The following is a 57,233-nucleotide window of genomic DNA, read 5'->3' as shown; positions in this document are numbered from 1 at the left end:
CGATCGCAAGGAGGTGATCATCCCGAACAAGGCGCTGATGACGGAGCGGCTGATCAACTGGTCCCTGAGCGATACCGTCACCCGGGTGATCGTGCGGGTGGGAGTGGCTTACGGCTCGGATCTGGAGCTGACCCGCACCCTGCTCAAACAGGCAGCCGATGAGAACAGCCGCGTACTGAAAGACCCGGTACCCATCGTCTACTTCCTCACCTTCGGGGCCAGCACCCTGGATCATGAGCTGCGTTTCTTCGTGAGTGAGCTCGGCGATCGCAACCCGGCCGTAGATGAACTGAACCGCAAGATCGACGCCCTGTTCAAGGCGAACGGCATCGAGATCGCGTTCAACCAGATGGATGTCTACATCAAGAACATGAAGGGCGAAGAGCAGAAAGTGGAGTCCGACTCCACCCAGCCCTCCGCCCTGCCGGGCCCGCAGCCCGGCTGATGCATCAGGTATCAAACGCCAAAGGCCCCGTCATGGGGCCTTTTCATTGCCAGTTCTCCATCAGCCCAGCCAACTGGCTTTGCCGTCATGGCAACCCCCTGTGCCCGACCCGAACAAAAGAACAGGCAAGATCCCGGGGGATGGGGATAAGATTGGCCTGCCGTTGCCCATAATCAGGAGTGAGAAGCACAATGCAGCAAGTCGTTTATGTCGCCAGCCCCGGCAGCCAGCAGATCCATGTGTTTTCCCTGGCCGACTCGGGGGAGATGCAACTCTTGCAAGTGGTAAGCACACCGGGACAGGTACAGCCCCTGGTGATCAGCCCGGACGGAAAATGGCTCCATGCTGCCGTGCGCCCCGATTTTGCGGTGATAAGCTACCGGATCGACGCAGATGGCAAACTCGCAGAACAGGGCTCGGCCCCTCTGGCGGGCAGCGCCTCCCATACCGCTATCGATGCCAGCGGGCGCTTCCTGTTTGCCGCCTCTTATGCCTTCAACCACGTCACCGTCTCCCACATTGATGCCAGCGGCATTGTGCAGGCGCCGCACCAGCAGCTGGCCCCATTGATGACGGCTCACTCTGTTACCTTGCTGACGAACGAACAAGGAGAACAGGAGGCCTTGGTCGCCTGTCTCACCGAAGATGCCATCCGCCGCTTTATTCTGAGTGCAGATGGTCAACTGCTGCCCCACTCCCTGGGGGACTTGCATACCGCCACAGGGGCCGGGCCAAGACACTTGGCGCTGCATCCCGTCAATGGCGACATCTACTGCCTGAACGAGCTCGATTGCACCATCAACCGCTATCGGCGTGACGCGGGTGGCCAGATCAGGCAGCAACAGAGCCTGGATATGCTGCCCGAGGGATATCAGGGAGAGCGCTGGGGGGCGGATCTGCATGTCACGCCGAACGGCCGTTTTCTCTACAGCTGCGAGCGGGCCAGCAGCCTGCTGACCCTGTTTGGCATAGCTGAGCAAGATGGCAGCCTGACCACCCTCGCCCACTTCCCGACCGAGACCATGCCCCGCGGTTTTGCCATCGATCACAGCGGTCGCTATCTGGTGGCGGCCGGGCAGGCCTCTCACCAGGTAGCCATCCACAGTATCGATCCCGAACTCGGCCAGCTCACGCAGCTCGCGCGCCATCCTGTCGGGGAAGGGGCCATGTGGGTGAGGATACTGGCCTTGCCAACACAGTGAGATGCGAACAGTAAAAAGCCATGGCAGTGCCATGGCTTGAAATTGCTGTCTCGCTCTCTACCTCACTATTTATCTCACTCTGGTCGATCTAACCCCTGGTTACTTCCCCCAGGAATTCGGTGAAGCGCTGCCAGGCTTTTGCATCGGCATCGGTGCGGTAATTGTCCGAGCCAAACACACTGAACGCATGGGGGGCACCGCTGTAGCTGGTCGCCTCATGCTTGATGCCCGCACTCTCCAGCTCGGCAATGAGCGCCGCAAAATGACCGAGTGACACTGCCTGATCGGCGCTGCCGTGCTGAATGAGCAAATTCGCCCGGGTCTGCTGGTAATCCTGCCCGGCCGGTGTCTCCAGCCCGCCATGCACACTGACGATCCCCTTGAGACTGGCACCGCTGCGGGCCAGCTCAAGCACAGCGGCACCGCCGAAGCAGTAACCGACGGCCACGGCATTATCCAGCCGCCCCCCCTGCTTCGCAGCCTCGGTCAAGGCCCCTTGCAACAGCTTGCGCATCCTGGGCCTGTCTTGGTACAGAGCACCGGTAAGCCGTTTCTTGTCCTCCATGGCGGTCGGCCTGACTCCTGCACCGAACAGATCGGCGGCAAAGACGTTGTAGCCCAGCGCTACCAGCATCCTGGCTCGCTTGATTTCATACTCCGTCAACCCGTCCCAGTCATGTACCAGCACCACCAGCGGTGCCTGATTGTCAGTGGCTGCCAGGTAGTAACCCTCGAAGGGCTCACCATCGACCTGATAGGGCACAGCCCCGGCCTGAACAGCGCCACCCCATAGCAGCCCAAGTAAAAGCAGCATCCATCTTCTCTTCATCTTTCTCTCCCGGGTCATGAGCAAGCGTTCTGATTGTAGCCGCCGCGCCTGACGCCGCGCCCCCCTTCTGCAGAGCGGATATACAAAGGGGCCATTCGTGAATGGCCCCTGATGATCGACAAACTCATTATTCTGCTGATTTCGCCGCCCGATTGGCTGTGTTATCGGCATCTGTGACGCCTCATCATGAGCATTGGTTCCACCAAAACTCATACCCTGAACTGCTTGAGCAAGCTGTCGAGCTGGGCCGACAACTGGCGCAAGTCGCTGCTTGCCTCCGCTACCTGAGCCACCCGGGCGGCACTGTCATTATTGAGCCCGGCAATGCGATTGACACTGTTGCTGACCTCTTGCGCCACCGAGTGCTGCTCTTCCGACGCCTGAGCGATGTACATGTTCATCTCGCGAATGAGACTGACCTGGGTCTTGATTTTCTCGACAGATACCTGCACATCTGCCGCTTCGACACCTGCCTGCGATGCTTTGTCCTGACTATGCTGCATGCCGGACACCACATTTTGTGTCGCCTGTTGCAGCCGCTTTATGCTGGCACTGATCTCTTCGGTTGATTGCCGGGTACGCCCGGACAGGGTACGAACCTCATCGGCCACCACGGCGAAACCACGGCCCTGCTCTCCGGCTCTGGCCGCTTCAATGGCGGCATTGAGCGCCAGCAGATTGGTCTGCTCGGCAATGCCGTTGATCACTTCTATGATGTTGCCGATGCTGCTGCTCTCCGTCGAGAGCGAGCGGATCAGGTTGGCGACCCGCTCCACCTCTCCCACCAGTTGATGAATGGCCTCATTGGCATGGCCCGCCAGGTTGTAGCCCTGATCGACATAGAGGCTGGCTTCATCGGTCGCACTTGAGGTTTTCACCGCATTGCCTGCGACCTCCTGTACTGCATGACTCATTTCGGTAATGGCGGTCGCCACCTGATCCAGCTCTGATTGCTGTTCATCACTGCCGCGGCGGGTATCGGTCGCCAGGGAGTCGCACAGCTCTGCCGTTTGCAGTACACCGGCAGAGAGGGTGTTGATCTCGGCCACAGTGCCTTGCAGCTTGGCGATGAACTGATTGATGTTGCCAGCCAGAGCCCCCATCTCGTCCTGGCGGCGGATCTTGAGACGCTGCGTCAGGTCGCCATCCCCCCGGGCTAGATCAGAAACGGCTGAGTTCATTTGATGCAAGGGCCGCAGCACGTTGCGATGAATAAGCACCATCAGCAACAATATGATGCAGATATCGAGCACCACTATCTGCCAGACAGTGGTGATGAGCAGTTGGCGAAGCTGTATTTGAATGGTGTCATCGCTGGTCAGCACCAGCAGTTTGGCCACAGTGTTCTGCTGGCCATTGTCGTCATACACCAGATCATGACCGCTATAGGCGGCGGTATCCGCTGGCAGCTGGGCGACCCCCTGAATGTCGCCAGCAGGCGCACGGGCAAACCCCGCCACCAGTTTATCTTTGTTCACTACCAGCAGGGCGCTGAGCGCATCGGCGGCCAGCTCCGATTTCAGCGATGCCTCGATAAACGCTGACTCGTAATTCCATAGCGGGCCGGGCAAAGACAACTGCAGCCGGCTGATGGCCTGCTCGACCAGCGCGGCCTGTCTGTTATAGCTATCCGCTCTGGCGGCGCTGTAGTTGTAGCCGCCAAACAGCACCAGCAGCAGACTCACCGACAGGGAGGTCAGCACGGCAATCCTGAACTTCAGACTATTCCAATCCATGGTTCCCTCCCGACATTGTGATCCTGCCCATTTCGACTCAATGATACTTGGCGTTGATTTTCTCTATGGTCCCATCCGCAGTCATTGCGGCCAGAGTCTCGTTAAGCTTGGTAATGAGATCATCGGGAGTATCCTTGTTAAAAGCCAAGCTCATATGAGCTTCCATAAAGGAAAAGAGGGGTTTGGGTGTTTCCACCTTCTCCTGCGTCGCCAGATAAGGCGCCTGATACTCCCCGGCAACCCAGAGATCGATACGACCCGCCATCAATTTTTTCAGGTTGGTTCTATCGTTGGAGGCTAGCTGAAACTTGGTAAAACCTTGCGCCTTGAGGTATTCAACGGTTGCATCACCGGTATATCCACCTATCGTGTATTGCTTGGCATCATCTAGTGACTTGATCGCTAGATTGGCGCTGGGATTTGAGAAAAAAATCCATTTATCGCTCACCAAAGGGCCCACCCATTTGAACAAGGTCTCCCGCTCGGGCGTGCGGGTAGTCGAATAAAGCGCCGTATTCGGTGTACTCAACGTATCTTCATAGGCACGCTTCCATGGCATCAGGACCAACGTATAGTCAACCCCGGCCCGCTTGAAGAGCTCCTCCACAATCTCGGTAGATAGTCCTACGACTTCCCCCCCCTCTCCCTCCATATTGAAGGGGGGGTAATCCTCAGTCATCACCTTCAAAGGGGCGGCCAAGACCAGGCCGGCAGCCAGGACCAGCGACATCGGTAACAGAATTAGTCTCAATAACCCGTGATAATTCATCATCAATTCCTTTTTGTCCGTTACTCATCCATAAATACCAATGCTATATCTCGCAGTTTCAACTGCCAGAGCGACTCCATTCTGCTCGGCGGTGGAAAATGAACACATTGGCAATTCACGTAGCAAGCTCATGCCAGGAGGTCAGTGTGGTCTATCACCATGTCGGACGATTCGACCCAACCCTCTGGCATCGTTGATGCCTGCCCATTTCGACTCAGTGATACTTGGCATTGATCTTTTCGATGGTGCCATCAGCCTTCATGGCGGCAAGGATCTCGTTGAGCTTGTTGATGAGATCATCCGGTGTCTCTTTGTTGAAGGCCAAACTCATTTGCGTTTCCTTGAACACAAATACCGGCTTGGGATTGGTGGTCTTCTCCTGATTGGCCAGATATGGGGCCAGATATTCGCCGGTCGCCCACAAATCGATGCGGCCAGCCTCCAGCTTTTTCACGTTGGCCGTGTCATTGGCGGCCAGTTGCAGTTTGTCGAACCCCTGCGCCTTGAGGAACTCTGCCGCAGCATCACCGTTATAACCACCGACTGAATACTGCTTGGCATCCTCCAGCGACGCTATCGTGATATTGGAGTCGGGATTGGCAAAAAAGACCCAGTTATTGTTGACCAGAGGACCAACCCATTTGAACAATGCCTCCCGTTCGGGAGTCCGCGTCGTGGAGTAGAGGGCGTTATTGGGAGTACTGAGCGTGTCTTCATAGGCACGCTTCCATGGCATCATGCTCAGCTTGTATTCGACGCCGGCCCGCTTGAGCAACTCTTCCACTACCTCGGTAGAGAGCCCGACGATCTTGCCCCCCTCCCCCTGCATGTTGAAGGGCGGATAATCCTCGGTCATCACATTCAGCGGTGCGGCCTGTACTGCGCTCATGGCCAGTACCGAAGAGACGGAGAACAGGGCACTTTTCCACAACAGTTGATATGTCATTGCAACCTCACTTTGCTCATAACTCATCCCTAAATACCCGCCATTATCGATGACTGGGCTGTCATGACCCTGGCTGGGTCGCGCCGGCTTTCACGGTTCACCGCCTTCACGACACATGTGGCAGCAAGCAGATGGGGGGGGGTGGATCAGCTGTAGTAACGAGATAGTGGCTGACTTGGCTGACCAAAGGGTCAGGATCTGGTGATCAGGATGAGAAGTGGCTGCGCCATGATGGCCAGGGCTTGATGGGAAAATTGGCCAGAGCAATACCATGACAAGTCGTACAACCAGAGAGGCAAGGGACAAAAAAATGATTGAAAACACCCACATCCATTTTTTCATATTGCGCAGCATAACCTCAGAGCCAAACCTGTCCTTTAGCTAAGGTCACGAAAGCAGATACGTCAACACATACGCCAAATAGAGTGTTTAGTGCTGAAGTGGTGCCAAATAACACCACAATGACCATACCTCATTCATTGCCAGACCAAAAACAGGAAGCCACCCTGAGGTGGCTTCCTGTTTTTCACAGTGAGCGATAGCTCCCTTGCTTAATCCTTGGCGGCGTCCATCACGCCCTCTTCGGAATTGGCAGGCAGGATCAGGTTGAGCAGGATGGCGGCAACCGAGGCCAGACCGACGCCAGCCAGGGCGAAGTCACCGATCTTCATCTCCAGCGCGCCGACGCCCACAGTCAGGGTCACGGCCACGATGGCGATATTGCGCGACAGCCCCAGGTCTACCTTGGACTCCACCAGGGTCTTGAGACCGATGGCGGCGATGGACCCGAACAGCAGCAGCATGATACCGCCCATCACCGGCATGGGGATGGAGGTGAGCAGGGCGTTGAACTTGCCGAAGAAGGCCAGAATGATGGCAAACACGGCGGCCCAGGTCATGGTAACCGGGTTGAAGTTGCGGGTGATCATCACGGCGCCGGTCACTTCGGCGTAGGTGGTCACGGGTGGGCCACCGATGAAACCGGCGAAGCAGACACCTATGCCGTCACCGGCCAGGGTGCGGTGCAGGCCCGGGTTCTTGGTGTAGTCCTGCCCGGTCACACCGCCGATGGCGAGTACGCCACCTATGTGCTCGATACAGGGAGCTATGGCCACCGGCAGCATGAACAGCGCCGCAGCCCAGTTGATCTCCGGTGTTTCAAAATGGGGCAGCGCCAGCCAGGGGGCATTGATCATGCCATCAAAACTCACGTGGCCCATCAGCACGGCAGAGACGTAACCGGCAATCACACCGCACAGTATGGGGATGAGCTTGATCCAACCCTTGCAGAACACGGCGGCAATCAGGGTCACCGCCAGCGAGATACCCGCCAGGGTCAAGGCCGTGGTGGGCGGAACTACCTGCTCGGCACCGGCACGTCCCATCGCCATGTTGCAAGCGACCTGGGCCACCGAGAGGCCGATCACCATGATCACGGGGCCAATCACCACAGGGGGCAGCAGCTTGTGCACAAAGCCCATGCCACGCACGCGAATGAGTGCCGCCAGGATGAAATACATGAAACCGGCGGCAAACAGGCCAAACATGGTGGACGGCAGTCCCCAGGTCTGGGTGGCGTAAATGATGGGGGCGATGAAGGCAAAGCTGGAACCGAGGAAAATCGGGACCTGGCGGCGAGTGCAGAGCTGGAACAGCAGGGTTCCCACACCGGCGCCAAGCAGGGCCATGGAGGGGTTCAATCCGGTGAGCAGGGGCACCAGAACCATGGCACCGAAGGCGACAAACAGGATTTGCAGCCCGGCGACACTTTGCTTGACTAAGGAAAACATGGATGTCCTTAATTTTTTGATAACTGACAGGGATATTTGACACTTTTCAGTTATCACAAGACTTTTTCAAGGCATGAAGCGAGCCATAAGGCGTCACTTGTTACCTTTTACTGCTTGGGGAGGGCATGAAACTGGCTTTTTAGGCGGGATTCGTTGCTACAAGCATCGAGTATGCGATTTTACGCACTTTTGTGGCAGACGCCAATCGTTTTTCTGGTGGAATTTATTGACAAGATCTTCAGCTGGGTCATGTATTGAGCACCAACAGGGATCTTCTGTCGCCGCTGACCCCGGGATGACAAGAGCATCAATCTGACGGAACTGTCACATGGCGGGCTCAAACGAAAAAAGGGAGATGACCCAAGCCATCTCCCTCTCATGCTGATCTCTTGGACGGTTATACCCGGCGATAAGGCAGGTAGAGCGGCTCCCACATGTGGCTCAGTATGTGCTGCTGCAGATCCTGCCCGATCAGCGGGTGGGACGGATCCTTGCGCACTATGTCTTTGAGCACGGCGGTCGCCACGTGGACCGAGATATTGCGCAGCTCGCGAATGCGCGGATAGACGGAGCCCTGGGCCAGATCCTCTTCGTTCACGCACTCGGCCAGCGCGAAAGCCGCCGTGGTGAAGATATCCGGGCTGATTTCGCTCAGCTGGCTGACGATGGCCGCCAACCCCACGCCCGGGAAGATGAAGACGTTGTTGCCCTGTCCGATGCGGTAACGCTTACCCTCGTAGTGCACATCATTGAACGGACTGCCGGTGGCAACGATCGCCTTGCCCTGACTCCAGCGGTAGATGTCTTCCGGCAGCGCCTCGCAGTTGGCAGTCGGGTTGGAAAGCGGGAACACCATGGGGTGAGCACAATGTTTTTGCATCAGCTGGATGTGCTCCTCCTTGAAGGCGCCACCGGCACCGCTGGTCCCCAGCAGTACAGTGATGGGCACATGACGCAACACGTCCGTCAGATTGGCCTTGCCGGGGGCTTCGGTATCCCAGCCCGCCAGCAACAGACCCGGCTTGGCGTAACGGCGTTTGTACTCGTCGAGCCCTTCGCGGTTGTCGCACACCAGCCCCTGGGTATCCAGGATGTAGATGCGATCACGGGCCGCCTGGGGATCCAGCCCTTCACGGATCATGCCTGCGCAGATCTGATCTGCCACCCCTACCCCACCGGCGCCCGCGCCGTAGACCAGGTAGTTCTGCTGACCCAGGGTTTCCCCTTTCACCTTGACCGCCCCTATGATGCCGGCCAGCACAACTGCCCCCGTGCCCTGAATGTCATCGTTGAAGGAGGGCAGCGCCTGCTGGTAGCGGGAAAGATTGTTGAAGGCGTTGGACTTGCTGAAGTCTTCCCACTGCAAGACGGCGTTCGGGAAGTGGCGCTTGACCCCGGCCACGAACTTTTCGATGAAGTCGTCGTACTCCTTGCCACGGATCCGTCTGTGAGGCTGACCCAGATACATGGGGTCATCCAGCAGGGCCTGATTGTCAGTGCCCACATCCAACGCGATGGGCAAGCAGCAAGCGGGGTGAATACCGGCCGCCAGGGTATAGAGGGAGAGTTTGCCGATGGGAATGCCCATGCCGCCCACCCCCTGATCACCGATCCCCAGGATCCCCTGGCTGTCGGTCACCACGATAATGCGCACCGACTTGGCGTCCAGATGACGCGCCAGAGAGCCCATGTCCTCGACGTTTTTCGGGGTGATATAGAGGCCGCGCGCCTTCTGGTAACGGTGGCTGAACTCCTGACACGCCTTGCCGACGGTCGGGGTATAGATGATGGGGGTCATCTCCTCCACGTGACGGGACAAGAGGGCATAGAAGAGGGTTTCGTTGCGATCCTGCAAGGCACGCAGGTTCTGGTACTTCTCGATGTCGCTGCAGGCGCTCAGAAATCCCTGATACACCCGCTCCAGCTGGGCTTCAAAGGTTTGCACCTGAGGAGGCAGCAGGCCGTCAAGCTCGAAGTCGGCGCGCTCCTGTTCGGTGAAGGCGGTGCCCTTATTGAGATTGCGATCGTTGAGCAGGTCAGTGCCTGTCAGTGCAACGGGGCGAAAATCCTGTCCCTGTGCATCTTTCCACAGCAGATATTGTCCGGTAGCCATAGTCATTCTCTTTGATTTACGTGAAGTTGCCGTTCGGCAGGAGAGCAAGACTCATAATGAAATCAATCATATGACGTTTAATCTTTCGGTTTTGTGAGCTTGGGCATACCCTGCGGCCAAAATACCAAGCCAAAGTGACACTCAGCCAGTGTTGCGACAAATGGACAAAAGTCATGCTAGGATTGCGGCCATTCTGACCATCCTTCACTGTCCACCAGCCAAGAGTGGTTTCTATATTGTTGATAGCCAAGCTTATTTCTCTGCGTCTAATGCTGCCGGTCTTGCTGTTGCTGACCATGTCGAGTCCCCCCGCCCTGGCCACGCAGCCCAGGGTGCTCAACATCATAGTCGGTGAATGGCCCCCTTTCGTCTCGGAGCAGTCGAAACACTACGGTCCCGTGGCTCACCTCATCAGCGATCTGTTTCAGGAGGCGGGCTATAGCGTCAGATATCACTTTGCCCCCTGGGGCCGGGTCTATTCGCTGGCGGCAGCCAGCCAGCTCTATGACGCCACCGCCGTCTGGATGCACAAACCGGAACGGGAGAAGGACTTTCTGTTCAGCGAGCCAGTATTGCAGGAGCAGTTCGTCTTCTTCTCGCTCACGTCACGACAGTTGAACGCCGAGCGACTGGCACAGATTGCCGGTTTGCGTCTGGGGGGCGACATTGCCTACAGCTACGGGCCCGAGCTTGATGCCATGGTGGCAGAGGGCAAGGTAAGCCAGCAGCGGGTCACCGACATCAAGCTCAATTTCGGCAAATTGCTGCGCGGCCGTATCGACCTCTACCCTCAGGAGCTGCGCATCGGTCTGACCGCACTGCGCAAAGAATTTGATCCGGCCACCGCAGCGACCATCACCCACAGCCAGACACCCTTTTTGCAAAACAACAGCTTCGTGATGTTTCCGCGCAAGATGCCGGACTCGGCCAGATTGCAGGCCCAGTTCAACCAGAAATTGCAGCAAGCCATCACCAGCGGACGCTATCAGGACTATTTCGATCGACTGGAACGGGGTGAATACCGAGATCGGGACCAGCCCCGATCTCGGTGACACGGCTCAACGACCATCCGGCTTGTCGAGCTGCTCCTTGACCTCTTCAAACCAGAGCCTGTGGTGCTGCCTGGCCCAGCTCTCGTCCACATAGCCGCTCTTCATTCCCTCCAGCGCCCCTTCTGTTCCCACAGTCCCTATGTAGATGTGACCGAATGAGGCGGCAATCAGCCCGATGGCGCCGATCCCGTGCAACAGGTTGCTCACCGCCATCACCTCCCGGGTCTGGCCAAACAGGGGGAAGTCGAGCACCAGCCCTGTGATGCAGACCAGCAGGCCCGCACTGCACAGCAGCCAGAACCATACCTTCTCCCCGCCGTTGCAAAACGCCGCATCCGGATGCTTGCCATTGGGCAATATGCCCCCACCCTGGCGGAACCACTCCCAATCCACCCGGGTCGGCAGATTGTGGCGCAACCATTTGAGGATCATCACCAGCAGCCCCAGCACGAACAGAGGCCCCAGGTAGTTGTGCGTCAACTTGGCGCCCTGAATAGCTGCCCCCCACACCCCATCCCCGAATGGGCGGATCACAAACTTGCCGTAGAGCAGGATCAGGCCACTCAGGGCAAGCAGCAGAAAAAGCGCCGCCGTATACCAGTGCAGGGCACGTTCAAACGGGGTCCAGCGCAGCACCTTGCGACCGGTGCGAGGGTGGGCCAGCTTGAGCTGGCCTGCCCACAGGTAGAACAACAGCAAGGCAAGGACGGAACCACCTATGGCCAGAGCACCGAACGGCGAGACCCAGGTATTGCGCAGGGTACGCCACTGTTCACCGGTCACATTGATCAGCACGCCGTGTTCGGCGCCCCCGGAGGTGGTGATGCCCACCTCTCCATCCTTCACCGCCCGCCAGTAGTCGGCGCCGGCAAAGCCGACCGTCTCTTTTTCGGCATCGGCAAAACCGGGCGCACTGAACAGCAGCAAGGCCGTCAGCAGCGCCGTCAGCCAGTGTCTCATTGGCCGCCCTCCTGCTTGCCAAGCTTGAGCCCCTTGCCTCTGCCATCGCGCGGCTGGCTGGCGTCATGGAACAGATCCTGCTCATCCCCACCCCAGGCGGCGTGAGGCGCACCGCGATAGGCGACCCGCTCGCGGAAAATGTCGGAGATCACCTGCGCATCCCCCGCCAGCAGCGCCTTGGTGGAGCAGAGCTCGGCACACATGGGCAGCTTGCCCTCGGCGATGCGGTTGGCGCCGTACTTCTGGCGCTCCGCCTCGCTGTGATCTTCTTCCGGGCCACCGGCACAGAAGGTGCACTTGTCCATCTTGCCCCGCTCCCCAAAGGCGCTGCTCTTGGGAAACTGGGGGGCACCGAACGGGCAGGCAAACAGGCAGTAACCACAACCGATGCAGAGATCCTTGTTGTGCAGCACTATGCCGTCGTCGGTGTGATAGAAGCAGTCGGCCGGGCAGACCGCCATGCAGGGGGCGTCGGTGCAGTGCATGCAGGCGACCGAGATGGAGGTCTCCCCTGGCAGACCGTCGTTGAGGGTCACCACCCGGCGGCGCTGTATGCCCCACTCCAGGGCATCGTCGTTCTCGTTCTTGCACGCCGTCACACAGCCGTTGCACTCGATGCAGCGCTGGGTGTCACACATGAATTTCATTTTGGCCATGGTCTCAGGCTCCTACTTTACGAAAGCGGCACAGGGTGACCTTGGTCTCCTGCATCTGGGTGACAGGGTCATAACCATAGGTAGTGACTATGTTGACCGACTCCCCCAGCACATAAGGGTCAGACCCTTCCGGATATTTGGATCTCAGATCCTTGCCCTCGAAGTGGCCGCCGAAGTGGAACGGCATAAAGGCCAGCCCCGCTTTCACCCGTGGGGTGACCAACGCCTTGACCAGCACCCGGCCCCCTTCTGGCCCCTCCACCCACACATCCTGACCGTCACGCACGCCAACGTCGTTGGCATCCGCCGGGTTCATCTCGACAAACATCTCCTGCTGCAACTCGGCGAGCCAGGGGTTGGAGCGAGTCTCGTCGCCGCCCCCCTCGTACTCCACCAGACGGCCGGAGGTGAGGATGATGGGGAACTCTTTGCTGACGTCCTTCTCCTGAATGGAGGCGTACTGGGTCGGCAAGCGCCACAGGCTCTTCGAATCAGGCCAGGTGGCATAGTCGGCCAGCAGATCCCGACGCGGGGTGTAGAGCGGCTCGCGGTGCTTGGGCACCTGATCCGGGAAGGTCCACACCACGCAGCGCGCCTTGGCGTTACCGTAGGGCACGAAGCCGTGCTGGATGGCCACCCGCTGGATGCCGCCGGAGAGGTCAGTCTTCCAGTTCTTGCCCTCGGCTTCTTTCTTCTCGGCCTCGGTCAGCTCATCCCACCAGCCAAGCTGCTTCATCAGATCGGCGGTGATCTCGGGATAGCCATCCTCCACCTCGCTTCCCTTCGGCCAGGAGTCTTCGGCGAGCAGTGATACCCCCTGATACTCGATGCCAAAACGGGCACGGAAACCGCCGCCCCCTTCCGAGACCGGAATGCTGGTGTCGTAGAGGATGTGGCTGCCGGGGTGTTTCATCTCCGGGGTACCCCAGCAGGGCCAGGGCAGACCATACACTTCGCCGCTGACCGGGCCGCCTTCGGCCTTGAGGTTGGTCTTGTGGAAGGTGTGCCAGTTCTGCTGGTGCGCCTTGAGCCGCTCCGGGCTCTGGCCGGTGTAGCCCACGCTCCACATGCCGCGGTTGTATTCGCGGGTGATGTCTTCCAGGAGTGGTTCGTTGTTCTCCACCTTGATGTGCTTGAACAGCTCGTCGGCAAAGCCGAGCTTCTTGCTCAAGAGATACATGATCTCGTGGTCCACCTTGGATTCGAACAGGGGTTCTATCACCTTGTCGCGCCACTGCATGGAGCGGTTGGTGGCGGTGACGGAACCATAGGTCTCGAACTGGGTGGTGGCTGGCAGCAGGTAGACGCCATCGGTACGATCGTTCATGACGGCGGCGACCGTGGGGTACGGGTCGACAATCACCATCATGTCGAGCTTTTGCATCGCCTTCTTCATCTCCGGGCCGCGGGTCTGGGAGTTGACCGCATGGCCCCAGTAGAACATGGCGCGGATGTTGGCACCCTGCTCGATGAGATCGGCGTTCTCCAGCACCCCATCCACCCAGCGGGAGACCGGAATGCCGTTGTTGTTCATCGGCAGCTTGCCGTTGTAGGCCTTGTTGTCAAAACGGGCCTTGATCCACTCGTAATCGACGTCCCACACCCGGGCCCAGTGCTTCCAGGAGCCCTCTTCCAGCCCGTAGTAACCGGGCAGAGAGTCGGAGGTGACGCCAAAGTCGGTGGCGCCCTGCACGTTGTCGTGACCACGGAAGATGTTGGTGCCCGCCCCGCTCTTGCCCACGTTGCCAAGGGCCAGTTCGAGGATGCAGTAGGCGCGGGTGTTGTTGTTGCCAGTGGTGTGCTGGGTGCCGCCCATGCACCAGACCACGCAGCCGGGGCGGTTGTCGGAAAGTAGCTTGGCGGCGCCATACACCTCTTTTTCATTGAGGCCGGTCACCCGCTCCACTTCGGCTGGAGTCCAGCGCGCCACCTCTTTTTGCACCTCGTCCATGCCAAAGACGCGGGTGCGGATGAACTCCTTGTCTTCCCAGCCGTTCTTGAAGATGTGCCAGAGCATGCCCCAGATAAAGGCAACGTCGGTGCCCGGACGCAGGGATAGGTACATGTCCGCCTTGGCGGCGGTGCGGGTGCGGCGCGGGTCGACCACCAGGATCTTGCAGCCGTTGCGCTCTTTGGCCAGCAGGATGTGCTGCATGGCGACCGGGTGGGCCTCCGCCGGGTTGGAGCCGATAAACATGATCGACTTGCTGTTGTGCATGTCGTTCAGGCTGTTGGTCATGGCGCCGTAGCCCCAGGTGTTGGCGACCCCGGCCACCGTGGTGGAGTGGCAGATCCGCGCCTGATGATCCACGTTGTTGGTGCCCCACAGGGACGCCATCTTGCGAAACAGGTAGGCCTGCTCGTTGGAGTGCTTGGCGGAGCCGAGCCAGTAGACACTGTCGGGGCCGGACTCCTTGCGAAGGCGCAGCACTTCGTTGCCCACCTCCTCGATGGCCTGATCCCAGCTGATGCGCTGCCACTTGCCGCCCACCAGCTTCATCGGGTACTTGAGGCGACGCTCGCCGTGGCCATGCTCGCGCAGGGCCGCCCCCTTGGCGCAGTGACCGCCAAGGTTGAAGGGGTGATCGAAGGCCGGCTCCTGACCGGTCCAGACGCCGTTCTGTACCTCGGCATAGACGCCGCAACCCACCGAGCAGTGGGAACAGATGGTGCGCTTCACCTCGACCGGCACCTCGGCGCCCACGGTTTTGGCCTCGGCCCGCTGCATCATGGCCGGCGCCAGCCAGCCGGCCGCCACGGCGCCGCCAGCCACCAGACCGGAATTGACCATAAAGGCGCGACGGGTCAGCCCCTGACCGCGAGCGGCCCCATTATTTTGCAAGCCGCCTTGCAAGCTGCCCTGCTCGCCCGCCTGGGGCTGCTCGGCACGTTTTGTCAGTTTCATGAATTCTCCTTCACTGAGCCGGCTCAGTCAGTGCCGCGCAGGGTGCGATAAAAGTCGTGAACGTGGGGGGTCTCCCGATAGCCCTTGTCGGGTTCGGTGTCGTGGGTCAGCACCTCTTTGCCCACCACCCGGCCGGTGGCACCGGCCAGCACGCCTATGGTGGCAACCACCCCCACCCCCTTGATCAGATTGCGGCGGGACGGGTCTTTCAGCTGTTCATCGCTCATTCTTGTGACCTCTGTTTTTGTAATGTCCGGCGCCTGCGCGCCAGCATCGCGTCCAATGGGATATCTCGTCTGTTCGTTTTGTTATGCGCAGCTCTTGTTATGCACAGCTCTTGTTGTGCACAGACAGGGGCATTCAGCCCTTCACCACGCAGGCGCCAAACGGCAGGCGCAATTCGTTTTCCAGCGTGAAGAAATCTTCGGCCAGCGCACCGACCGCCCGGTAGAAGCTGCCCCCTTTCGCCTGTTGCTGATCGCTGCAGCAGGCGAGTACCCAGGGGGCCAGATGGCGTTCATAGAAGCGGTTGCGATCCGGGTGCTGCTCGGCAATCAATACCGCCATCACCTCACAGAGGGCGGCCAGATGATCTTCCGGTTCGCACACTCCGCTCTGGCGCTCGAAACCGAGCGACTGCAAGTCGGCGCGCAGCACCGCCAGCGGCAGCTCCATCAGGGAGCCGGTGAGATACCAGGAGGCAAACGGCACGATTTCACCGCGCCCCAGCCCGATAAAGAGATCCTGATACTCCTCGGCAAGCTCGTGCTCGTTGTGGCTGCTGGCCGCCAGCTGCACCAGCCCCAGCCCTCTGGCAAAGGGGCCAGGCATAGCCTGCAACCCTTGCAGCCAGCCAAGCTGTTCGCCACGAGGCGCGACGCGCCAGAGGCTCGCTAGCAGGGCATACATGTCGGCGCTGCTCTGTTCCAGTTCGGTCATGGTCAGTTCGCCTGCATTCAGTGCGGTATGGCTGTTGGGTTGTTCACTCATCACAGGCCCCTCATATCTTGAGCTGGGCGGCAGGATCCGCCGCCAGCGCCGCAAACACATCCTTGACCCGGCACTCCTCGCACATCAGCAGCCGCTGGGCGGCCTCGTTCTGAAAATGGGAGTGACCGGCCAGCTTTTGCTGGATGCGGCGGATCATCGAAGCTGGGGCAAACGGCTTGCCACAACGAATGCAGCAAGCGGCCTCTTCGGCTTTCAGGCTCTGCACGGCGCGGCGCGCCTCAGGCACGGGTTGCAGGCGGGGCGTGAGCACTATGGCCTGCTCGGGGCACGCCTTTTCGCACATGCCGCACTGGATGCAGTCCTGCTCGATAAAGTTGAGGCCGGGGGCATGACCCACCGCATGCAGGGCGCGGCTGGGGCAGACCGCCACGCAGCCCATGCAGAGGGTGCAGTCAGACTCTTTCAGTTCCACGCTGCCGTAAGGGGCGCCACGGGGCACAGCCAACATCTCGCGGCTGCCCTGATTGGCCTGCCAGAGGGCATCGAAGGCGGCAAACAGGTTCTCCCGTTTGTCCCCTTTGAGCGGCTTATCCAGCAGGGCAGCGGCTGGCTCACAGGAGATCGGCTTATCTTGTTCGGCATCCGGGTTAAACAGGGCGATGCGATCGGCAGAGAGACCCGCGCCCGCCAAGAGCACAGCGGCGCTCGCCAGTTCCCGCTCAACCAGTGCCCGCACGCTTGCAGGGGCATCCTCGCCCAGCGCAATGCGCACCGCGCTGGCGCCATAGGCGAGGGCGGCGAACCAGCTCTCGATGCCTAAACTCGCGCTCTCCTCCGCCCAGACTGGCAACCAGTTGGCGGGCAGACGGGTGAGTTCGGCTTCCACCCATTCGCGCTCGTTTTCACCGGCGATCAGCAACTGCGGCGCTTCGCCTCCCGCCTCCCGATAATGCTTGAGCAATCGGAACAGGTAGTCGCCGCTGGTGTTGGCATCGGGCTGGTGATAGGCGATGGCGCCGGTCGGACAGGCAGTCGCACAGCTGCCAAAGCCCTGACAGAGATGGGGATCGATCTGGATGCAGCCATTGATGGGCTTGAGGGCATCGGTCGGGCAGACATCGAGACAGCGGCTGCAACCGGGTACGCCGCGAGCGGTAAAGGCGCAGGCCTCGGGGTCGAGGCGAAAATAGCGCGGCTTGTCGAAAATACCGGTCAGCGCGCAAAGCTCGGCAAGCCGTTCGGCCAGCCCTTGGTCATCGGCCAGATGCAGATAACCGACCGGCGGTCGCTCCAGCGCAAACAGCGGGGCGCGGCCCAGATCGGCCACCAGATCAAAGCGCGGTTCGCGTAGCTGTTCACTGACAGCAGCCGCTTGTTGTGGAAAGCAGAGCGCCGCCAGCTCAACCCGCTCCCCCTGCCCGTTAAGACCGGTGAGCTGGAACTGCCCCAGATACCCTGTCAGGCTCGGTTCGCGCAGGGTCAGGGCAGCGAGGGAGGCGGTGGCGTCGAAGATGGTTTCGAGATCCGCCGCCTCGGCATTGTGGACGGATTCGGTCACCAGCAGAGTCGGCTTCACCCCGGCGGGCAGCAGGCTGGCGGTGCGGCGAATGCGATCTTCCGGGCCGACCAGCAGCAGGCGCCCCTGACTCTGGTAAGAAACAGTGGCCGGGATCAGGTTATCGGTCTTGACCGTATGCTGCAGGGCATAGGCACGGGCACGGCTGTTGCGATCGCCATGCTGCTCACTGCGCACCGCGCGACCCTCATAAAGGGGCGAGGTTGAAATTGGTAGTTCGATGCTCACATGCACTCCTGGGCGCGCCACCTCATGGGATGGGCGCTTGTTGGTAAGCCGAGAAAGCAAGAGGCGAGCCAACTCCCCCGGAAAAAAAGTAACTGACAGGGAGTCAGGATCCTGAGGGCTCCATTCCCCCATCCTTGGTTGGGACATTTTGTCCATCACGGGAAGCCAAAATGTCCCGATCGTCGGTGGGGGTTTGAGAATGGTTATCAGCCAGCCCGTTCGGCTCGTCGGCAGCAGCGATGCTGGCAACCGCCACCGGTTCAGCGGATCCGCTGGCCGGATTGGCCGATTCGCTGTCAGGGGCTGTCACCTGCTCCACCAGCCAGTTGCGCAGCCCGGCGCTCAGGGCTGCTGGCAGCCATTCGGGCTGGCTGAAATCCTGGGTGTAGTCGTCGAGCCCATCCGGCTTGTGAGTGCGAAATATGGCGCGCAGCGCCTCCTTGTCGGGGAGTTTGGCCTTGCCCGGCTGGGTCGTTTTTAGCTGAGGATCACCACTCTCGGCCCCCTCAACGGCAAGGGGTTCGTCACTCCCCCTGTCAGTGCTGACTACGGGGCTATCCAGCGAATTATCTGGGATTTCACCTTCTCCACTGCCTTCAATAGAGTTAACAGCCGCCTCGGGAATGACCTCTTCCCTCGGCTGCAATGCCTGATGCTTGCGCGCCTCACTTTTGCGAGACGACCAGCGCTTGAGGAACTCACTCATGGGCACTGTTTCCGGCGTTGTTTCCGGCATTGCAGCCACGCTCGCGACCATCGGGGCCGGTGGCTTTAACGGCGCCGCAATTGGCGGGTTCTGCGGCGTCTCTTGATGTCGCTACAGCCGTATCGAGGCCCAGCAGATCCTGCGCCCGCCCCTTCCCCTTCTTGCCCTTGCGGCGGGCCTCCAGCAGCTCGCCGTGGCGACCGATAAAGGCCTCCACCCAGGCTTGCAGCGCCTCGGGCAGCGGGCAGGAGAGCACCTGCCGCTCGCCATCCATATAGGCGGCGGCCACGGTCTGGCTCAGGGTCAGGCCATCGGCCACAAAGCCATTGTCCACGCGACTTCCGGTCACAAAGAGGCGGGGCGAGCCGGAGCTCAGGTTAAAGCGATAATCCCCCCGCTCGTCGCGAAACAGGGTGAGGGGCAGCGCACCGGCAGCCTCAGGTTCGGCGGGATGGAGCGCCGCTATCTCGAAACGGCGGCTCTGCCAGCGGCCAACCTGGCTGTCGATGGCCTTTAACTCCAGTTGCAGCCAGCGCTGCGGGGAGAGGGGTTTGGTTGTGTCTTGCACTGTCACGGCTCCCATCAGAAGGTCTCTGCCGGGCCGCCCTCCCCCTTGTTCCACCCCGTTCGGGACGATTCACAGCAGGGAATTCAGGGCGGCCACGGCCATCAATGGGATAAGACTTAGCAAGAGTGGGGCCAAGGCAGGTTTGGTAGTTGATGGAGGCATTGCTGCGGGTTGGCGCGTTGTGCGGGATATGGATCGGCGCGGGCGTAGGTTGGTGCAGAGCGCAGCGAAGCCCAACATGCGGCGTAAGACCAATCCGCCAGCGTCTAATCGAGGGGATGGCAATAATCAAATAAGACCAAATTATCCGATTATTGCCTTTGGATATTGCTCGCGGTAAACGTTGGGCTTCACTTCGCTCTGCACCAACCTACGCTTTGGCTCAACATACGAGATTTATATTTTCTCCCCAACCTATCAATAAGTTCTCCTGCCAAGTATATTGGCTATAAAACAAGGGTATGTTATATTTATTCTGCAAAAATGAAAGATAAATTTCACTTTCCTTCGTCAAAGGAGCATCACCCATAACGACTAACTCATAGCTTTTATCTTTGCCGTAATAATGTGCATACTCTAATAACTGCCCAATTGCTTCTCTAATGCAGCGTTTCGCTGTTGATGCCGTCTTTATTTCGATTAAAATAAATTTGTTAGACATGTCAACTGAAAGATCAACATAATCCCTCTCATAAAAAACATTTTCATCTCCGAAATGGGAAGTTAAAATATCATAAACTCTATTTTGGAGACGGACATGTGTTGGATCATACTGGGCTCCTGCTTGAGCTGAACGCATTCTAGATTGTTCTGAACGTTTGCTACCATTATTTAAATTACTTTCTATAAGATCCACTACAGACGATATTTCCCCATCCCAATTAAAAGGATGGTATCGATAATTTCGAGAAATAGTATGTTCTGAATCAACGGTTAACATAGGATCAAAAAACTCTACATCTTCAGGCTTAAACCTTATATTTATAACACCACCTTCGTTTATACCATCCGAATTAAAAGGCCCAACATTTAAGACTTCGCAGTCTTCTCTCATCTGTTTAATCCAACCGCGACGCTCAAACTCATTATATATTTCTTGTGTTTCATAAAGTGTAGGGATATAGGCTTTATGTATCACACCCACTATCAACCTGGTTCTATCTGGAGTAATTGTATAAAGACAAAGAGATGTTGTTTCACCTGCATATCTGGCATGAAACTTCCCTATTGGCTGAACAAATCCATACCTAAATCCATCTATCATCCACTCATAATTAAATAGCCATTCTTCATGCCCATATCCATGCTGGGCGACATAACTATCCCCAGTTTCTAACTCTGCTGCCTCCCCTGTTGGTCGCCTCCAACCTGCTGTATTCCAACAAATTCGACATAACTTCATTTCCATATTTATCTCCATAAAATATAAAGCCCAGGAAATCGTTATACCACTTAGTTGGTATTAAACAAGTAATAAATCAACCCATTACGAACAGTTCTTTTATTAAATACATCCATATTCACTTCGTATATCCTGCACAATCTGGAACAAAAATTGCTGTATCCCTCACCTTAGATCCCGGCAACCGGTCGCGAGGGGCCCATGACACCGACCTTTATCAAAAGCAATGCTGCCGCCCAGCTCACCATGGCCGTCGAGGTGATGGATGAGCAAGGCACGATGCAAACCCGCCAAATCGCCTGTGAGCGGCCACTGACGGTCTACCTCAACTGGAAGGAGATAGTAACCCTGATGACGCTGGGGGCCCGCCCCGAGGCGCTGGTGCTGGGTTATCTGAAAAATCAGGGCTTTATCGAGGATATTGCGGCCATCGAGTCGGTCATCGTCGACTGGGAGAGCGAGGCCGCCGCCGTGGTGAGCAGCCAGCAGGCCGCCGATCTCGACGAGTCTCTGGAGAAGAAGACGGTCACCTCAGGCTGCGGTCAGGGCACCATGTATGGCAGCGTGATGAAGAAGCTCGAAGGGGTGGTATTGGCAGCGCCCGAGCTTAAACAGAGCACCCTCTACGCCCTGCTCAAGGCGCTGTCGGCCCATAACGAAACCTACAAGATGGCGGGGGCCGTCCATGGCTGCGCCATCTGTCGCGGCGCGGAGATCCTCTCCTTTGTCGAGGACGTGGGGCGCCACAATGCGGTGGATACCCTGGCCGGTGAGCTCTGGATGAGTGGTGAGAGCGGTGCCGACAAGATCTTCTACACCACAGGGCGGCTCACCTCGGAGATGGTGATCAAGGTGGCGCAGATGGGCATTCCGGTGCTGCTGTCGCGCTCCGGTGTCACCCAGATGGGACTGGATCTCGCCCGCCAGCTCGGCATCACCATGATTGCCCGCGCCAAGGGGCGCCACTTCGAGGTCTTTAGCGGCCACGACCAGCTGGAGCTGGACGAGAAGCCGCCAGTGCTGGCGCCCAGTCCAGCTGGTCGCGGGATGCGGGATGCGGGATTAAGCCATGAATGAGTTTATGAGTGCCAAGCAGATCGCTCTGTATCTCGACCACGCCACCAAAGGGTCAAGCGCAAGCCATGAATGAATTTATGAGTGCCGAACAGATCGCTCTGTATCTCGAACACGCCACCACAGAGGTCAGGAACAAGCCATGAACGAGTTTATGAATGTGAAGCAGGTGGCCGAGTACCTCGATCTCAACGAGAAGAAGGTCTACCAGCTCGCCAACGAGGCGCGCATCCCCGCCACCAAGGCGACCGGCAAGTGGCTGTTTCCCCGCTCCCTGCTCGATCGCTGGCTGCTCGGCAGCTGCCACGAGGGGGTGATGAACGACCGGCTGCTGCTGGCGGGCTCTGACGATGTGCTGCTCCACTACGCCAGCAGCCGTTTGGCCCAGCAGCTCGGCACCCAGGCACTGGTGGGCTACACCCCGTGCGGCACCCGTCAGGGGCTGGCGATGCTGGCGCGCGGCCATGTGGATCTGTGCGCCATCCACTGGGGGCAGGCCGAGGAGGCGCACCTGCGCCACCCGGCGCTGGTGCAGCAGTATCAGGGCCACCGGCAATGGGTGATCGTTCATGGATTTAGGCGGGTGCAGGGGCTGGTGCTGCGCCAGGGGCTGCAACCCAAGGAGGCGAAAGAGGCACTCGACTGGCGCTGGGCCATGCGTCAGGAAGGCGCTGGCAGCCAGCGCGCCCTGCAGGAGTGGCTGCAAACCCAGGGGGAGTCGCTGACCCGGCTGGAGCGCACCCTCGAGGTCAACAGCGAGCGGGAGCTGGCCGCTGCCATCAGCCGTGGCGATGCGGATGTCGGGCCCGGCGCCCAGAGCACCGCCACCGAGTTTGGCCTCGGCTTTATGCCCTTGTCGCAGGAGTGTTTCGATCTGGTGATGCCGCAGGGGGTCTTCTTTCGCACCCTGCTACAACAGCTGATCGGCTGGCTGCAATCCCCCGAGGGGCGCGAGCTGGCGGCCCGCCTCGGCGGCTATGACCTGACCCAGAGCGGCAAGCTGGTGTGGAGCCCCCAGTAGCGAAAGCGGCTAGCCCTCTCTTTGTGCCGACAGCCCTGACAAGCACGGGCCTGCCACCCTGGCAGGCCCGTCTGTTTTATTACCACCGGCTCTAATGATTGGGCCGATGCTTACCCTTGCCGTGACTCATGCGCTGCCGAGTCAGGCTCATGCACCGCCGTGCCAGACTCACGCCCCTCGGCCCCCAGCGCAATACGCCACCCCTCCAGCTGACGGGGCTCGCTGCCAGCGGGCAGGCGGGCGCGGCTGAGCAGCCGTATGGTAAAGCAGCTTCCTTTCCCCAGGGTGGAGGCCACCACCAGCTCCCCGCCCCAGCGGCTGATGATGCGATGACTGAGGGCCAGCCCCAGCCCCGTGCCTGTGGCGCGGGTGGTGAAGAAGGGGTCGAAGATTTTGTCCATGATGGCGGCGTCTATGCCGCTGCCATTGTCGATGACCCGCACCTCTGCCCCTTGCAGTCCTCCCGCCTCGTCGAACCAGTCGCGACTCTCGACCCGGATCTCTCCCTGCTCCCCCAGCGCGTGACTGGCGTTGACCAAGAGGTTTATCAGCACCTGCAGCAACTGCTGGCGATCCGCCTCTATGGGTTGCTGGGCCTGCAGATCGGCTACCAGGTTCACCTGTTGCTGGCGCAGGGCGGAGCGCACCAGGGTCAGGCTCTCTTCGATGATGGGGGTGAGGTGCTGCCAGACGGGCGCCGTCTCGTAGTCGCCGGGGCGCGAATATTGCAACAGGCTGCGGGTGATGGCGCGAATGCGCTCGATCTGTGCCAGCACCAGCGCCAGCTCCTCGCTGACGGGGGTGGCGGCCTCCCCCAGCTCCAGTTTCATCAGCTCCACATTCCCGAGGATCACCGCCAGCGGGTTATTGATCTCGTGGGCCACACCGGCGCACAGCTCGCCGAGGGCCGCCAGTTTCTCGCTGATAAGCAGTTGCTGGCGCGCCTGGGTCAGCATATGGATGTGGTGTTCAAGCTCGGCCGTCTTCTGCTTGAGGCTCAAGGTGCGCTCGGCCACCTTTTGCTCCAGCTCGTCGGCGCTGCGGGCCATCTGCTGGCGATGGGCATCCTGCCGGTCCAGCATGGCGTCAAACTGGCGACCCAACTGGGCCAGCTCGTGGTCGGGATCCAAAGCCAACTGCCCTACCCTGGCCGATTTGCCATATTGCACCTGACGCACCACCTTGTGCATCCGCTCTATGGGGGTGAAGAGATCCCGCGCGCCGCGATAGACCAGTAGGCCCGAGAGCAGCAAGAGCAGCACCACGCCTGAGCCCAGCTCCAGCAGATTGGTGAGGTAGGTGCGAATGATGGGCCACTCCAGAAAGCCGACGTAGAGCATACCGATGCGCTCGCCGCCAGCCCCGAGCAGGGGCTCGTAACCGGAGACATACCAGGCATCGTGGACGAAGGCGCGATCGATCCAGAGCTCCCCCCTCCCCAGCACCTGTTCCCGCACCGGCGCCGAGACACGGGTGCCCACGGCTCGGCCCACCTGACGGCTGCTGCTGACCGGCACATTGGTGCTCACCCGCAGATCATCGAGAAACAGGGTGACGGTCCCTAAGCTCCCCTCTGGCAGGGTGTTTTTGGCAAACACCTGGCGCTTGAGCTCATCCACCAGTCGGGTGCTGCCGTTGATAAGCTCACCCCCTTCCAGCACGGCCCAGAGCGATCCATCCCGCCCCATGACAGGGGTCAGGGAGAGGCTGACAAGCCCCCGTGTCTCATGAACCGTGGCGGCTGTCTGTTCCCTGTCCAACACGGCGCGGCTGGCAAGGGCGGGCGAGAGGGCCTGCAACTCCTCACGAGACCAGACCACGAAATGGCTGATGCTGCGCCCGGCGCCGAGGGTGGCGCGCTCCCGGGCCGTCAACTGATCCAGTTCGGCGCCACTGCGCAAGCGCAGAAAGTCGAGGTCATAGTTGGCCGCCAGTGGCTTCACCCACTGCTGCAACTCATCGGGCGTCTCGCGCAGTCTCAGCTGAAAAGCCCAGGCATCGCGCAGGTGTTCCAGATGCTCCGCCTGACGCTGCTGCTGCACGCTCACCGCATGGTGGGCCACCCCGAGGTCGCCGCGCACATTGGTGAGCAGGTTCTGCCAGCTGTAGGTGAGGGTCCAGTAAAGCGTCAGCCCCATCATGCCCACCAGGGTCAGCATGATGGGCACCGAGGTGAGCAGCAGCAGACGCCAGCGTACCTTGGTCTTGAGCCAGCGCGGCAGCAGGGTCATAGCGGTGCCATCCGGTTGCGGGTTGTCATTCGATGGCCCACTCCTTGAACTTGCGCTCCAGGGTCTTGCGCGCCACCCCCAGCACCCGGGAGGCGGCGGATTTGTTGCCATCATGGCTCGCCACCACCTGCAGGATATGGGCCTTCTCCACCTCGGCCAGCGGCCATGCCAGCGGATAGCCCTCCTCGCTCGCCCCCTTATCTTCCGCCTTGCTGCTCTGCCAGTAGTCGGCGGGGGGCTTACCCAGCAGCAGGCAGCGCTCGATCAGGTTGCGCAGCTCGCGCACGTTGCCGGGCCAGGGATAGGCCTGCATGGCCACCACGTCCTCGTGGGTCCAGCTAAGCGAGCCCATCCCCATCTCGGCGGTGAGCTGGCGGGTGAAGTGGTGCACCAAGGCCGGGATGTCGTCGACGCGATCCCGCAGGGGCGCCACCGGCAGCGCCACCACGTTGAGCCGGTAGAAGAGATCTTCCCGAAAGCGGCCCGCCTCCACCTCGGCTTTGAGGTTGCGGTTGGTGGCGGCGACGATGCGCACATCCACCGACAATTCTCGTTCAGCGCCGACCGGGCGGATGGCTTTTTGCTCCAGCACCCGCAGCAGGGACGATTGCATGGCGAGCGGCATCTCGCCTATCTCGTCCAGAAAGAGGGTGCCCTGGTGGGCGACCCGGAACAGGCCGTCACGCCCCTTGCGGGCACCGGTGAAGGCCCCCTGCACGTGGCCGAACAGTTCGCTTTCCAGCAGCTCGGGGGCGATGGAGGCACAGTTGAGCGGCACAAAGGCCCCCATACGGCCGGAGAGTTGATGCAGGGCGCGGGCCACCAGCTCCTTGCCGGTGCCGGACTCCCCCTCCACCAGTACGGCGGCGTTGGAGGGCGCCACTCTGGCGATGAGCGTCTTGAGCTCGCGGGTCTTGGCGCTGTCGCCTATCAGGGTGGGCGGGAACAGCTTGCTCACCTCCCGGCGCAGCAGCAGGTTCTCCCGCTCCATCTGGCGGCGCTCTATCACTCGGTCCACCGCCTGCACCATCTGATCCAGGTTGAAGGGCTTGAGGATAAAGTCGCTGGCACCGAGCCGCAGCGCCTTGAGGGCGGTATCCATGTCGCCAAAACCGGTCATGAAGATGATGTCGCTGCGCCGGGTAGAGGGGTCGATAGCCTCGTGCCACTCGATGCCGGAGCGCCCCGGCAGGCGGATATCGGCGATGATGAGATCGAAATGCAGGCGGCAGCGCAGGGCTTCCGCCTCCTCCACGCTGGCGGCTGTCTCTATCTGGGCGAAGCGCCTGGCCAGCGCCTTGGCCAGAAAGCTGCGCATGCCGGGCTCGTCATCGACGATGAGCAGAGAGAGGGCAGACCAACGGCTGGCGGGTGCAGTCATGAAAAAAGTACCTCAGATTCGACAAGGTTCCGGGATTGTCCCACCGACCTTATAAACTGTGGGACATTTTGTCGCTAACCGGCCCAGAGTGCCAACCTCCTTTATTAAAAGCGACGAGGCCATCACGCAATTAACCCCGTTAACCGACTGTTTTAACATTAAAAACCGCGCTGCTGGCAGTGTGCGGCCAGCTTGGCACCCTGCTTGCTTAGTCCTGCCCTCTCCCCATCACCCGGATACGATGAACATCATGATCACAGGAACCGTGCACCAACGTCTTGCCCTTGCCCTCTCGACCGCCCTGCTGCTGAGCCTCCCCTTGCTGAGTACCGCCAGCCACGCCGAGAGCGCCAAGGCGCCCATTCGCCTCGCCACCACCACCAGCACGGAGCAGTCCGGCCTGCTGGGCTGGCTGCTGCCCCAGTTCACCAAGGAGACAGGTTATCCGGTACAGGTGATGGCGGCCGGTACTGGCCAGAGCCTGAAGATGGGTGAGAACGGCGACGCGGATCTGGTGATGACCCACGCTCCGTCTGCCGAAAAAGCCTTTGTTGACGCAGGCTTTGGCATAGAGCCGGTGCACCTGATGTACAACGACTTCGTCATCGTCGGCCCGAGCCAGGATCCCGCTGGCCTAGGCAAGCTGCATGACGCCGCCAAGGCGCTGCAGGCAATTAAGGATAAGAAGCAGACCTTTATCTCCCGCGGGGACGAGTCCGGCACCCACATCAAGGAGAAGACACTGTGGCAGGCGGCCGACGTCAAACCCGAGTTTGCCGGCTACAAGTCCATCGGCCAGGGCATGGGCCCGACCCTGACCATGGCCTCCGAGCTTGGCGCCTATACCCTGACCGACCGCGGCACCTGGCTCGCCTATCAGAGCAAGCTGGATCTCGCCGTGCTGCTGGAAGGCGACAAACGTCTGTTCAACCCCTATCAGGTGATTCTGGTCAACCCCAAGCGCTACCCGGATCTCAACACCGAAGGGGCGCGCACCCTGAAGAACTGGCTGGTCTCCGAGCACGGCCAGACGCTTATCGGTGACTTCAAGGTGGCAGGCCAGGCGCTGTTTGTGGCCGATGCCAACGGGAAATAATGCAGCCTTTATTCCATACGATCACATGGATGGCTCTCGCCCCGCACTATAGGGGAAGCGCCTGATGCCGACTCTGCTGGATACAACGCTGGCGGCGCTTGCCTTGCTGTTCGGGGGCGATACCGAACTGTGGCAGGTGGTGGGGGTCTCCTTCTCCGTCTCTTGCATCGCGCTGCTGCTGGTACTGCTGCCGGCACTGCTGCTCGGCTTTGCGCTGGCCTATCTGCCGATCCCGGCGCGCTGGCTCTGGCTCTCCTGCATCAATACCCTGCAATCGGTGCCAACCGTGGTGATCGGCCTGCTGCTCTACATGTTGTTGTCGCGGGCCGGCCCCTTCGGCGACTGGAAGATGCTCTTTACCCAACAAGCTATGGTGGTGGGCCAGATGCTGATCGCCTTTCCTGTCATCGCCACCATGGCCCACGCCGCTTTTATCCAGAGCGACAGACGCGCCTGGGAGACGGCGCTCACCCTGGGACTCTCCTGGCCGAGGGCGCTGCTCGGGCTGATGCGCGAGTGCCGCTTCGGCCTGTTGGCGGCCGTGATCGGCGCCTTCAGCCGCATCGTCACCGAGGTGGGCTGCTCCATGATGGTGGGGGGCAATATCCTGCATTTTACCCGCAACATCCCCACCGCCATCGCGCTGGAAACCCAGAAGGGTGCCTTTGCCCAGGGGGTTGCCCTTGGCATAGTGCTGCTGAGCCTGGCGCTGTTGCTCAACCTGCTGCTGACCGCGTGTCGCGGCCACAGTTATTTGAAAAACTGACCATGACGCTGCGCACTTTTATCCCTGACCGGATGCTGCTGACCCCATCTCTGTCGCGGCCACAGCTATCTGAAGAACTGACCATGCCCCCACTGTTTATCAACTGGAGTACCACATGGCCCTGACCGCCCACCAGCTGATGATGCGCTTTGGCGAGCGCAACCTGTTCCAGATAGAGCAGCTCTCCATCGCGGCGGGCGACGCCATCTGGCTGCGCGGGGCCAACGGGGTGGGCAAGACGACCCTGCTCAAGATACTGGCCGGCCTGCTGACACCGACCCGGGGCCACACCAACCTCGCCTGCGGCTGGCGCGCCAGACTCGCGCAGTGGATCAAACGGGATCCCGGCCCGGGTCTGGTCACCTATCTGCACCAGACTCCTTATCTGTTCGATCGCAGCGTGCACGACAACGTGGCCTGGGCCCTCGGCCATCAGGCCGCCGACGAGGTGCGGGTGTTCGAGGCGCTGCGCCGGGTCGAGCTGGAGGGTCTGGCGCGGGAGCACATCAGCATACTGTCTGGTGGCGAACGCCAGCGTCTGGCCATGGCCCGCGCCTGGGCGCTGCAACCCGCCTTTCTGCTGATGGATGAACCTACCGCCAATCTGGATGCACATTCGGTTGCCCTGATGGCCGCCTTGGCGCAAGATCTGCGGGAACAGGGCAGCGGCCTGGTCATCATCAGCCACCAGAGCAACGATCTGACCGACCTGTGCGAGCGGCAATGGACCCTCGCCCGTGGCCGGCTGCACGAACCCACTCCTTTGAAAATCATCGAGCGACATGACCTCAAACAGCGAACCCAGAACTGATGCCTTCCCCGTCTCTGCCGTGATCCTGGCCGGTGGCCGCGCCACCCGCATGGGGGGCGAAGACAAGGGCTGGGTAGCACTGGCGGGACGCCCCCTTATCGACCACGTTTTGGAGCGGCTGCGCCCTCAGGTGGATGAGGTGCTGATCAACGCCAACCGCAGTCAGACTCGCTATCAGGCGCTGGCCCCCGTCATCAGCGACGACAACCCGGACTATCTGGGCCCGCTGGCGGGCATGCAGGCCGGCCTTGCCGCCGCCCACCACGACTGGGTGCTGTTCGTCCCCTGCGATGGTCCCGCCCTGCCCCATGATCTGATGAGCCGCTTTCGCACCGCCCTCACCCCGGATACCGAACTGGTGGTGGCCCACGATGGTGACTGGCTGCAACCCGTGGTGACCCTGCTGCACAAATCCCTGCTGCCGTCGCTCACCCATGCCCTGGCCGAGGGTGAGCGCAAGATAGATATCTGGTTCGCCCGCCACCGGATGGCGGTAGTGAGCTTTGCCGACCAGCCGGATGCCTTCATCAACCTCAACAGCCCGGCCGAGCTGGCCGCCTACGAGGCGCGCCTGCTGAACTCGTCTACCGACCCCCGACAAGGAGCCACAGCATCATGACACCGGCCCCCACCCTTCCCCTGCTCGGCTTTGCCGCCTGGAGCGGTACTGGCAAGACCACACTGCTGGAACAGCTCATCCCCATTCTGGTAAGCCGCGGTCTGCGCCTGGGTGTGCTCAAGCACGCCCATCACGACTTTGACACCGACCAGCCGGGCAAGGACAGCTACCGCCTGCGCAAGGCGGGGGCGGATCAGGTGATGGCGGCTTCGCGCCGTCGTCACGCCCGCATCGTCGAGACGCCCGACGCCGGGCCCCCGTTTCACGCCTTGCTGGCCAGCTTCGACCAGACCCGGCTCGACCTGCTGCTGGTGGAAGGGTTCAAACACGAGCACTTCCCCAAGATAGAGCTGCATCGCACCGAGCTCGGCAAGCCTCTGTTGTTCCCGGACGACGGCGACATAATGGCGCTGGCGGCAGATCTGCCCCAGCAGACCGACTTGCCCCAGCTCAATATCAATGATCTGGCGGCCATCGCCGACTTCGTCTGCGGCTACGTGAGCAAGGCAAGGCATGCCGAACAGGTGCCGGGAACGGGATTTCTGTCGGTGGAGGCGGCCCGCAGCGCCATTCTGGCTGCCCTCACCCCCAGCACAGCCTGCTGCGACAAGCCGCTGGCCCAGTGCCACGGCGCCGTGCTGGCGGCCGATCTGGTCAGCCCCATCAATGTGCCCCCCCACGCCAATTCGGCGATGGACGGAATTGGCCTGCGCGGCGACGATCTCGCCGCCGGTCGCTGGCAACTGGTGGGTGAAGTGCTGGCGGGCCAGCAACACCATGAGCCTGTGCTGGCCGGTCAGGCGGTGCAGATCATGACGGGCGCGCCTCTGCCCCCCGGCGTCGATACGGTCGTGATGCGGGAGGAGACAAAGATAGAGGGAGAGTGGGTCACGGTGAGCGTCCCCATCAAGGCGGGGCAGAACGTGCGCCAGGCCGGGGAGGATCTCGCCAGGGGCGCGGTCGCCATTGTGGCCGGTACTCGCCTTGGCGCCCCCCAGCTGGGACTGGCGGCCTCCTTGGGTCAGGCCAGCCTGTCGGTACGCACCCCGCTCAAGGTGGCGCTGTTCAGCACTGGGGATGAGGTGCAGGCGCCGGGCGAGGCACTGGCCCCGGGCCATATCTTCGACAGCAACCGCTTCACCCTGATGGCGCTTATCGCCGCCGCCGGCTGCGAGGTGATGGATCTGGGCATCATCCCGGATGATCCCGCCATACTGCGCCAGCAATTGGAGCAGGCATCGACCAGCGCCGATCTGGTGCTGAGCTCGGGTGGGGTGTCAGTAGGTAATGCCGACTTCATCAAGCAGGTGCTGGCGGAGCTTGGCCAGATCGACTTCTGGCGCATTCAGATGCGGCCGGGTCGCCCGCTGGCGTTTGGCAAGCTGGGGACTACCCCTTTCTTCGGCCTGCCGGGCAATCCGGTGGCGGCCATGGTCTGCTTCCTGCAATTTGTCGAGCCCGCCATCGCTCGCCTGCAGGGCCGGGTCTGGCAGCCGCTGCGCCTCTCGGCGCAGGCCGAGCAGCAGATGAAAAGCCGCCCTGGCCGCACCGAGTTTCTACGCGGTGTCTTCCATCAGGATGCCAGCGGCGTACTGCGAGTGCGTACCACTGGGCCGCAGGGCTCCGGCATTCTCAGCTCCATGGCCGATGCCAACTGCCTGATTGAAATTGTCCCCGCCCAGCCGGCCATCGCGGTCGGCGAGCGGGTCTGGATCCACCCACTCCAGGGACGAGTGGCCTGATACATCGCAAGCACCCCGCCGGGCGTGGCGGGGTGTTTGCGCCCATGACCCGAGGCTAGTCCCTTGCGCCTGAATACCCCGCTCTCCCGGCTCGATCTGCTGATCTATGGCCGCTATCGCATCGTCCACGGCCTGCGCATCGCGCTCGCCTTCATGCTCACCTTTCTGCTGACCCGCGAACTCAAGCTGCCGGAAAGCACCTGGCCGCTGATCACGCTGGTGGTGGTGATGGGCCCCATCTCGTTCTGGGGAAACGTGCTGTCACGGGCCCTGCAACGGGTGGTTGGCACCATCTTCGGCGCCGGTTGCGGTGTGGTGGCCCTCTATCTGGAGCTCTACTCCCTGCCGCTGACCCTGGTGTGGTGCGGCTGCATCATGTTCCTGTGCGGCTATCTGGCGCTCGGCAAGCGCCCCTACGTGGGGCTGCTCATCGGCATCACCCTGGGGGTCACCATGGGGGCCATGCCGGGGGACATAGAGACGGCGCTGTGGCGCAGTGCCGACGTGATCCTGGGCTCCCTGCTGGCGCTGCTGTTTTGCAGCATCTACCCACAGCGCGCCTACAGCCACTGGCGGTTGCAGATGCACGACACCCTGCTGCAGGCGCACCGGCTCTACCATACCCACCTCTCCCCCAATATTCTGGAGCGACCCAGGCTGGCCCAGAGCCACTCTCGCCTGCTCTCCAAGATGGTGAGCCTGCGCCCCCTGCTGACCCCGGCGGTCAAGGAGACCCGCCTTGGCAGCGCCCTGTTCGAGGCCATCCAGACCACGATGCGCAACACCCTCTGCACCCTGGAGATGCTGGCCAACACCTACTGGAGCGATCGCCAGAGCCACTTTCTGATGCAGAGCACCCCCGAGCTGCGCGCCTGCCAGCAGGCGACCGAGGCCGTGATGATCCAGTTGGCGCTCATGCTCAAGAGCGGCGAATTGAAAGGGGCTGAGCAGGCCATCAGCGAGTTGCAGGAGGCCGCGACCCGGGTGCGACTCGATGCCAGGGGCGAGGCCGCCATCAGCGGCTATCTCTGGTTGAGTCTGCAGCTCACAGAACAGCTCACCCACTTGCGCCGCCTGCTGGGGCTGGTGATGTACCCGCCCCGCAGCCAGAGCCACATATAGCAAAACGCCCCGCAATGCGGGGCATTATCATATCGCGCTGACCACTCAGGCCATGTACGCAACCAGCGTTAACTGGCATCCGCCAGCGGCTGCTCGGCCGTGAGGTAGATGGAGAAATCCTTGATCCCCGCCTCCAGCGCAGCAAAACAGTCGGGGTCTATGGCAGATCCCAGTTGCTCGGCCATCATCTCCAGCGCCTGGGGCACGGGAATGGCACCACGGTAGGGACGCTTGGCGGTGATGGCATCGAAGATGTCGGCCGTGGTGATGATGCGGGTCTCAAGGGCAATCTCCTCTGCCTTTAGCCCCTTGGGATAGCCCTTGCCGTCGAGCCGCTCATGATGAGCCCCCGCCACCTGGGCCAGCTCCTTGAAGGCACCGATCCGGCTCAGGATCTCCTCGGTATAGGCTGCATGCATCTGCACCGCCGCCCACTCCTGCGCATCAAGCTTGCCCGGTTTGTCGAGGATGGCGTTGCTCACCCCAAGCTTGCCCACATCGTGCAGCAGGGCACCCCGCTTGAGCCAGCGCCGCCGTGGCTCAGGGATCCCCATCTGGGTGGCGAGGATGTCGGTATAGAGTGCCACCCGGCCGCTGTGACCGGCGGTGTAGGGACTCTTGGAGTCGACCACCTGACCGAAGGCGGCGGCAATCTCGTCCAGATAATCTTCATCGAGCGCCACTTCCCCCTGCCCGGCCGGATGGATAAATACCCACTCAGCCAGCTGGGGATCCGCCAGCCCTTGCCAGAAGGGCTCATCGGCCATGGCTTCAAACTGCCTGACCAGCTCGGGATCAAACCAGCTGCCGCTGCGCTCGCGCACCTCTTTGAGCGCCGCTTCCGGCCCTGCTGCGGCATGAAACACATCCACCACCTGACAGAGCAGGGCGATGCGGGAGAAAAGCGGGATCGCCTCACCGGCCAGCTGCAGCGGCCGGCCCTTGCCATTCCAGTGCTCGTCGAGAGAGAGAATGCCACCGGCCACCTCGTCACTGAAGCGCAGCTGGCGAGCGATATCGGCGCCACGGTGGCAGCGGGTCTGGATCAGCTCGTTGGCAATCTGATCGCCGTTGCGAAAGATGTGAAACAGGCTGCGAAAACGCCCCAGCAGATCCGCCTGCAAGCCGGTGTGGCCCAGCACGAAGTTGACCACCTCGGAGAGGGAGCCATTCACCAGCTTGAAGTCGCGTTTGAAGTGCAGATCGTCGGTGAGATAGAGCTCGCAGATGCGGGCCGCATTGCTGCTGCAACCGAGATCCTTGAGCAGCAGGGTGTAATAGAGGTCGTGGCGCTGCCCGGCATTGAGGCCGAGCTGATCCCCCAGCCGGGAACCTATCCAGCAGCAACGGATACAGTGCCCTCTGGGTTGCCCCTCAGTCATGTCGAGGGCATGGCTGAGGGAACCTATCAGTTCAGATAATCGTAGACCGCTGAAGGTCATGAGCTGCTCCATTAGCTGTAACGGCGATCTTGCCTGCAGGAAATACTATACCCATTCAGTCCAGAACGAATCCCGATGTCAGATGGACAGACTGGATACGGTCGCCGAGACATTGTTGGCTTCCTGCCGGATCTCGACCATCACCTCATTGACCTTGTCGACCTGTTGCTTGCCCAGCTCGGCGCTGCTGGCCACTCTGGCCATATCGTCCGTCACCCTGGCCGTCAGCTCACGGTTCTTCTGCACCACCTTGGCGATCTCGTCGGTGGAGAGGGAAGTGCGAGCGGCGAGCTGGCGCACTTCATCGGCCACCACGGCAAACCCGCGCCCCTGATCGCCGGCGCGAGCCGCTTCGATGGCCGCATTGAGTGCCAGCAGGTTGGTCTGGTCGGCGATGCTGCTGATGGTGGAGACGATGGCTTCGATGCTCTTGGATTGCTCGTTGAGCTGATTGACCAGCTGTATGGTCTTGTCTACCTGCTCACTGACAAGGGAGGAGGTCTCCACCACGGAACGCAGCAGATCGGCGCCCTGCTCAGCACTGCGCAATGTCTCCTGCGCCGTGGCATGAGCCACCTGGGCGGCATCACGGATGGCATGACTCTTGATCACCCGCTCGGTAATGTCAGTGGCCAGCTTGATCACCTTGGTCACCTTGCCGCTCTCGTCCCTGACCGGGTTGTAAGTGGCTTCCAGCCAGATGTCATCACCGTGGCTGTTGCGACGCAGAAAAAGCCCTGACTTGAACTGCCCCTGGGCCAACTCTTCCCAGAAACGGGGCTGTTCGCGATAGAAGGCATCATCACAGAACATCCTGTGGTTGTGCCCCTTGATCTGGGACAGGCTGTACCCCATGCAACTCAGGAAATTGGCATTGGCGGTCACTATCTCCCCCGTCGGGGTGAACTCTATCATGGCGAGGGAGCGATCAAGCGCCTTGGAGACGGCTTCCTGACTCAGCAGGCGCTGGTGATGCTCGGTCACATCGCTGGCAATCTTGATCACCTGGGTCACCCGCCCCTGTTGCTTCACCGGGAAGTAGCTCGCCTCCAGCCAGAGCGCCTCGCCCCGCTTGTTGATGCGCGGAACAATGCCGGATTGGACCCTGCCTTGTTGTAGCTGGGCCCAGAGTTGCTGGTAATCAGACGACTGAGCCAGTGCCTTGCTGCAAAACATCCTGTGATGCTGACCCTGGAGTTCAGCTGCGCTGTATCCCATCAGGTTCAAGAAAGGCTCATTGGCCTCCAGGATACCGCCATCCGGAGTGAAGGTGATGGTCGCCACCCCGCCTTTGACGGCATCGACAAAACCCTGCAGCTCACCGAGTTGCGTCTGGCAGGCCAGCAGTTGTGCCTTCAGCTTGTTATTGAACATGGATGTCATACCCCTTTACCGACGATGTGGGAACTCGCAAACGACAACCGCCGTCAATGTGGGCGAGTACGAGCCTGATGAGGCTGATCATAGTTGAGCGAAATCGCCGGATCAGACTTTGACCGACGTTTTACTGCCGGCGCTCGCCCGGTTATCTTCTTGCCATCCATGAAAAGAAACACAACGTAGAGAGCAGGCGCGCTGGACGATTGGTACGAATATCTGCCCGTGTTGGATCAGTTTCGCATCGCTCGGAGTCACACCGCTGGTTGCCACTCCAGACAGGCTGGATTGGCCATAAAACCAATGCGTTCATACAGGGGACGCCCCTGCTCACTGGCATGCAGCCACACCCGACCCAGTTGCTCGGCGCTGGCATGGGCCACCATGGCATCGAGCAGGGCGCTGGCCATGCCCTGCTTGCGATGGGCTGGCAGTGTATACATATTGAGCAGATAGGCCTCCTTCCCCGACACATTGCCAGGATAGGGTGGTCGCACAAACAGGGCCAGGGTGCCACTCGCCACCACCTCTCCCCCGACCTCCGCCACCCAGGAGCGCGCACTGCCATCAGCCTGCCCCGCACTGAAATAGGCGGTGGTCGCCTGCCAGAGATCCAGATCGGCCAGCGGCTCGGCCAACTCCCCCACCTCGCAAAACAGCCCCATGCGCAAACTCACCAAGGCGGGAATATCGGCCATATCTGCCTGACGAATAATCATTGCTCTCTCCATTGAGGACAAGGCCAATAGCCCTGACTGTTCATCATCATGACAAATAGCAGCATCAGACACCCTTTGTCATCGGAAGATATCTGAGACTCATCACCGGCGGCGGCCTGTCAGCCAATGATCAAGGCTCAGCACACCGCCGCCCCAGATGGTCAGGATCAGCAGCATCCCGCCCCACAGCTGATGATCGTAAAAGCCGCCCGCCCAGAGGGTTGGATAGGAGATCACCGCCATGATATTGAAGCCAAACAGCAGCAGAGCGGCCGGACGGGTAAAGAGGCCTGCCAGCAGAAACAGGGGAAGCAGCAACTCGGTCGCCGTCCCCAGATAGGCGGCCCACAACCAGGGCAGCAGGGGCACCTGATACTCGAATTCAAATAGATAGAGGGTTGAATCCCACGCCGTCAGCTTGAGCCAGCCTGAAGTGATAAAGACCGAGGCGACCCAGAGCCTCGCCAGCAGCAAGACGGCACCGCTCATCCAGCGCGGCAGATCGCTACTCGAGCTGGCCAGCGCCAGCCATTTGTTTCCCATCATGGCATCACCTCCACATCGACCAAGAGACCAAGCATTACCAAGCGGGTGAGATGATCACTCGCCCCGGGATCGGTTGCCAGCAGGGTGGCCAAGGGTCTGCCTTCCAGGCAGCCTTGCAGCAGCGCCCACTCACCTGCTTCTAAAGGCAACGGCGTGACCCGATAATCCGGCTGCTTCTTCAGTACCAGCCAGACAGGGGCACAGAGATCCCCCACCGCCTCCCCACCGTGCAGCGCCATCTGCCACAGGGCCAGCACCGGATAGTCGCTGGCAACCAGCAGCAGATCCGTGGCAGGCAACAGCCGCAGTCGCTCCCATTGTGGCGGCGATAATCCGGTCAGACGTTCGGCTGGCCAGCAGCGGGACTCCAGCGGCAGCAGACTGGCACGCTCAAGCTGCCACTCGAACTGCGCCAGCGCCTCCAGCCAGGGTAACTCGGCCGTAGTTGGCAAGCGGGCCAGCCACTGACCAAAACCGGCGCCATAGTGCATGACGCTCCCTTCCTGTAGCGGCTCGTCCAGCACGAAACCACGGGCCGCTGCCACGAAAAATTCGTCTCCCACCATGGCCTTGACGGCGGGATAGCTGCTCGCCAGCACCTCGCCAAGACTCAGGATGAAGTGGTTGCGATAGACCTGCAGCACCGATTCGGCAGGAAAGAGCCGGGAGCTGATGTGGGGGGCAATCGCGGCAGACTCTCCCAGCAGACCATCGGCAAAGTGCCGTTGCAGCTGTGCCAGTTCAACCATGGGCTAGCTCCCGAACCATGTTTGCAGCTTGCGCCTCATCCAGAATGGCGCTGGCCTGCTCAGCTTCGGCCAGCAAGACCGGCAGCGGGGGGATCTCGAGATCCCACTCAATCAGGGTGGGGATGGCCTGCTTGCGGCAGATCTGGCGATAGAGTTCCCAGACCGGCTCCACCACAGGGGCGCTGTGGGTGTCGATATAGAGGGCACCTTCGGGCAGCTGTTTCTCCGTATAACCAGCCAGATGGATTTCCCCGACGGTGGCGAGATCGATCGTCGCCAGATAGTCATCGCAAGAGAAACCGTGGTTGAAGGCACTGACGTAGAGATTGTTGAGGTCGAGCAAGATGCCGCAACCGCTGCGTTGCTGCAGCTCGGCCAAAAATTCCCATTCGCTCATCTCCCCTGCCAGTTGCAGATAGGAGGAGGGATTTTCCATCAGCAACCGGCAGCCCAGGGTCTGTTGTACCTGCTGGATCTTGTCACTCATGTTGCGAAGGGATTGACGGGTATAGGGTACAGGCAGCAGGTCGTTGAAGTAGCGTCCGCCAATGCTGCCCCAGCTCAGATGTTCGGAGATCCGTACCGGCTTGATCGCCGCTGCCAATGATGACAACTGTTGCAGGTGGCGCTGATCGAGCGGGTCGGCCGAGCCGAGGGACATGCCAACGCCGTGCAGACTGACGGGGTAGTGTTGCGCCAACTCACTCAGCACCTGAAAGCCCTGGCTGTGCGGCTCGAAGTAATTTTCACTGTGCACCTCCAGCCAACCGACTGCCGGCAGGGTTTGCCGGATCCCGTCGTAATGGGGAGTGCGTAATCCGATACCAATCAAAGGGTTCATCGCAAGACTCGCTTTCGCCAATCAGAGAGGATACAGGGGGCGGCCCCTTGGCCATCCCCTGCCCGATGTCTCTTACTTGGGTTGCAGCGAACCGCCCACCAGCTTCTCGCACAGCCCTTTGGGCATCACCACAAAAGCATCGCCCTGGGCATTTTCCTTGGCGGTCCCGGCGCAGGAATTGCTCTTGGTCGCACAGTCATTCTTGCTGGCCTTGACCACACCGTAGCACTTCTCCTTTTCCTCGGCAGCCATGGCTGGCGCCGCGATGAACTGGGCACCCAGTGCCAGCAGACCTGTCATGGCGGAGGCGATCGCTGTGCTTTTTTTAACGTTCATGTTCGTGATCCTTGTGCTGTTGAGTGTGATGACCCCGCTCAGTGTCGTGGCGGGGTACCTGCAATAGAACCGGAACAGCAGAGAATTAATTTCATGAAAAGAGAAAAACAAGGGGGTGACTCAGGAGTTTTCATCTAACAAATTGTTTAATAAAACATATTTTTTAAGCTGGCCAGTCACAAGAAAAGCACTTTCGCCCGCTAGGTCCCGGCAGTCCAAAGATCAGCTCCCGCTTGTGGCACCGGTCAGTCCATCAGAAAGGAGCAATAGGAGATGTTCGGCAGGAGGGGAACCACTACTATTTCTGGAGCACAATAAAAAAGAGAGCCGAAGCTCTCTTTTTTAAGATGAATGGGGTCTAGTAGAAGATCCGCTCACCACGCTCGCTCATCTTGAGCCATACCGGCTTGGTGCTGGTTTTGCTCCAGATACGATGCAAGTAGCTGTAGAAGCGGGCACGATCGCTGCGAAACAGCATAACGGGGAAGGCCAGAATACCCACCAGCAGCGCATAGATACGACGAAGAATTATCTGAGTCAGAGAAAAGGGATGAAACATGATAGCACTCCTTACTGGTAAGACCACTGAGCAAAGATTACTCCACAAACTGTAGGATTACTACACCAATAACGCCATTTTTTCGCAAAAAAATCCACAAAAAGCCATATAATGAAATCCAATTACATTAATTAACTTACAGGTAACAAAAACTGGCAAAGGGATGTGCGTCGACCAGATTTAATGGGTTGGCAGTCAGGAGGGAGTTTATGCGATGAAACCTGCGGAAATGGCGGTCTTGGGGGTACTGGGCCTCTTGCTCTGGTCGGAATGGCAGGATTGGCAACTCAATCAAGGCGACAGCATCACCCTGGCCTATCAGGGCGTGCCCACCGTCAGCCTGTGGCAGTGCGGCCTGCTGAAACAGAAGATGGCGGATCTGACCGAACATTCGGCCGCAGTGCAATTTCAATTCCGGGGGCAGGATCTGGTGGAGGTCAATCGCTATCTGGAACGGGAGTGGCAACAGCAGGGCTGTGAACAGTTACTGACTCAGCAGGGATATTGAGAAACAGAAAAGCACACCTGTGGTGTGTGATATTTATCGCTGGAATGATATTGAACTGGAAGGATATGGAGGCACGTTCCGGAGTCGAACCGGACTAAACGGATTTGCAATCCGCTGCATAACCGCTTTGCTAACGCGCCATGCTGACAAGGCTGTTGCCTTGAAAGTGATACCCATAGTTGGTGCTATGAGAAATTGGAGCGGGAAACGAGACTCGAACTCGCGACCCCGACCTTGGCAAGGTCGTGCTCTACCAACTGAGCTATTCCCGCCTTACTGCCGTGTGCCAGTTACCTGACAACGAGGCGCATTATACGTACCCCGAGCGCGGGCACAACCCTTTTTTCGCACTTTTAGCCCTTGCCCGTACTGTTTGCTCAGGGTTTAGACGGCTTGACCAAAAAAACCACATCAGGCTGTGACCCCACAGGCGAATTTAAGATAAAGTCATTGAAATGATTAGTCTTTAGTCAGAGACTTGTGCCGCTTAGTAACTGGATTCTCAATTGAAAATCACACGATGAAATGGATCTTCAAGCCTCGTGGGCTCAGGCCGCAGCTAATGCTGGCTTTTTTCATGTTGGGTCTGGTGCCCTTCCTGGTCGTTACCCTGTTCTTCCTCTACAGCCATGGCAAAGATCTCACCACCCAGACTTCCAACCACCTGGTTTCCGTTCGCAACATCAAGAAGAGCCAGCTGGAGGATTACTTCGGCAACCTCAAAGAACAGATCATCAACTTCTCCCAGCAGGATTTTGCCGGCAACAGTATAGGTCGCTTCTACGGCTTTACCGGTGCGTTCGAGAAGCTCGGCACCACGCCGCAGGAGGCACGCGCACGCGCCCAGGCACGCTACGTTCCCGGCTCCTGGGACAAGCTGCAAAAACCCGAGCCCAAAGTCGAGATCGAACCGGCCATCAGTGCCCTGATCCTGGCAGACGAGATGTATGGCCGGGTGCACCAGCGCTTTCATCGCGGCTATGCCGACATGGTGCGCAAATCCAATTACAGCGACATCTTCCTCATCGATCTCAACGGCGACGTTGTCTATTCAGTCACCAAGCGCCCCAACTTTGCCACCAACCTGCTCTCCGGCCCCTATCAGGCCAGCGGCCTTGGCAGCACCTTCGCCAAGATCAAGCGCCGCCTCGACGGCGGTCAGAAACCACAGCAGATCTTCGAATTCACCGACTTTGGCCGCAACGAGCTGACCGGCCAGGTGGTCGCCTACATGGCCGCCCCCGTCATGCAGTACGACTATGTGCGCGGCGTGGTGATCTTCGAACTGCTGCCGGACAAGCTCAACCAGATCATGGCAGAGCGGGAGGGGCTGGGAGAAACTGGCGAGACCATCCTCATAGGGCCGGACAAGCGGATGCGTGCCAATGCCTGGCTGGCGCCGGAATTCAGTGTCGAGAACAGCTTCAGCCCCAATTTCAGGCCCTTGCAGACCCCATTGGTGGTCAAGGCCCTATCCGGTGAACAGGGAGTCGGGCTGTTTCGTTCCTATCACGATGACGATGTGCTGGCCGCCTATACCCAGGTGAAGGTGTTCGACACCGAGTGGGCCTTCATCGCCGAGATCTCCACCAGCGAGGCCTATCGCCCCATCCGTCAGCTGGAGACGCTGGTGATCCTGCTGGGAGCCGGATCCTTGCTGCTGCTGATCCTGTTTTCCCGCTGGCTCTCCCACTCCATCACGGCCCCGTTGCGATCCCTCACCGCCGCCGCCGAGCAGGTGGCCGATGGCGCCCTGGATCACCCCATCACTATCCCTCGTACCGACGATGACATAGACAGGCTGGCTCAGGCGTTTCGCCACATGCAGCGCTCGGTGAAAGACAAGATAGAGCTTATCGAGCGCCAGACCCAGGAGCTGCAACAGCAGGTCAAACTGACCCACAAGCAGAACCTCAGTCTGCAACAGGCGGACAAGCTCAAAGATGAGCTGCTGGCCAACACCTCCCACGAGCTGCGCACTCCCATCCATGGCATCAAGGGGATGGCGGAGTCCATGCTCGCCAGCCAGCAGGACTTGACCGAGGGGCAGCAAAATCAGCTCGGCCTCATCATCAAGAGCGCCGACGGTCTGGCCCGGCTGGTGGACGACCTGCTCGACTACCATCAGATGCGCTACGGCCAGCTGGAGATCCATTCCCAGCCCGTCGCCTCCAAGGGGGTCATACGGCTGGTGCTGGATCTCTGTCAGCACCTGGTGCAGGCAAAGCCCCTCACTCTGGTGGACATAAGCCCGGCCGAACTGCCGCCGGTACTGGCCGACGAGCAGCGCCTCGAACAGGTGCTCTACAACCTGGTGGGCAACGCCATCAAGTACACGCCCCAGGGCAAGGTGGTACTCAGCGCCCTGGTGGAGGGCAACTTCCTGCGCATCAAGGTGACCGACACCGGCATCGGGATTGCCAAAGACCATCTGGAGCACATCTTCGAGCCACTGGTGCAGATGAGCCCCGAGGTGAGCAAGCAGGGTGCCGGTCTCGGCCTCTCCATTACCCGCCAGCTGGTACACCTGATGGGAGGCGAGCTCTTCGTGGAGAGCGAGCCGAGCGTCGGCTCCACCTTCGCCTTCACCCTGCCGCTGGCCAGCGGCAAGGCGGGCAACCTGACCCTGGACAGCCGCCAGATTGAACATCAGCTGGTGCGCCAGCAGCCGCTTATCTTGCCGGACTGGGAGAGCGATGATCTGCCGCCTCCGCCCCATGATGCGCCTCTCATACTGGTGGTGGATGACGAGCCCATCAATCTGCATATCCTGCGCCATCTGCTGCAACCCTGCGGTTATCGCATACTGCCCAGCAGCGATGGCCACGACGCCCTGGCCAAGCTGGCCCAGGAGCCGGTCGATCTCATACTGCTGGATGTCATGATGCCGACCCTCTCGGGTTTTGACGTCTGCCGCCGCCTGCGCGAGCAGCACCCGAAAGACAAGCTGCCGGTGCTGCTGCTCACCGCCCTCAACCAGCCAAAGGATATAGAAGAGGGATTCAACGCCGGGGCCAACGATTACCTGGTCAAACCTTTCTGCAAGGAGGAGCTGTTTGCCCGGGTCAGGGCCCTGCTGGAAGCGAGTGCGGGCCGCGCCTCCCTGGTGGAGAACCGCCTGCTCAAGCAGGAGATAGAACATCGCCTCACCCTGCAGGAGCAACTGCATCAGGATCAGGAGCGGCTGCTGGCGCTGCTCGGGGAAGGAGCCGATCCCATTGTCTTCATCGATGAGCAGGGCACTGTGCTGTTTGCCTCCCGGGTGCTGGCCCGCTTGCTGGGTCAGGAGCCGGAAGCCATGGAGGGGCAACCGCTGGACGACTGGCTGGCCCTCCCGCTGGCAACCCAGTGGCCCGACCTGAAGGCGCAGCAGGAGCAGCGACTGGCGTTTCTGGTGGCAGGCCAGCAGGACGAGCTCAATGCCCGCGCCCTCTCCATCAGCCTGGGGGGGCAGGCCGCCTTCGCCCTCACCCTCAGCACTGAACTGCGCCAGGACGAGAACCGGGTGATGGCTCTGGAAAACGCCCTCAAGAGCCTGTCGCGTCAAGCCATCATAGAGGACGGTCAGCTGCTGGGTGAACTGAGCCGGCTGGGGGGAGAATTCCGTTCACTGGCCGACGATCTCATTCGCCAACAGGATGACGAACCCCTGCGCCGAGCTCTGGTGGATACCATGCGCCTCACCCTGGATGCCTGGCAGCAGAGCACCGGCAAGGGCAAGATAGTGCTGGCGGAGAAGAGCAAGCTGTGGCGCGTCTACATGGACAGATCCAGCCCCCAGACCCGTACCCTCGATAAATACCTGAGCCTGGATACTCTGCCCAAGGCACCGCGCTGGAAGACGGTCGTCGCCACCGCCGAGTATGTGCTCGCCCACAGTCCGCTGAGCGATCCCCTGCGCCAGCAGTTGCACCACAGCGCCCAGACCCTACGTCAACTCGCCAACCGCAAATCCTGATCCCCCCGAACTGCGCCCTGGCTCACACTTGCCAGGGCGGTTTTTTTTTGTGCAGAATTAAGCGGGTAAAACGCGTCAAAACAAGAGCCGATCCAATTCACACAATTGTCATGAATGGCCTGCAGACAGGGACTTATTACGTCAAAGCAAATAACATAACTTCATGATTTAAAATGGGTTAAAAACCATTTCGACGATATTGACGTCGGGGCTGTGATTTTTACGATATCGACGAACGGAACAGTTGTTGTTTTCCTGTTAACTCTGCTTTGCTAGGGACGTTGGAAAACAGAACGACAAAGGTTAGACACCTGACCAACACAGAGGGCCGACCTCCCCAGCATGCGAAGTCGGTGCTCACACAAAACAAGGCGAACCCTCGGGAATGCCAAAAAATAAGAAAGGACATAATATGCTTGCCAAAGTATCCAAAATCTCTACTGCTGTAATGCTGGGAACCATGATGCTTGCCGGGGCCGCCGGTAATGTCATGGCTGCTGAAAACAAGACTGTGCTGACTCTGGTCGCACAACAGGAGACCGCCTGGGTCAAAAACTTCAACCCCTTCCTGCAAGCGGGTTTGCTCCATACCACTCGTCACTTCATCTATGAACCTCTGGTGATCTTCAACGATATGCAGGGTGGCAAACCCGTCTATCGTCTGGCCACTCACTATGCGTTCAGCGATGACTTGAAATCCGTCACCTTCGATCTGCGTGAAGGGGTCAAGTGGTCCGACGGGGAAGGTTTTGATGCGGATGACATCCTCTTCTCCTTCAATCTGGTGAAAGCCAACAAGGCGCTGGATGAGCGCTCTATCTGGACCCAGATCAAGAACATAGAGAAACTAGGTCCCTACAAGATCAAGTTCGACCTGACCGACGTCAACACCAACGTGGTGAATGACCTGGTGCTGGTGCCCATAGTCCCCGAGCACCAGTGGAAGTCAGTGAAGGATCCGGTCGCCTTTACCAACGACAAGCCGGTCGGTACCGGTCCCTTCACCGAGGTGGACAACTTCTCCGCCCAGCTCTACACCCAGTGCCGCAACCCGCACTACTGGGACAACGCCAACCTCGCCATCGACTGCCTGCGCATGCCGCAGATGGCCACCAACGACCAGGTGCTGGCCGCCGTGATGAAGGGTGACGTTGACTGGTTCGGCTCCTTCGTACCGGACATAGAGCGCCTCTACGTTGGCAACGATCCGAAAAACAACAAGTACTGGTTCCCGGCCTCCGGCACAGTCGCGTTCAACGTCAACTTCCAGACCAAGAACCCGGGCAACCACGAAGCCTTCAACGACATCACTTTCCGCCGCGCCTTCTCCATGGCGATGGACCGTCAGGCCATGGTGGATATCGCCGGTTACGGCTACCCGACCGTCAACGAGTACCCCTCAGGGCTCGGTAAAGCCTTCGACTCCTGGAACAACCCGGAAGTCGACAAGAAGTACGGCAAATTCAACAAGTTCGACTTGGAAGGCGCCAAGGCCATGCTGAAAGAGGCGGGCTACAAGGACTGTGACGGCGACAAGTTCCTCGACACCCCGAGCTGCAAGAAGATCGAGTTCAAGGTGCTGGTACCGAACGGCTGGACCGACTGGGTCAATACCGCCCAGATCGGGGTCGAAGGCTTGCAGGCCCTGGGTCTGAACGCCAAGACCGCCACCCCGGAAGCCACCGTCTGGACCGAAAACCTGATCACAGGTGACTTCGACGTCGCCCTGCAGGGTTACTTTGCCGGTGCCAACCCGCACAAGTACTTCGAGACCGCCTTCCACTCCCGCAACATGGGTGAGCGTGGCAACCGCTTTGCGGCGCCCCGTTACAAGGACCCGGCCCTCGACCAGCTGATCGATGACTTCACCCAGACAGACGATGCGGCCAAGCAGAAGGCCATCATGTTCGAGATCCAGGACAAGGTCGGTGCCAACCAGACCATAATCCCGGTATTCAACAACCCGACCTGGTACGAATACAGCACCAAGCGCTTCAATGGCTGGTTCAGTGCCGACAACCCGGTCGCCAAGCCGCAGGTTCACCCGGACACCCCGGAACGTCTGCTGCACGTGTTGTCACTCAAGCCAAACAGCTAACCACCCCGGCCCCCTGCGGGGGGCCATTCTCCCCGCCATGTCTTCCATCCCCCTGATTGTTCGGGGTTGGGGGAGCTTTGCCCGGCGCGGGGCAGGCTTGCAGTAAAAGGGTTCACCATGGGATTTATACTGAGACGTTTCTCCTTCTATCTGGTCGCCTTTCTGGTGGCCGCCACCATCAACTTCCTGCTACCCAGAGCCATGCCGGGGGATCCTGTCTCCGTCATGTTTGCCCGGGCCGGCGCCATGATGGAACCCGCCGCGCTGGAGGCCCTCAAGGCCACCTTCGGTTTCGTGGACGGCCCCATCAGCACCCAATTTCTCACCTATGTGAAGAGTGTCTTCACCTGGGATCTCGGCACCTCGGTGCGCTACTACCCCCAACCCGTGGCCGACGTACTCGGACGCGCCATCGGCTGGACCCTGTTCCTGGTGGGTACCTCCACCATACTGAGCTTCTCCGTCGGATCCATAGTCGGTATCTTCGCCGCCTGGTATCGGGGAGGCGCCATGGACAGCATCCTCTCCCCGCTCACCCTGGTGATGCAGGCCATTCCGCCCGTGGTCATCTCCCTGCTCGCCCTCTTCCTGTTCGGGGTCAGTCTGGAGTGGTTGCCCATCGGCTATGCCTACAGCCCGGAGATAAAAGCCGACTTTGGCTGGGAGCACATCAAGAGCATCATGACCCACGCCATCATGCCGGTCGCCACCCTGGCCATGGTGCAGGTGGGGGGCTTCCTCATCACAATGCGCAACAACATGATCAACCTGCTGGGGGAGGATTACATCACCATGGCCAAGGCCAAGGGGCTCTCCCGCAACCGGGTCATTTTCAACTACGGTGCCCGCAACGCCATACTGCCGAGCGTCACCGCGCTCTCCATGGCGCTCGGTTTCGTCATCGGCGGCTCCCTCATCACTGAGGTGATCTTCAACTACCCTGGGCTGGGTCTGACCCTCTATCAAGGCATTCTGGCCCGCGACTACCCCCTCATTCAGGGGCAGCTGCTCATCATGACCATCACAATGCTCAGCTTCAACTTCCTGGCCGACGTGCTCTACGTCTTCCTGGATCCCCGTCTGCGTACAGGAGGCAAATAAGATGCGTATGCCGACTATTTTGAAAATCCTGCTGGGCAACAAGAAAGCAGCCTTCGGCCTCTTCATCGTGGTCAGCTTCGTGCTGATGGCATTGTTCGCCCCTCTGCTGGCCAGCAATGAACCGACCAAGCGAGTCTCCCGTCCGCACCAGCCCCCCAGCGCCGAATACGTGATGGGCACCACCCGCATGGGCCACGATATCTGGTCCCAGTTTGCCAACGGTGCCCGCATCTCCCTGATGGTGGGCTTCGGAGCCGGCATACTGGTGTGCGCCCTCGCCATCACGGTCGGCATCACGGCTGGCTACTTTGGCGGCGTGATCGACGAGTGCCTTACCTTCCTGATGAACGTGGTGCTGGTGATCCCCAACCTCCCCCTTCTGCTGGTGCTCGCGAGCTTCATCGGGGAGGCGTCACCGACGGTGATCGCGCTCATCATAGGCTTTACCTCCTGGGCCTACGGCGCGCGCGTCATACGGGCCCAGACCCTGGCCCTGCGGGAAAAAGAGTTCGTCATCGCCGCCGAAGTGCTGGGGGAGCCGGCCTGGCGCATCATTCTGGTGGAGATACTGCCCAACCTCATCTCCATCATAGGGGTGAGCTTCATCGGCTCCATCATCTACGCCATCGTCACCGAGGCGACCCTGGAGTTCCTGGGGCTCGGCGATCCGACCGTGGTCAGCTGGGGCATCATGCTCTACAACGCCCAGACCTCCAGTGCCATCCTGGTGGGTGCCTGGTGGGAGATCCTGGCCCCCTGCTTCGCCATCGCCACCCTGGGCGCGGGCCTGGCCCTGCTCAACTTCGCCATCGACGAGATAGCCAACCCTCAGCTGCGCTCCCACAAGGGATTGCATCGCTGGAAAAAACTTGCCGCGCCCGTCTCAGCACCACAGGAGAGGACAGCATGAACAAGCAACCCCTGCTGTCGGTACGCAACCTCTGCGTCGACTACATCACGGAGAGCGGCGACGTGCGCGCCGTCAACTCGGTCAGTTTTGACATAGCCCCGGGGGAGGTGTTCGGCCTCGCCGGCGAGTCGGGCTGCGGCAAGTCCACGGTCGCCTTCTCGGTGGCCCGACTGCACAAGCCGCCCGCCTACATCAGCGGCGGCGAGATCCTGTTCAAGGGGGAGAGCATTCTCCACTACAACGAGGAGCGGCTGCGCTCCTACCGCTGGCAACAGGTATCAGTGGTGTTCCAGTCCGCCATGAACGCCCTCAACCCTGTGCTGCGCATGGAGGAGCAGTTCTGCGACGTGCTGCTGGCCCACAATCCCGGCATGACCCGTTATGAGGCGATCAAGCGCGCCCAGGTGCTGCTGGAGATAGTCGACATCCATCCGAGCCGGCTCAAGGATTATCCGCACCAGTTCTCCGGCGGCATGCGCCAGCGGCTGGTGATCGCCATCGCCATGGCGCTCAACCCCGAGCTTTTGATCATGGATGAGCCGACCACGGCGCTCGATGTGGTGGTACAGCGGGAGATACTGCAGAAGGTCTATGCCCTGAAAGAGCAGTTCAACTTCTCCATTCTGTTTATCACCCACGACCTGTCGCTCATGGTCGAGTTCTGCGATCGCATCGGCATCATGTACGCCGGCGAGCTGATCGAGGTGGCGCCTTCCAAGGCGATCCTGACCTCGCCCCTGCACCCCTACACCAAGGGGCTCGGCAACTCCTTCCCGCCCCTGCACGGCCCAAAAACCGTGCTGGAAGGGATCCCCGGCACACCGCTCAATCTGCTGGAGGTGCCGGTCGGCTGCCGCTTCCAGGCCCGCTGTGGCAAGGTGCACGATCGCTGCCGCCAGGAGTACACCCGCCTGGTCGAGATCCGGCCGGGGCAACAAACCGCCTGCCACCTTTATGAGGCGCAGGATGAGCAACCGGATCCCGTTTTCTATCTGGACAAGGCCGCTGGCTGTTAAGGATGTCTGTCATGCAAATCGCCCAAACCGACGCGCCCATCATCGAAGTCCAGCACCTCTACAAGGACTTCCCCGTCAACTCCAATGCCATCAAGAGCGGCAAGATGCGGGCCCTCTCCGACATCACCTTCAACCTGCACCGGGGCCGCGCCCTGGCGGTGGTGGGGGAGTCGGGCTCCGGCAAGAGCACCATCGCCAAGATCATCGCCAAGATGTACAAGCTCTCCAGCGGCCGCATCCTCTATCGCGGCCGGGATCTGGAGGAGTTCAACAAGGGCACGGCCCTGCTCGACTATCGCCAGAGCGTGCAGATGGTGTGGCAAGACCCCTTCGGTTCGCTCAACCCGACCCACACCATCTACCACCACATAGCCCGCCCCCTGCTGCTGCACAGCAAGGTGATCGACAAGAAAGATCTGCCCGAGATGGTCTATACCCTGCTGGAAAAAGTGGGACTGACCCCGGCCAAGGCCACGGCGGCCAAGTACCCCCACCAGCTCTCCGGCGGCCAGCGCCAGCGGGTCAACATAGCCCGCAACCTAGCGGTGGAGGCGGAAGTGGTGCTGGCGGACGAACCCACCTCCATGCTCGACGTCTCCATTCGCATCGGCATCCTCAACCTGATGGAGCAGATGAAAAACGAGCTGGGGGTCTCCATGCTCTACATCACCCACGACATCGCCACCGCACGCTATGTGGCGGAAGACTTGGCGGTGATGTACGTGGGTCACATGGTGGAGTGGGGCGAGGTGGACGAGATACTGCACCACCCGCAGCACCCCTACACCCAGCTGCTCATCTCGGCAGTGCCCGACCCCGAGAAGAGCATCCACGCCGCGCTGGAGGGGGGCCGCAAGGGGGAGATACCGCTCTGGACACCGGACTCCTGTGGCTGCCCCTTCGCCGGGCGCTGCAACCAGGCGATGGCCCGCTGCAAGGATGAGCTGCCCCCCATCACCAAACTCGCCGACAACCACTTCGTGCGCTGCTATCTCTACGAGTGATACTCGCCACTAAAACGGCCGGACAAGCCAGTCCGGCAATGCCTCGGTGCGGGACCACCACGGCCCCGCTATGTGCCTCACCGCAATGGGGTGAACCACAGGAGCAATACCTTGATGGAACTCTTGATCAATCAGGTGGGTTACGAGTGCGACGGGCACAAGGTCGCCCTGCTACAAACCTACCCTGCCCATGATCTCGGCGGCTATGTCAGGCTGCAACGCTTAAGCGATGGCCAGACGCTGTTTGAAACCCAACTGCAAGCGGCCGGTGAGGTCCCTGGCTGGCAGGGCCGCGCTTACCTAAGCGCCGACTTCTCCGCATTCAAGGAGCCCGGCCACTACCGGCTGGAGGCGATCACCGCCCAAGGCATAGTCCGCTCGACCCGTTTTGCCATCGGCCAGGATCTGCTGGCCAGCCGCTGCCTCTCCGACGTCATTCACTACTTCAAGGGCCAGCGCGCCAGCGGCGCCTTCGATAGAGCCGATCGCAGCGCCCGTCTGTTTGGCACCGATCAGCACAAAGATGTGCACGGCGGCTGGTTCGATGCCAGCGGCGACATGAGCAAGTACCTGAGCCACCTCTCCTACGCCAATTACCTCAACCCCCAGCAGACCCCCATGGTGGTGTGGGCCCTGCTCAAGTGCCGGGAACTGCTGGCCCCGCGCCACGATATCGACGGGGTGAACCTGTGCAAGCGGCTCAATGACGAAGCCCTGCACGGGGCTGATTTTCTCTGCCGGATGCAGGATGAGTCGGGTTTTTTCTTCATGACGCTGTTCGACAAGTGGAGCAAGGACCCGGAGCAGCGCGAACTGTGCACCTACGCCACCCAGCAGGGGATCAAATCAGCAAACTGGCAGGCGGGTTTCAGGCAAGGGGGCGGCATGGCCATCGCAGCGCTGGCCCGCGCCGCCCGCGAGAGCGTCAGCGGCGACTTCGATGCCAGCCGCTACGCCGAAGCGGCCAGACGCGGCTACCAGCACCTGTGCGAGTACAACCTCGCCTATCTCGATGACGGGGTCGAAAACATCATAGATGACTACTGCGCCCTGCTGGCGGCGGTGGAGCTGACCCGCACGTTCGGCTCCGAGTGGCTGTCCGAGGCAAGAGCCCGAGCCGGCAAACTCTGCGCCCGCCAGCGCATCCATCCGGAGCTGGGTCACTACTGGTCAGCCAACGAGGATGGCTCGCGCCCCTACTACCACGCCGCCGAGGCAGGGTTGCCGGTGCTGGCGCTGCTGGAATATTTAGGCGTAGAGCCGGATCTGGGGCACAAGGCCCAGGTGCAAACCGTGGTGCAACAGGCGCTGGCCGCCGAGCTGGCACTTTGCGCCCAAGCAGGCAACCCCTTCTCCCTCGCCCGCCAGTTTGTAAAAGGGGTAGATGAAGCGCCTCGCGTCAGCTTCTTTATGCCCCATAACAACGAATCCGGTTACTGGTGGCAGGGGGAGAATGCCCGGCTGGCCTCCCTGGCCGCCATGGCCTTTGCCGCCGCCGAGCAGCTCCCGCAGCAATCCGGGCCACTGCTCGGCTTCGGCCAGCGTCAGCTCGACTGGATCCTGGGGCAGAATCCGTTCAACGCCTGCATGCTGGCAGGCCACGGCATCAACAACCCGGGCTACACAGCCGGTTATCCCAATGCCCTCGGCGGCATCTGCAACGGCATCACAGCAGGGTTCGATGACGAGGCGGATATCGCATTTATTCCTGAGCAGTACAAGGATCGGCTGGATCAGAACTGGCGCTGGGGGGAGCAGTGGATCCCGCACGCCGCCTGGTTTGCCCTCGCCATCACTTGGCAGAGCGCGCAGGGAGGTCGCCATGATTGAGAGCGGCTCGGACATCATTAGCACTGGAGGAGAGCAGTGGATCCTCCATACATTCCGCCTGGTTTTCCCTCGCCATCACTTGGCAGAGCGCGCAGGGAGGTCGCCATGATTGAGAGCGGCTCGGACATCATTAGCACTGGGGGAGAGCAGTGGATCCTCCATACATTCCGCCTGGTTTGCCCTGGCCATCAGCTGGCAGAGCGCACAGGGAGGACAGCATGATTGAGTACTGGGTCGGTGTGGATGGCGGCGGAACTCACACCCGCGCCCGCATTCGGGACAAGGCGGGCAAGCTCTTGGGCGAGGGGCGCGCCGCCGGATCCAACCTGGAGCTCGGCATAGAGGTAGCCCACACCAACGTGCTGGCCGCCATCGATCTGGCCAGGGTTGAAGCCGGATTAGGTAACGATTCACAGCAACGGATGGGGGTCGGTCTGGCACTGGCCTCCGCCGAGCTGGCGGAGTGCTATCACGCCATGCTCGAGATGCCCTTTCCCTTTGCCAGCGTCAGGCTCACCTCCGATGCCTTCGGTGCCTGCCTCGGTGCCTTTGGCGGCCAGGAGGGGGCCATCCTCATCGCCGGCACCGGCTCGGCCGGGCTCATCTATCGCCACGGTCAGCTGCACACCTGTTCCGGTCGCGGTTTTCCCATTTCGGATCTGGGCAGCGGTGCCTGGCTGGGGCTGCGTGCCATCCAGCAATCCCTGCTCTGCCATGACGGCATCCTGCCCCCCAGTACGCTCGCCATCCGCTTGCTCGATCACTTCAAACGGGATCAGGCCGAAGTGGTGCGCTGGGCCGCCCGCGCCATTCCCGCCGACTACGGCCGCTTCGCCCCCTGGGTGTTCGATGCCGCCAGCGACGGCGACGAGCTTGCCTGCCAGCTGCTTGACGAGACCTGCGCCCAGCTGAATACCCTGCTGGAGGGGATGCAGCAGCTGGGAGCCAGCCAGATTGCCCTGCTCGGCGGCATCGGCATGCGCCTCGCCCCCCGGCTGGCGCACCTCAACCTGGTCAACCCCAAGGCCGATGCACTGGAGGGGGCCATACTGTTTGCCCAGTCGGAGTCGTTCCCATGTCTGCACTGCTGAGCCTTGTCCAATTTGATCCGCCCGCCGGCGGGGACAGGATCCCCCTCTGCCCGCTCCGGGGAATACCCATGCCTGCACTTTGGATCCCTCCCCGGGTTGACCAGTACCACAAGGAGATGATCGCCCTGTTTGTTCCCTTAACTCCATCAGAGGAATTTTCATGTCTGCACCCCTGATCCACACCCAGGTTGACCGACGCGATGGCGAGGACGTCTGGTTCCGATTCAACCTGAGCCAGTTGCCGGCAGCCCCCTGGAAACTTCACTTCTGCCTGGCACGCCACATAGATCCCGCCTCCCTCGAAGGTGCCAGACTGGAGCGCCAGAGCGGCAGCTACAAGGTGCTGATCCCGGCCGAGGGGCAAAGCGAGCTGCGTTTTTGCTGTCGAAACACCCCCATCAAGCGATTGTCTGACATGCCGCAGGGCTTCTTCCTGAGCCTGCCCGAGGCGAGCACGGGCCCCCAGCTGATGCCGGTCACCTTGGTGGAACAAGATCTGGGCCTGCCGCCAAGCGGGCCCGGCGCCCCGGATCTGCCAGAGGTCGAGCCCCTCGCCGGCATAGTGCCCCAGCCAGATCAGCTGGTGCTGCTGGAGGGCAACTTCCGGCTGGCGGAGCGGGCTCATGTCAGCGGGCCCGGGTCGCTGACCGGCCTGCTGGCCCATTTCAACGAGCTGACAGGGCTTGCGCTGGCGCAGGATCACGACGCCGAGATCCGGCTGATCGAGGCCCCCCTGGCTGTCGAAGCCTATCACCTCACCATCACGCCTGAGGGGGTGACCATAGCCGCGGCTGGCGAGGCAGGTTGGCGCCATGGCCTCGTCAGCCTGGCCCAGTGGTATCTGCAGCACGGCGAGAGCCTGTCCTGCATCGAGCTCAGCGACGCGCCGCGCTTTGGCTTTCGCGGCATCTTCCTCGACTGCGCCCGCCACTTTCACCCCGTCGCTAGCCTCAAGCGCCTGCTCAAGCTGATGAGCCTCTACAAGTTCAACCGCTTCCACTGGCATCTGACCGATGACGAGGGGTGGCGGCTCGAGATCAAGGCTTTCCCGCAGCTGACAGAGATCGCCGCCTGGCGCGGCCACGATCTGCCAGTGGGGCCCCAGCTCAGTGGCGGCCCCGAGCCCTATGGCGGCTACTACACCCAAAGCGAGGTACGCGAGCTGGTGGCTTATGCCAGCGGGCTCGGCATTACCGTCATTCCCGAGATCGATATCCCGGGCCACTGCCATGCAGCCATCAAGGCGCTGCCCGGGCTACTGATCGAGGACGCTGATCGCTCCCGCTACCTGTCGGTGCAATATTTCGACGACAACGTGCTCAACCCGGCCCTGCCCGGCACCTATGCGTTTCTGGAAGCGGTAATCGACGAGGTGTGCGAGCTGTTCTCGGGCCCCCTGGTACACATGGGTGGGGACGAGGTACCGACCGGGGTCTGGACCCACAGCCCGGCCTGCCAGCAGTTGATGCAACAAGAGGGGTATCAGGATTGCCGCGAGCTGCAGGGCCACCTGCTGCGCCACTGCCAACAGTATCTGGCCAGCAAGGGCAAGCAGATGCTGGGTTGGGAGGAAATATTGCACGGCGACAAGGTCAGCCGGGATGCCACCATCTTCGCCTGGACCAGCTTCCAGGCAGGGCTGGATGCCGCGGCTGCGGGCTATCCCGTTGTGATGGCACCGGCCCAGCACCTCTATCTGGATCTGGCCTGGAGCCAGGATCCCCACGAACCCGGCCTCTACTGGGCGGGCACCCTCAATCTGGAGCAGGTCTATCGATGTGATCCTGCCCCGGCCGATTTCCATGCCAACGATAACATCCTGGGGGTGCTGAGCCCCTTATGGTCGGAACTGGTGACCTCTCGTGACCGTCTCGACTATATGTTGTTCCCGCGCATGCTGGCCACCGCCGAGGTGGCCTGGAGCTACGCCACCCGCAAGGCGTGGGATCACTTCGCCGCCCGCCTGCCGGGCCAGTTGCAGATCCTCGACCAGCTACAGGTGCGTTATCGGGTGCCACAGAGGTAGTGTTATCTTTCTGTCTGGCGACCTTTGGGTCGCCTTTTTTTACCATCCACCAACAAAAAACCAACTTTCCCCTACCATTCATCCGCCATTGTTGGCAAAATTCAGCCCCCTATGAAGCCGACTCGGTGCGCCCTGGCAATCACCTGCAACCACGCCCGGATCTGCCACAATAACAACGACAAAACTATCAACAAGAACATCGGAGCGTATTCCTATGGCTCGCAGAGACGTCCATACCCTGGACAGCGAAGTGGAGTTTCCTGCCGACGAACAACTGGTTTCCACCACCGACCTGCGCGGGGTGATCACCTACGCCAACCCCGCCTTCTGCCGCATCGCCGGCTACCCCGTTGAAGAGCTGGTCGGTCACAACCACAACCTGGTGCGCCACCCCGACATGCCCAAGGCCGCCTTTGCCGATCTGTGGGCCCGCCTCAAGGAGGGCAAGCCCTGGCGCGGCATGGTGAAGAACCGCTGCAAGGATGGCCGTTACTACTGGGTCGACGCCTATGTGACCCCCATCTACGAGGGGGGCAGGATCAGCGGCTACCAGTCAGTGCGCTGCAAACCGGAACCCCAGCTCAAGCGCGTCGCCAGCCAGACCTATCAGGCCCTGCTGAAGGCTGAGCGGGGCTCGGCCAGCAGCCTTCCCTCCCTCAGCCGCATGCGCCTGCCGGTGCTGGGCTTGCTGTTGCTCGGCCTGCTCGGCTGGGCCTTTCTCAGCCAGGGCGCCATGACAGCCCTGCTGATGCTGCTGCCCCTGCTGCTCATCGGTGGCGCCTACTGGCGGGAAATATTCTCCCTGCCCCTCTACCTGCAGCAGCTCGGCCGCGAATATGACAGCCTGACCCGGCTGGTTTATTCGGGTGACGGCCCGGGCGCCATCGCCGATTTTCACATCAAGATGCTGCAGGCCCGCATCCGTACCGTGCTGGGCCGGATCAACGATGCGACCCATCCCCTGCAGACCCTGGCCACCAACCTGAAACAGGCGTCCCATGAGGCCTGTCTCGATATCAACGAGCAGGATGCACAGACCCAGCAGATGGCTGCCGCCATGACCCAGATGGCCAGCACGGCTCATGAGATTGCCCACAACATTCAGGACTCCAACGGTCAGGTCAACGAGGCACGCAGCCGCTGCGAGCACACCAACAAACAGCTGAGCCAGACCGAACAGCGCATCGAGCAGCTCGCCAAACAGGCTGAACTGGCGTTCAACTCTGCGGTAGAACTTGCCAGCGAGTCGGAGCGGATCGGCAGCGTGATGGGCGAGATCCAGGGCATAGCCGATCAGACCAACCTGCTGGCCCTCAACGCCGCCATAGAGGCGGCACGGGCCGGTGAGCAGGGCCGCGGCTTTGCGGTGGTGGCCGACGAGGTGCGTACCCTGTCGACCCGCACCCACAAGGCGACCGAACAGATCCAGGGCAGCATACAGCAGATCCAGCACACACTGGGACGCTGGAAGGGGATGATGCAGGAGAACCTGCAACAGACCCGCGAATGCGCCGAGATGACCCGCCAGGGCGCCAGCAGCCTGCATTCCGTACTGGAAGAGATAGAGCTGGTCACTGAGCACTCCACCCAGATCGCCGCCGCCGCCGAGCAGCAACAGGCGGTGGTGGAGGAGATCAGCCGCAGCATCAACCAGATATCCCAGTACTCCCAGGCCAATAGCCAGAAGATGCAGGAGGTCGACGACTCGAGTCAGGAGCTGCTGGAGCGCGCCAGGCAGCTCAAGGGGCTCAGTCAGACCTTTGGTTGACACAGGTTGCCACCCCCACGACAGAAGCGCCACAATGGCGCTTCTGTCGTTTCTGGAGAGTCATGACCCATGAGAATGGAGCCAGCCCCTGCAACCCTGAACAAGGTCGCCCGCATCGAGGCGATCCTCGCCCTGATCCCGGTCGGCAAGGTGGTCAGCTATGGTCAGGTGGCGGATCTGGCTGGGCTGCCCGGTCGAGCCCGACTGGTGGGCAAGGTGCTACGGGAAACGGACAAGGTGCTGCCCTGGCATCGCGTGCTGGGCGCAGGCGGCACCATTTCACTGCCAAAAGGGTCGACAAGCTTCATGGAACAGACGGGGCGATTGCAGCAGGAGGGGGTGCCTGTGGTAGGCGGAAGGGTAAAGATGCGGGAGTGGCAATGGCAGCCCGACCTCGCCGAGCTGCTATTCCTCATTCCTTTTTAAAGCGCTGCTATTTTTTGTTAAACCAGAGCGCTGCGGTTTCTCATGATGTTCTGTTGAGCCACAGCGCGGCTATCTGTCTTGGTTTCCTTTCGAATCAAAGAGCTGTCATGCCTCCTTGTTCCCTTTCAAGTCACAGTGTGAGGGGAGCCAGGATCTCGTCGCTGCGCACCTGCACGGGTATGGTTTCATACTCCCGTTGCAGCAACACCAGCAGACTCTGCCTGTCCACTT

50 protein-coding genes and 2 tRNA genes (2 of these 52 cut by a window edge) are annotated in these 57,233 nt (G+C 60.6%); 23 read left to right on the top strand and 29 right to left on the bottom strand.

The window, feature by feature from the left end:
• Together mscK and GWQ29_RS06015 are read left to right on the top strand one after the other, a co-directional pair.
• Window positions 1-445 carry the 3' end of a mechanosensitive channel MscK gene (mscK, locus tag GWQ29_RS06020; protein WP_275918982.1) on the top strand. Its footprint begins 2,879 nt before the window's first position, so only the last 445 of its 3,324 coding nucleotides appear in the window; its start codon lies beyond the left edge, outside the window; the stop codon is at window positions 443-445.
• Window positions 446-636: 191 nt separating this feature from the next.
• Window positions 637-1,647: a beta-propeller fold lactonase family protein gene (locus tag GWQ29_RS06015; RefSeq protein WP_169046566.1), complete on the top strand. Its 1,011-nt coding sequence runs from the start codon at window positions 637-639 to the stop codon at window positions 1,645-1,647.
• Between the two features lie 88 nt (window positions 1,648-1,735).
• Here the strand turns inward: GWQ29_RS06015 and GWQ29_RS06010 are convergent, their stop codons facing one another.
• The 7 genes from GWQ29_RS06010 to GWQ29_RS05980 form a co-directional block, all read right to left on the bottom strand.
• Window positions 1,736-2,476: a dienelactone hydrolase family protein gene (locus GWQ29_RS06010; protein WP_275918981.1), complete on the bottom strand. Its 741-nt coding sequence runs from the start codon at window positions 2,474-2,476 to the stop codon at window positions 1,736-1,738.
• A 209-nt stretch (window positions 2,477-2,685) separates the two neighbouring features.
• Complete coding sequence (locus GWQ29_RS06005; protein ID WP_275918980.1) at window positions 2,686-4,212, bottom strand: methyl-accepting chemotaxis protein; 1,527 nt, start codon at window positions 4,210-4,212, stop codon at window positions 2,686-2,688.
• A gap of 37 nt (window positions 4,213-4,249) precedes the next feature.
• Window positions 4,250-4,981 (bottom strand): transporter substrate-binding domain-containing protein, encoded by a 732-nt coding sequence (locus GWQ29_RS06000; protein ID WP_338149998.1) that lies wholly within the window; start codon window positions 4,979-4,981, stop codon window positions 4,250-4,252.
• Window positions 4,982-5,195: 214 nt separating this feature from the next.
• Window positions 5,196-5,927: a transporter substrate-binding domain-containing protein gene (locus GWQ29_RS05995; RefSeq protein WP_275918979.1), complete on the bottom strand. Its 732-nt coding sequence runs from the start codon at window positions 5,925-5,927 to the stop codon at window positions 5,196-5,198.
• 551 nt (window positions 5,928-6,478) lie between these two features.
• Window positions 6,479-7,717: a uracil-xanthine permease family protein gene (locus tag GWQ29_RS05990; protein ID WP_021139103.1), complete on the bottom strand. Its 1,239-nt coding sequence runs from the start codon at window positions 7,715-7,717 to the stop codon at window positions 6,479-6,481.
• Window positions 7,718-8,114: 397 nt separating this feature from the next.
• Complete coding sequence (locus GWQ29_RS05985; protein ID WP_059112058.1) at window positions 8,115-9,830, bottom strand: NAD-dependent malic enzyme; 1,716 nt, start codon at window positions 9,828-9,830, stop codon at window positions 8,115-8,117.
• A 16-nt stretch (window positions 9,831-9,846) separates the two neighbouring features.
• A complete protein-coding gene (locus GWQ29_RS05980; RefSeq protein ID WP_180975071.1) occupies window positions 9,847-10,128 on the bottom strand; it encodes a hypothetical protein in 282 nt (93 codons plus the stop codon).
• Here GWQ29_RS05980 and GWQ29_RS05975 point away from each other — a divergent pair.
• Window positions 10,127-10,882, top strand: a complete 756-nt coding sequence (locus GWQ29_RS05975) for a transporter substrate-binding domain-containing protein (RefSeq protein WP_275918978.1) — start codon at window positions 10,127-10,129, stop codon at window positions 10,880-10,882. The genes GWQ29_RS05980 and GWQ29_RS05975 overlap by 2 nt on opposite strands.
• Before the next feature lie 6 nt (window positions 10,883-10,888).
• Here the strand turns inward: GWQ29_RS05975 and GWQ29_RS05970 are convergent, their stop codons facing one another.
• The 9 genes from GWQ29_RS05970 to GWQ29_RS05930 all read right to left on the bottom strand — a co-directional run bounded on the left by GWQ29_RS05970 (window position 10,889) and on the right by GWQ29_RS05930 (window position 20,840).
• Window positions 10,889-11,842 carry a formate dehydrogenase subunit gamma gene (locus GWQ29_RS05970; protein WP_099992089.1) on the bottom strand — a complete coding sequence of 318 codons (954 nt, stop codon included), beginning with the start codon at window positions 11,840-11,842 and terminating at the stop codon, window positions 10,889-10,891.
• Complete coding sequence (fdh3B, locus tag GWQ29_RS05965) at window positions 11,839-12,498, bottom strand: formate dehydrogenase FDH3 subunit beta (RefSeq protein ID WP_275918977.1); 660 nt, start codon at window positions 12,496-12,498, stop codon at window positions 11,839-11,841. Before fdh3B ends, GWQ29_RS05970 begins: the two co-directional genes overlap by 4 nt.
• Window positions 12,499-12,502: 4 nt before the next feature.
• Complete coding sequence (locus GWQ29_RS05960) at window positions 12,503-15,403, bottom strand: formate dehydrogenase subunit alpha (RefSeq protein WP_275918976.1); 2,901 nt, start codon at window positions 15,401-15,403, stop codon at window positions 12,503-12,505.
• Window positions 15,404-15,426: 23 nt separating this feature from the next.
• The gene (locus GWQ29_RS05955) at window positions 15,427-15,630 is read right to left on the bottom strand and encodes a transcriptional initiation protein Tat (protein WP_005303194.1); all 204 of its coding nucleotides are present in this window, start codon (window positions 15,628-15,630) and stop codon (window positions 15,427-15,429) included.
• 133 nt (window positions 15,631-15,763) lie between these two features.
• Entirely contained in the window at window positions 15,764-16,393 is a 630-nt protein-coding gene (locus GWQ29_RS05950; protein WP_275918975.1) for a molecular chaperone TorD family protein, read from the bottom strand.
• Between the two features lie 10 nt (window positions 16,394-16,403).
• Entirely contained in the window at window positions 16,404-18,305 is a 1,902-nt protein-coding gene (locus GWQ29_RS05945) for a 4Fe-4S binding protein (protein WP_275918974.1), read from the bottom strand.
• Window positions 18,262-18,864, bottom strand: coding sequence for a DUF3306 domain-containing protein (locus GWQ29_RS05940; protein WP_275918973.1), 603 nt, complete (start codon window positions 18,862-18,864; stop codon window positions 18,262-18,264). The genes GWQ29_RS05945 and GWQ29_RS05940 overlap by 44 nt, the downstream gene beginning before the upstream one ends.
• Window positions 18,857-19,447: a DUF3305 domain-containing protein gene (locus GWQ29_RS05935; RefSeq protein ID WP_275918972.1), complete on the bottom strand. Its 591-nt coding sequence runs from the start codon at window positions 19,445-19,447 to the stop codon at window positions 18,857-18,859. The genes GWQ29_RS05940 and GWQ29_RS05935 overlap by 8 nt, the downstream gene beginning before the upstream one ends.
• Window positions 19,448-19,814: 367 nt before the next feature.
• Window positions 19,815-20,840 (bottom strand): hypothetical protein, encoded by a 1,026-nt coding sequence (locus GWQ29_RS05930; protein WP_275918971.1) that lies wholly within the window; start codon window positions 20,838-20,840, stop codon window positions 19,815-19,817.
• Between the two features lie 195 nt (window positions 20,841-21,035).
• Between GWQ29_RS05930 and GWQ29_RS05925 the strand changes: the two genes are divergently transcribed.
• Both GWQ29_RS05925 and GWQ29_RS05920 read left to right on the top strand, forming a co-directional pair.
• Complete coding sequence (locus GWQ29_RS05925) at window positions 21,036-21,911, top strand: formate dehydrogenase accessory sulfurtransferase FdhD (protein WP_275918970.1); 876 nt, start codon at window positions 21,036-21,038, stop codon at window positions 21,909-21,911.
• A gap of 151 nt (window positions 21,912-22,062) precedes the next feature.
• Window positions 22,063-22,929, top strand: coding sequence for a helix-turn-helix transcriptional regulator (locus GWQ29_RS05920; protein WP_013723539.1), 867 nt, complete (start codon window positions 22,063-22,065; stop codon window positions 22,927-22,929).
• Between the two features lie 110 nt (window positions 22,930-23,039).
• Here the strand turns inward: GWQ29_RS05920 and GWQ29_RS05915 are convergent, their stop codons facing one another.
• Together GWQ29_RS05915 and GWQ29_RS05910 are read right to left on the bottom strand one after the other, a co-directional pair.
• Window positions 23,040-25,160, bottom strand: coding sequence for a cache domain-containing protein (locus GWQ29_RS05915; protein ID WP_275918969.1), 2,121 nt, complete (start codon window positions 25,158-25,160; stop codon window positions 23,040-23,042).
• A gap of 25 nt (window positions 25,161-25,185) precedes the next feature.
• Window positions 25,186-26,541, bottom strand: coding sequence for a sigma-54 dependent transcriptional regulator (locus GWQ29_RS05910; protein WP_099992067.1), 1,356 nt, complete (start codon window positions 26,539-26,541; stop codon window positions 25,186-25,188).
• Window positions 26,542-26,791: 250 nt separating this feature from the next.
• Between GWQ29_RS05910 and GWQ29_RS05905 the strand changes: the two genes are divergently transcribed.
• From GWQ29_RS05905 to GWQ29_RS05880, 6 genes are all read left to right on the top strand, one after another.
• A complete protein-coding gene (locus tag GWQ29_RS05905; RefSeq protein WP_275918968.1) occupies window positions 26,792-27,637 on the top strand; it encodes a substrate-binding domain-containing protein in 846 nt (281 codons plus the stop codon).
• 64 nt (window positions 27,638-27,701) lie between these two features.
• Window positions 27,702-28,403, top strand: a complete 702-nt coding sequence (locus GWQ29_RS05900) for an ABC transporter permease (RefSeq protein ID WP_125595651.1) — start codon at window positions 27,702-27,704, stop codon at window positions 28,401-28,403.
• Between the two features lie 115 nt (window positions 28,404-28,518).
• Window positions 28,519-29,214: an energy-coupling factor ABC transporter ATP-binding protein gene (locus GWQ29_RS05895; RefSeq protein ID WP_275918967.1), complete on the top strand. Its 696-nt coding sequence runs from the start codon at window positions 28,519-28,521 to the stop codon at window positions 29,212-29,214.
• Window positions 29,186-29,833, top strand: a complete 648-nt coding sequence (mobA, locus tag GWQ29_RS05890) for a molybdenum cofactor guanylyltransferase MobA (protein WP_275918966.1) — start codon at window positions 29,186-29,188, stop codon at window positions 29,831-29,833. Before GWQ29_RS05895 ends, mobA begins: the two co-directional genes overlap by 29 nt.
• Window positions 29,830-31,575, top strand: a complete 1,746-nt coding sequence (locus tag GWQ29_RS05885; RefSeq protein ID WP_275918965.1) for a bifunctional molybdopterin-guanine dinucleotide biosynthesis adaptor protein MobB/molybdopterin molybdotransferase MoeA — start codon at window positions 29,830-29,832, stop codon at window positions 31,573-31,575. Before mobA ends, GWQ29_RS05885 begins: the two co-directional genes overlap by 4 nt.
• Before the next feature lie 63 nt (window positions 31,576-31,638).
• A complete protein-coding gene (locus GWQ29_RS05880) occupies window positions 31,639-32,697 on the top strand; it encodes an FUSC family protein (RefSeq protein ID WP_275918964.1) in 1,059 nt (352 codons plus the stop codon).
• Window positions 32,698-32,765: 68 nt separating this feature from the next.
• Here the strand turns inward: GWQ29_RS05880 and GWQ29_RS05875 are convergent, their stop codons facing one another.
• From GWQ29_RS05875 to GWQ29_RS05840, 8 genes are all read right to left on the bottom strand, one after another.
• Window positions 32,766-34,139: an HD-GYP domain-containing protein gene (locus tag GWQ29_RS05875; RefSeq protein WP_275918963.1), complete on the bottom strand. Its 1,374-nt coding sequence runs from the start codon at window positions 34,137-34,139 to the stop codon at window positions 32,766-32,768.
• A gap of 78 nt (window positions 34,140-34,217) precedes the next feature.
• Window positions 34,218-35,513, bottom strand: a complete 1,296-nt coding sequence (locus tag GWQ29_RS05870; protein WP_059112077.1) for a PAS domain-containing methyl-accepting chemotaxis protein — start codon at window positions 35,511-35,513, stop codon at window positions 34,218-34,220.
• A gap of 257 nt (window positions 35,514-35,770) precedes the next feature.
• Complete coding sequence (locus GWQ29_RS05865; RefSeq protein WP_265462519.1) at window positions 35,771-36,235, bottom strand: GNAT family N-acetyltransferase; 465 nt, start codon at window positions 36,233-36,235, stop codon at window positions 35,771-35,773.
• Between the two features lie 102 nt (window positions 36,236-36,337).
• The gene (locus GWQ29_RS05860) at window positions 36,338-36,781 is read right to left on the bottom strand and encodes a DoxX family protein (protein ID WP_265462520.1); all 444 of its coding nucleotides are present in this window, start codon (window positions 36,779-36,781) and stop codon (window positions 36,338-36,340) included.
• Window positions 36,778-37,530 (bottom strand): DNA-binding domain-containing protein, encoded by a 753-nt coding sequence (locus GWQ29_RS05855; protein WP_275918962.1) that lies wholly within the window; start codon window positions 37,528-37,530, stop codon window positions 36,778-36,780. Before GWQ29_RS05855 ends, GWQ29_RS05860 begins: the two co-directional genes overlap by 4 nt.
• The gene (locus GWQ29_RS05850; protein ID WP_275918961.1) at window positions 37,523-38,371 is read right to left on the bottom strand and encodes a DUF692 domain-containing protein; all 849 of its coding nucleotides are present in this window, start codon (window positions 38,369-38,371) and stop codon (window positions 37,523-37,525) included. The genes GWQ29_RS05855 and GWQ29_RS05850 overlap by 8 nt, the downstream gene beginning before the upstream one ends.
• 72 nt (window positions 38,372-38,443) lie before the next feature.
• Window positions 38,444-38,707: a DUF2282 domain-containing protein gene (locus tag GWQ29_RS05845; protein WP_265422756.1), complete on the bottom strand. Its 264-nt coding sequence runs from the start codon at window positions 38,705-38,707 to the stop codon at window positions 38,444-38,446.
• A gap of 358 nt (window positions 38,708-39,065) precedes the next feature.
• Window positions 39,066-39,266 carry a YbfA family protein gene (locus tag GWQ29_RS05840; RefSeq protein ID WP_021139055.1) on the bottom strand — a complete coding sequence of 67 codons (201 nt, stop codon included), beginning with the start codon at window positions 39,264-39,266 and terminating at the stop codon, window positions 39,066-39,068.
• A 214-nt stretch (window positions 39,267-39,480) separates the two neighbouring features.
• Between GWQ29_RS05840 and GWQ29_RS05835 the strand changes: the two genes are divergently transcribed.
• Window positions 39,481-39,774: a hypothetical protein gene (locus GWQ29_RS05835; RefSeq protein WP_159165807.1), complete on the top strand. Its 294-nt coding sequence runs from the start codon at window positions 39,481-39,483 to the stop codon at window positions 39,772-39,774.
• Window positions 39,775-39,840: 66 nt separating this feature from the next.
• On the opposite strand, the gene GWQ29_RS05830 is transcribed toward GWQ29_RS05835, so the two are convergent.
• Window positions 39,841-39,914: transfer RNA gene (locus GWQ29_RS05830), tRNA-Cys, on the bottom strand.
• Window positions 39,915-39,970: 56 nt separating this feature from the next.
• Window positions 39,971-40,046, bottom strand: a tRNA-Gly gene (locus GWQ29_RS05825).
• Window positions 40,047-40,294: 248 nt separating this feature from the next.
• Here GWQ29_RS05825 and GWQ29_RS05820 point away from each other — a divergent pair.
• From GWQ29_RS05820 to GWQ29_RS05770, 11 genes are all read left to right on the top strand, one after another.
• Window positions 40,295-43,732 (top strand): ATP-binding protein, encoded by a 3,438-nt coding sequence (locus tag GWQ29_RS05820; protein ID WP_275918960.1) that lies wholly within the window; start codon window positions 40,295-40,297, stop codon window positions 43,730-43,732.
• Window positions 43,733-44,144: 412 nt separating this feature from the next.
• Complete coding sequence (locus GWQ29_RS05815) at window positions 44,145-45,830, top strand: ABC transporter substrate-binding protein (RefSeq protein WP_275918959.1); 1,686 nt, start codon at window positions 44,145-44,147, stop codon at window positions 45,828-45,830.
• A gap of 117 nt (window positions 45,831-45,947) precedes the next feature.
• Window positions 45,948-46,931 (top strand): ABC transporter permease, encoded by a 984-nt coding sequence (locus GWQ29_RS05810; RefSeq protein ID WP_058393444.1) that lies wholly within the window; start codon window positions 45,948-45,950, stop codon window positions 46,929-46,931.
• A 1-nt stretch (window position 46,932) separates the two neighbouring features.
• The gene (locus tag GWQ29_RS05805; RefSeq protein WP_159165803.1) at window positions 46,933-47,841 is read left to right on the top strand and encodes an ABC transporter permease; all 909 of its coding nucleotides are present in this window, start codon (window positions 46,933-46,935) and stop codon (window positions 47,839-47,841) included.
• Window positions 47,838-48,857: an ABC transporter ATP-binding protein gene (locus GWQ29_RS05800; protein ID WP_275918958.1), complete on the top strand. Its 1,020-nt coding sequence runs from the start codon at window positions 47,838-47,840 to the stop codon at window positions 48,855-48,857. The genes GWQ29_RS05805 and GWQ29_RS05800 overlap by 4 nt, the downstream gene beginning before the upstream one ends.
• Window positions 48,858-48,868: 11 nt before the next feature.
• On the top strand, window positions 48,869-49,861 hold the full coding sequence (locus GWQ29_RS05795; RefSeq protein WP_021139062.1) for an ABC transporter ATP-binding protein: 993 nt from the start codon (window positions 48,869-48,871) through the stop codon (window positions 49,859-49,861).
• Between the two features lie 114 nt (window positions 49,862-49,975).
• A complete protein-coding gene (locus tag GWQ29_RS05790; protein ID WP_275918957.1) occupies window positions 49,976-51,691 on the top strand; it encodes a glycoside hydrolase family 9 protein in 1,716 nt (571 codons plus the stop codon).
• A gap of 218 nt (window positions 51,692-51,909) precedes the next feature.
• Window positions 51,910-52,782, top strand: a complete 873-nt coding sequence (locus tag GWQ29_RS05785; RefSeq protein ID WP_275918956.1) for a BadF/BadG/BcrA/BcrD ATPase family protein — start codon at window positions 51,910-51,912, stop codon at window positions 52,780-52,782.
• Window positions 52,783-52,942: 160 nt separating this feature from the next.
• On the top strand, window positions 52,943-54,808 hold the full coding sequence (locus GWQ29_RS05780; protein ID WP_275918955.1) for a beta-N-acetylhexosaminidase: 1,866 nt from the start codon (window positions 52,943-52,945) through the stop codon (window positions 54,806-54,808).
• 214 nt (window positions 54,809-55,022) lie between these two features.
• Entirely contained in the window at window positions 55,023-56,576 is a 1,554-nt protein-coding gene (locus GWQ29_RS05775) for a PAS domain-containing methyl-accepting chemotaxis protein (protein ID WP_275918954.1), read from the top strand.
• Between the two features lie 69 nt (window positions 56,577-56,645).
• Window positions 56,646-57,002, top strand: coding sequence for an MGMT family protein (locus tag GWQ29_RS05770; RefSeq protein WP_275918953.1), 357 nt, complete (start codon window positions 56,646-56,648; stop codon window positions 57,000-57,002).
• A gap of 130 nt (window positions 57,003-57,132) precedes the next feature.
• Here GWQ29_RS05770 and GWQ29_RS05765 read toward each other — a convergent pair whose 3' ends face one another.
• Window positions 57,133-57,233, bottom strand: partial view of a hypothetical protein gene (locus tag GWQ29_RS05765; protein ID WP_005312189.1) — the 3' portion only. Its footprint extends 67 nt past the window's final position; the window shows 101 of its 168 coding nt (coding positions 68-168); its start codon lies off the right edge, out of view — the gene reads right to left on this strand; its stop codon occupies window positions 57,133-57,135.

The organism is Aeromonas sp. 2HA2, from assembly GCF_029237345.1.
Taxonomy (GTDB): Bacteria; Pseudomonadota; Gammaproteobacteria; order Enterobacterales; family Aeromonadaceae; genus Aeromonas; species Aeromonas salmonicida.
Note: the sequence above shows the minus strand (reverse complement) of the source record. Positions and strands in the feature narration are given on the sequence as shown.

Bases quoted from the DNA above. Each gene is read 5' to 3' on its own strand.
- GWQ29_RS06005 (WP_275918980.1), bottom strand. From the start codon at position 4,212: ATGGATTGGAATAGTCTGAAGTTCAGGATTGCCGTGCTGACCTCCCTG.
- fdh3B (WP_275918977.1), bottom strand. From the start codon at position 12,498: ATGGCCAAAATGAAATTCATGTGTGACACCCAGCGCTGCATCGAGTGC.
- GWQ29_RS05800 (WP_275918958.1), top strand. From the start codon at position 47,838: ATGAACAAGCAACCCCTGCTGTCGGTACGCAACCTCTGCGTCGACTAC.
- mobA (WP_275918966.1), top strand. From the start codon at position 29,186: ATGACCTCAAACAGCGAACCCAGAACTGATGCCTTCCCCGTCTCTGCC.
- GWQ29_RS05855 (WP_275918962.1), bottom strand. From the start codon at position 37,530: ATGGTTGAACTGGCACAGCTGCAACGGCACTTTGCCGATGGTCTGCTG.
- GWQ29_RS05910 (WP_099992067.1), bottom strand. From the start codon at position 26,541: ATGACTGCACCCGCCAGCCGTTGGTCTGCCCTCTCTCTGCTCATCGTC.
- GWQ29_RS05905 (WP_275918968.1), top strand. From the start codon at position 26,792: ATGATCACAGGAACCGTGCACCAACGTCTTGCCCTTGCCCTCTCGACC.
- GWQ29_RS06015 (WP_169046566.1), top strand. From the start codon at position 637: ATGCAGCAAGTCGTTTATGTCGCCAGCCCCGGCAGCCAGCAGATCCAT.
- GWQ29_RS05775 (WP_275918954.1), top strand. From the start codon at position 55,023: ATGGCTCGCAGAGACGTCCATACCCTGGACAGCGAAGTGGAGTTTCCT.
- GWQ29_RS05860 (WP_265462520.1), bottom strand. From the start codon at position 36,781: ATGATGGGAAACAAATGGCTGGCGCTGGCCAGCTCGAGTAGCGATCTG.
- GWQ29_RS05870 (WP_059112077.1), bottom strand. From the start codon at position 35,513: ATGTTCAATAACAAGCTGAAGGCACAACTGCTGGCCTGCCAGACGCAA.
- GWQ29_RS05840 (WP_021139055.1), bottom strand. From the start codon at position 39,266: ATGTTTCATCCCTTTTCTCTGACTCAGATAATTCTTCGTCGTATCTAT.
- GWQ29_RS05935 (WP_275918972.1), bottom strand. From the start codon at position 19,447: ATGGGAGCCGTGACAGTGCAAGACACAACCAAACCCCTCTCCCCGCAG.
- GWQ29_RS05770 (WP_275918953.1), top strand. From the start codon at position 56,646: ATGAGAATGGAGCCAGCCCCTGCAACCCTGAACAAGGTCGCCCGCATC.
- GWQ29_RS05835 (WP_159165807.1), top strand. From the start codon at position 39,481: ATGAAACCTGCGGAAATGGCGGTCTTGGGGGTACTGGGCCTCTTGCTC.
- GWQ29_RS05915 (WP_275918969.1), bottom strand. From the start codon at position 25,160: ATGACCCTGCTGCCGCGCTGGCTCAAGACCAAGGTACGCTGGCGTCTG.
- GWQ29_RS06000 (WP_338149998.1), bottom strand. From the start codon at position 4,981: ATGAATTATCACGGGTTATTGAGACTAATTCTGTTACCGATGTCGCTG.
- GWQ29_RS05885 (WP_275918965.1), top strand. From the start codon at position 29,830: ATGACACCGGCCCCCACCCTTCCCCTGCTCGGCTTTGCCGCCTGGAGC.
- GWQ29_RS05865 (WP_265462519.1), bottom strand. From the start codon at position 36,235: ATGATTATTCGTCAGGCAGATATGGCCGATATTCCCGCCTTGGTGAGT.
- GWQ29_RS05945 (WP_275918974.1), bottom strand. From the start codon at position 18,305: ATGTCCCAACCAAGGATGGGGGAATGGAGCCCTCAGGATCCTGACTCC.
- GWQ29_RS05790 (WP_275918957.1), top strand. From the start codon at position 49,976: ATGGAACTCTTGATCAATCAGGTGGGTTACGAGTGCGACGGGCACAAG.
- GWQ29_RS05970 (WP_099992089.1), bottom strand. From the start codon at position 11,842: ATGAGACACTGGCTGACGGCGCTGCTGACGGCCTTGCTGCTGTTCAGT.
- GWQ29_RS05975 (WP_275918978.1), top strand. From the start codon at position 10,127: ATGTCGAGTCCCCCCGCCCTGGCCACGCAGCCCAGGGTGCTCAACATC.
- GWQ29_RS05900 (WP_125595651.1), top strand. From the start codon at position 27,702: ATGCCGACTCTGCTGGATACAACGCTGGCGGCGCTTGCCTTGCTGTTC.
- GWQ29_RS05930 (WP_275918971.1), bottom strand. From the start codon at position 20,840: ATGGAAATGAAGTTATGTCGAATTTGTTGGAATACAGCAGGTTGGAGG.
- GWQ29_RS05805 (WP_159165803.1), top strand. From the start codon at position 46,933: ATGCGTATGCCGACTATTTTGAAAATCCTGCTGGGCAACAAGAAAGCA.
- GWQ29_RS05820 (WP_275918960.1), top strand. From the start codon at position 40,295: ATGAAATGGATCTTCAAGCCTCGTGGGCTCAGGCCGCAGCTAATGCTG.
- GWQ29_RS05995 (WP_275918979.1), bottom strand. From the start codon at position 5,927: ATGACATATCAACTGTTGTGGAAAAGTGCCCTGTTCTCCGTCTCTTCG.
- GWQ29_RS05895 (WP_275918967.1), top strand. From the start codon at position 28,519: ATGGCCCTGACCGCCCACCAGCTGATGATGCGCTTTGGCGAGCGCAAC.
- GWQ29_RS05815 (WP_275918959.1), top strand. From the start codon at position 44,145: ATGCTTGCCAAAGTATCCAAAATCTCTACTGCTGTAATGCTGGGAACC.
- GWQ29_RS05920 (WP_013723539.1), top strand. From the start codon at position 22,063: ATGAATGTGAAGCAGGTGGCCGAGTACCTCGATCTCAACGAGAAGAAG.
- GWQ29_RS05950 (WP_275918975.1), bottom strand. From the start codon at position 16,393: ATGAGTGAACAACCCAACAGCCATACCGCACTGAATGCAGGCGAACTG.
- GWQ29_RS05940 (WP_275918973.1), bottom strand. From the start codon at position 18,864: ATGAGTGAGTTCCTCAAGCGCTGGTCGTCTCGCAAAAGTGAGGCGCGC.
- GWQ29_RS05875 (WP_275918963.1), bottom strand. From the start codon at position 34,139: ATGACCTTCAGCGGTCTACGATTATCTGAACTGATAGGTTCCCTCAGC.
- GWQ29_RS05850 (WP_275918961.1), bottom strand. From the start codon at position 38,371: ATGAACCCTTTGATTGGTATCGGATTACGCACTCCCCATTACGACGGG.
- GWQ29_RS05990 (WP_021139103.1), bottom strand. From the start codon at position 7,717: ATGTTTTCCTTAGTCAAGCAAAGTGTCGCCGGGCTGCAAATCCTGTTT.
- GWQ29_RS05780 (WP_275918955.1), top strand. From the start codon at position 52,943: ATGTCTGCACCCCTGATCCACACCCAGGTTGACCGACGCGATGGCGAG.
- GWQ29_RS05785 (WP_275918956.1), top strand. From the start codon at position 51,910: ATGATTGAGTACTGGGTCGGTGTGGATGGCGGCGGAACTCACACCCGC.
- GWQ29_RS05980 (WP_180975071.1), bottom strand. From the start codon at position 10,128: ATGGTCAGCAACAGCAAGACCGGCAGCATTAGACGCAGAGAAATAAGC.
- GWQ29_RS05955 (WP_005303194.1), bottom strand. From the start codon at position 15,630: ATGAGCGATGAACAGCTGAAAGACCCGTCCCGCCGCAATCTGATCAAG.
- GWQ29_RS05810 (WP_058393444.1), top strand. From the start codon at position 45,948: ATGGGATTTATACTGAGACGTTTCTCCTTCTATCTGGTCGCCTTTCTG.
- GWQ29_RS05845 (WP_265422756.1), bottom strand. From the start codon at position 38,707: ATGAACGTTAAAAAAAGCACAGCGATCGCCTCCGCCATGACAGGTCTG.
- GWQ29_RS05960 (WP_275918976.1), bottom strand. From the start codon at position 15,403: ATGAAACTGACAAAACGTGCCGAGCAGCCCCAGGCGGGCGAGCAGGGC.
- GWQ29_RS05925 (WP_275918970.1), top strand. From the start codon at position 21,036: ATGACACCGACCTTTATCAAAAGCAATGCTGCCGCCCAGCTCACCATG.
- GWQ29_RS05795 (WP_021139062.1), top strand. From the start codon at position 48,869: ATGCAAATCGCCCAAACCGACGCGCCCATCATCGAAGTCCAGCACCTC.
- GWQ29_RS06010 (WP_275918981.1), bottom strand. From the start codon at position 2,476: ATGAAGAGAAGATGGATGCTGCTTTTACTTGGGCTGCTATGGGGTGGC.
- GWQ29_RS05985 (WP_059112058.1), bottom strand. From the start codon at position 9,830: ATGGCTACCGGACAATATCTGCTGTGGAAAGATGCACAGGGACAGGAT.